The organism is Mycolicibacterium agri (assembly GCF_002553505.1).
GTDB lineage: Bacteria > Actinomycetota > Actinomycetes > Mycobacteriales > Mycobacteriaceae > Mycobacterium > Mycobacterium agri.
Genome location: NZ_PDCP01000031.1, coordinates 1 through 57,221, shown reverse-complemented (window position 1 = coordinate 57,221; position 57,221 = coordinate 1). Strand labels below are relative to the sequence as shown.

Here is a 57,221-nt window from a genome sequence, read left to right as displayed (position 1 = left end):
TGTCGTTCGACGGCGAGGAGATCGACACCGATCTCACCCTGGCGGCGTTCGGGAACACCCGCAGCTACGGCGGAGGCATGTTGATCTGCCCGAACGCCGACCCCACCGACGGCATGCTCGACGTCACGATGGTGGCGTCGGCGTCGCGCACCAAGCTAATTCGCTTGTTTCCCACCGTGTTCAAGGGCACGCACGTGAACCTCGACGAAGTGCGCACCGCCCGCGCGCGCACCATCACCGTCGACTCCCCCGGCATCAACGCCTACGCCGACGGCGAGTACGTTTGCCCACTGCCGGTCGAGGTGTCGGCCGTGCCGAACGCGCTGAGGATTCTGCGGCCGGCGGGTTGATCGGCCGAGCGAACGCTCGTAAGCCCGCCGCCGGTGGTCATCGGCACCTCGCAGATTGTTAGCAAAGTCGTTGACGAAATTGTTAACAATTTTGTATGGTGTCTGCGGTCACAGCAGATCGAACCCATGGAGCGAGGTCACATGCCGAAAGTCGCGGTCGTCGGGCTGGGCGAGGCCGGCGCGTCGTACGCGCGAGGACTTCGGGACGCGGGCTTCGACGTCGCGGGCTATGACCCGTTCGTTCAACTCGACGAACCCGGTATCAACCAATCACCCCATCTGTCCGAGGCGCTCGCCGAGGCGGATGTGGTCATCACCCTCGTCGGGGCGAAAGCGACGAAGACCGTAACGGAGGAGATCCTGAAGCATCTCGCGCCCGGGATCTTGCTCGCCGACTTCAACACCGCAAGCCCCGACCTCAAGAGCACTCTCGGCGCCGCCGCGGCCGCTCACGGTGTGTGCTTCGTCGACGTCGCCGTGCTGGCGCCCGTGCCGCGCGCAGGCGTTCGCACGCCGCTCATGGTGAGCGGACCCGACGCTGACGCGTTCGCCGAGATCTTCAGACGTGCAGGGGCGCCGGTCGAATCGATCGCGGGCCAACCTGGAGACGCCGCTGCACGCAAGCTGATCCGCAGCGTGTTCATGAAGGGTCTTGCGGCGGTGGTGCTCGAAAGCGTCGGTGCGGCCGAGAGCATCGGTTGCGGCCAGTGGCTGCGCGATCAGATTGCGGCCGAATTCGCCGGTGATCCATACGCTCTCATCGACCGGCTGATCGAAGGCTCACGCGCTCACGCCGCCCGCCGCGTCCATGAAGTGAGCGACGCGCGCGAATACCTGGAAAGCATCGACCGGCCCTCATGGACCATGCAAGCCGCCCATTCGTGGTTGACCAGCCTGGAGCGCACAAGCGCCTGACGAGAGGAGAAGACGACTCATGAAGGACAGGCGACTACTCGTCGTCGGCGCGCACAGCGCCGACTTCGTCTGGCGCGCCGCCGGTGCGATCGCAAAGCACACCGCGGCGGGCGGCGAGGCCCGGGTGGTCGCGTTGTCCTACGGCGAACGCGGCGAGTCCGGTGAGCTGTGGAAGCAACCCGGTCAAACCGTGGAGAACGTCAAGCGGCATCGGCACGAGGAAGCGACCGAAGCCGCAGAGGCCGTCGGCGCGACCTTCGAATGCTTCGATCTCGGCGACTACCCGCTCGAGGTGGACAGCGCCGCGATCGAGCGACTCGCCGAACTCATGCGTGATTTCGCCCCGCACGTCGTGCTCACCCATCCGGACACAGACCCGTTCAACCCCGACCATCCGGTGGCGAATGTCGCGGTGTCGAAGGCCCGGTTGCTGACTGCGGGCGCGGTGGTCGAAGCCGGTTTCCGGACCGCGCCGCCCAGCGAGTTCCTGGTCTTCGAACCGCACCAGCCCGAACTCTGCGGCTTCACTCCGTCGGTTTTCGTCGACATCACCGACGTCTTCGAGCAGAAGCGCAAGGCGATGGCGGCGATGCGGGCCCAGTCATACCTGCAGCAGTACTACACCGAACGTGCCGAGCATCGCGGCAACCATGCGCGGAAAGTGACTGGCCGCAAGCAGATCCGCCAGGCTGAGGCATTCCAGCGGCTGGTTCCCAATGTTGTGGAGGCGTTGTGAGCGAGTTGACCATCTCCACTGACGCCGTCGCCGAATTGCGCAAGGCCGGCACGGCAACCGTCTACGAGGCCCGCGGGCGCCGCGGCCTCATCGACGTCGACCTCATTCAGTTGATTCCCGGCAGCTGCGCGGCCGGGCCGGCCCGCACGGTGTTGTGTGCACAAGACGACAACCGCGGCGTGCACGAACTGGTCGCGCGGATACAGCCGGGCGAGATCGCCGTCATGACGATGCCGGTGGCCACACCGGTTGCCTTGATCGGTGAGTTGCTCGTGACCCAATTGAAGGAAAGGGGCGCGGCGGCAATCCTTGTCGACGCCGCTGTGCGTGATGTGGACGCGCTGCGCGACCTCGGTGTGCCCGTGTGGACGCGCTGGATCCGCATTCGTGGCGCGACGAAGAACACGCGCGGCGAGGTGGACGCCGGCGTGCAGATCGGCGGCGCCGAGATCCGTTCGGGTGACATCGTCATCCTCGATTCCGACGGCGCCGCCGTGGTGCCCGCCGATGAGGCGGAGCGCGCCGTCGAGCTGGCCCACGCCCGCCAAGCCAAAGAGGCCGCGTCGCTGGCGAAGTATCGCAACGGCGAAATCTCCTACGACCTGTACGGATTCCGCACCGAGGACGAAGGGAACACCTGACATGGACATCCGCGTCGAAGGCCTCACCCTGCACTACGGCGACGCGGTGGCCGTGCGTGACCTTGACCTGACGGTCGGTCACGGCGAATCGTTGGTGCTGCTCGGCGAATCCGGCTGCGGCAAGACCAGCACCATGCGCTGCATCGCCGGGCTCGAGAGGCCTACCGCGGGGCGGATAACCATCGGCGGCAACGTCCTGTTCGACAGCGCACGCGGTATCGACTGCCCACCGCACAAACGCAACATCGGCATGGTGTTTCAGTCGTACGCGATCTGGCCGCACATGACGGTGTTCGAGAATGTGGCGTTTCCGCTGACGATGCAGCGGGTCAACAAGGCCGAGATCAACCAGCGGGTGCACGACACACTGGAATTGGTCGGACTGGAGGGATTCGCCGACCGCGGCGCGAGCCTGCTTTCGGGCGGCCAGATGCAGCGCGTCGCGCTGGCGCGCAGTCTCGTCATGGCGCCGTCGGTCATGCTGCTCGACGAGCCGCTGTCCAACCTCGACGCCCGCCTGCGGCACCGCCTGCGGGGTGACTTGCGCGAACTGCAGGCGCGGCTCGGCCTCACGACGGTCTACGTCACGCACGACCAGGAAGAGGCGCTCGCGCTCGCCGACCGCATCGCCATGATGCAACACGGCCGCATCGTGCAGGTCGGCGCGCCCAACGACATCTACGCCAAGCCGCTCAGCGCCTCCATCGCAGACTTCTTGGGTGTCGGCAACATCCTGCCGGTGGAGCGGATCGATTCCACCGGTGTACGCGTCGCGAAAACCGCGATCGCACTGAAGGTCACGCCGTTCGCAGGCGCCGCTGATCTGAAGGCGTGCATCCGCGCTGAAGACATCGCCGTCGGCGATGACGTCACCGACGAGATGAACGTGCTCGAGGGTCAGCTGTTGACCAAGGAGTTCCTGGGCGCGAGCGCGGCCTATCGGGTCACCCTCTCCGGCGACGCCGAGCTGACGATCCTCGGCAGCAAGCACCGCCAACTCGACGCCAAGATCGGCGACACCGTGCGGGTCGGCATCCCGGTCGACGCTGTACAGGTGTTGCCGCAAGATGCGGCGGCACCTGCCGCCGACGAGGCGGCCTGATGGCAACCCCCACAGTGGAACTCACGCCCGCGCCGCAGGCGGTTCGGCACCGGCCCCGGCCGAACCCCGGGCGGCTCGCCACCGGAACACTGCGGCGGACGGTGCTTCCGCTGGTGCTGTACGCGGTGCTCGCGGTGCTCATCGTGATGCCGATTGCGCTCGTGCTCATTTCGGCGTTCACCGCCACTACCCCGCGCCCGGGAAACATCGACGTCTCGAGTCTCACTTTCGACAACTTCGCTGCGGTGTTCGGCGCGGGCGCGCGCCAAGCCGCTCTCAACTCGCTGTTGATCGGTGTGGGGTCTTCGATATTCGCGCTTGCGATCGGTGGCTTCCTGGCGTTCGTCACGGCCCGCACCGATGTGCGCTGGGCACGGTTTCTGTACTTCGTCGGGCTACTTCCGCTGTTCTTACCGTCCTACGTCGGCGCGCTCGCGTGGTCGCTGCTCGGCGGGCCGAATGCCGGTCTCCTCAATGTCTTGGCTCGCGACCTCGGCCTGCCCGCGATCGTCAACATCTTCAACATCGGCGGCCTGATCTTCGTTCTGGCACTGTATTACGCGCCGTATGCGTTTCTCCTCATGCATTCGGCGTTCAGTTTGATGAACCCCGACCTGGAAGAGGCCGCGCGCACACACGGCGCCCGCCCCGGCGCCGTCCTGCGCAAGATCACCTTCCCGCTGGCCACCCCGGCAATTCTCGGCGCCGCGATCCTCATCTTCGTCCTCACCGTCGAGAACTTCCCCGTCGCGCAGATCGCCGGCGGCGGACAGCTCGACACGCTGCCCACCTACATCTTTCGGTTGATGAATGCCGCTCCGTCGCGCGGCAACGAGGCCGCGGCCGTGGCGATCGCGCTCATCGTCATCGTGCTGCTCGTCACTGCGGTACAGCGCCGGGTCGTCTCCCGGCGGTCGTATACCACCGTTTCGGGCAAGGGCATGAAGCTGCGGAAGTTCGAGCTCGGCTGGTTCCGCACACCGGCGCTGTTGATCGGCATCGTGTACTTCTTCTTGTCGACGGTGCTTCCGCTGCTCGCGCTGGTGTTCATCACGCTGCACGAATCCCCCTACGTGAACACGATTCTCGGCGCCTTCACGGGACGTCGGATGGGCACCGGGGCGCTCGAGGAGGCGCTGTCGAGCGACGTGCTGCTGCGGGCCACCGGCAACTCGGTGATCGTCGCGATCGCGGCTGCCGCCGCAGGAACGCTTCTCGCGTTCGTGGTGTCGTACGTGGTGAACCGGACCACCCTGCCCGGCCGGGAGGGACTCGGGTATCTGAGCATGCTGCCGCTGGCCGTACCCGCGATCGTGCTCGGTCTCGGCCTGCTCTGGACGTGGCTGATGCTGCCGGTACCCGTCTACGGCACCTTGCTGGTGATGGTGATCGCGTTCGTCGCCGCCCAGATGCCTCAGGGATATCAGGGCGCGTCGTCGTCGATCCTGCAGGTCGATCGTGAACTCGAAGACAGCGCGGTGATGCACGGCGCGCACCGCGCCAAGGCGGTGTGGAAGATCACCGCTCCCCTGTTGCGCGTCCCGTTGACCTCGACCTTCCTGTTGCTGCTCATGCTGTCGATGCGTGAGCTGACGGTGCCGCTGTTCCTGTTCACCACCGACACCCGACTGTTGTCGATCGTCATCTTCGACGACTTCGAGAACGGGATCCTGCAGCGCAGCGCAGCGACGAGCTTGGTCTATTGCGTCGTGATCTTCGTACTTACCTATGCGGCAAGACGATTCGGCGCCGAGCCGAGGCCAGCCAGATAGCACAACACTACAAAGGAGTAGGGATCATGTCCGCCAGAATGATGCGTTACGTGGTCGCGGCAGGCGCGGCGTTGGCGCTCACGCTCGCCGGTTGTTCCAGTGACAGCGGAGGGTCCGCCCAGACCAATCCGGAGGGCGACCTGGTCATCGACGGTGAGCTCATCGCCCCCGCCGACGTCTACCAGGCGGCCCAGCAAGAAGGTTCGCTCGTGTTCTACACCGGGGGCAGCGAGCAGTCGGAGCGCGAAGCCGCCGACGCGTTCACCGAGGCGACGGGCATCGACGTCGAGATCGTGCGCCTCGCACCCAACCGGCTCAGCGAACGCATCCTCAGCGAGCAGGCGGCAGGCAAGTTGGGCGCCGACGTCATCCGCATCTCGGGTGAGGATCTGATCGTCTCCATCGCCGACGCAGGGGCGTTCCAGCCGACGAAGATCAGCGATGACATCGCCGGAGTAATCGATCCCGAAGCGACGTTCGAGGACGGCTTGTACTTCAACAGCTACGACCGGATCTACAGCTTCGGTTACAACAACCAGCAAGTCGCGCAGGAGGACGCGCCCAAAAATTGGAAGGACCTGCTGGACAGCAAGTGGTCCGGCAAACTTGGCATCGTGCAAGTGGGTGCAGGTGGCTCGACGACCGCGCTGACGCGCTTCCAGTTCGACGTGCTCGGCGAGGATTACCTCAAGGCGTACGCCGCCAACCGTCCGCGGATCTTCGATTCGTCGGCCTCGCTGACCGACTCGCTGGCGCGGGGCGAGATCTCGGCCGGGCCGGTTCCCGTCGCCACCGCGTACGCCTCCACCCTGGAAGGCGCACCGATCACGATCGCGACCCCCGAAGAGGGCGTTGCAGCGTATCCGTTCTACCTGGGGCAGGCCGCCGGCGCTGAGCATTCCAACGCCGCAGCGGTTTTCATCAACTGGCTGTTGTCCGCCGACGGGCAGAAGCTGGCCGCGTCGATCGGCGACTATCCCGTGCACAAGAACATGCCGAACCCGACGGTGGGCGATATCGAGCTACCCGCCGCCGACTCCGGTTTCCTGCACCGGTCGACCATCGACGAGTCGCTGAAGCACCTGGAGTCCGACGCGGCGACGTGGCGACAGATCTTCGGCTACACGGGTTGACGCGGGCCGCAGGCATGGTGAGAGAAGGGAGCGACGGTGCGGGTCGCTGAGCAGATACGGGAACTGATTCTCAAGGGCGATTTCGTACCCAACCAACGACTCGTCGAGGCGGACCTTGCCGAGCAGTTCGGTGTGTCGCGCGCGGCCGTACGCAACGCGCTGGGAGAACTCGCCGTCGAGGGACTCATCGAGCGCGAGCAGAACCGCGGCGCCCGCGTTCGTGTCATCTCGTTCGACGAGGCCATCGAGATCGCAGAGGTCCGCCGCGCGCTGGAAGGACTGTGCGCAGGCAAGGCGGCCGCCGTCGTCAACGACGACGAGATCGCCGAGCTGAAAGCGATCGGTCAAGCGATGGAACAGATGGTGGCCACCGGCGACCTCGGCGGGTACTCGGCGAAAAACCGTGAGCTGCATACCCGTATCCACCAGATTAGCGGCCAGCGGACCGCGCTGTCTCTGATCGAGCGGCTGCGCGGGCAAAGCGTGCGACAGCAGTTCGCGCTGGCGATGAAGCCGGGTCGGCCGAGCGTGTCCCTCAGCGAGCACCTTGCGATCATCGACGCCATCGCGCGACGCGACCAGGAGGCCGCCGAGCGGGCGATGATCGCGCATCTGGACAGTGTGATCCGAGCGATGCATGAGGTGCACGCCGCGAAGACACGGTCGGCTACGGCGTGAGGGGTCAAGGCATCCCGTGCATGTTGATGCGCGGCGGCACATCGAAGGGCGCCTATTTCCTTGCCGAGGACCTGCCGACGGATCCGGCCGAGCGCGACGATCTGCTGTTGCGGGTGATGGGCTCACCCGATCCTCGCCAGATCGACGGCATCGGCGGCGCGCATCCGCTCACCAGCAAGGTCGCGGTGGTGCAGCCCAATGGGCCCGGCGTCGACTACCACTTCCTGCAGGTGGGCGTCGATCATCCGGCCGTGTCGGACCGGCAGAACTGCGGCAATCTGCTCGCCGGAATCGGCCCGTTCGCCATCGAACGTGGACTCGTTGAGGTCACCGGCGAGCAGACGGCGGTGTCGATCCGGATGACGAACACCGGCGGCCGCGCGGTTGCGCACGTGCCCACGCCCGGGGGCGTGGTGGAGTACGCCGGCGACACCGCGATCGACGGCGTCCCCGGCACGGCCGCCGCGATCGTGCTCGACTTCGAAGACACCGCCGGATCCAGTTGCGGCGCACTGCTTCCCACCGGCTCGGCACAGGACGAACTGGCGGGTGTGTCCGCCACGTGCGTCGACAACGGCATGCCGACCGTCGTGCTGCGCGCAACCGACCTCGGCGTGCGCGGCGACGAGACGCCTGCGGAGTTGGAGTCCAACGCAGCGCTGCGCGAGCGACTCGAGCGGATCCGGCTCGAGGCAGGCAAGCGGATGAACCTCGGCGACGTCACAACACTCACCGTGCCGAAGCTGACGATCGTCTCGGCGCCGCGCGCAGACGGCGTCATCGCGACCCGAACCTTCATCCCGCATCGGGTGCACGCCTCGATCGGCGTGCTCGGCGCGGCCAGCGTCGCGGTGAGCGCGATACTTCCGGGAAGCGTCGCCGTCGACGTCGCAAGGCCGCCAACCGGTCCGCGCATGCGGATCGAACACCCGTCGGGGGCGTTGGAGGTCGAGGTCGAACTCGACGGTGACCGGGTCACTCGAACGGCGATCGTCCGGACGGCGCGAAAGCTGTTCGACGGACACGTCTTTCCCCGGCGATAACTCCTTGAGAAACCATCGGGGTCTCGTCGCGCTCGGACTGCTGCTCTGCCATGCGGTCCTTGTCCAGGTCGTTTCGTACGCAATGCGTCCGGCGATGTCGTATGCGATTCTCGACCTCGGCCACGGCCCCGCGTGGTTGGGATTCGCGACCGCGGCGTTCGCGGTGCCACCGCTGGTGCTGGCCGTGCCCGCAGGCAGGTTCGTCGACCGGGTGGGCGAACGCGCGAGCATGGTGCTGGGGGCGTTGGCCTTCATGGCCTCCGGCGCGGTCGCGGTGTTCGCCGGCGCCACGCTGGCCGGATTGCTCGCGGCGACGGTGCTTCTCGGCCTCGGAGTGCTGTGGTCGGTCGTCGCCGAGCATGCATTGGGTGATGCGCGATGCACCGGACGGGAGGCTCGACTTCGTGTTCGGGCTCTACACGTTCGCCACCTCGGGCGGGCAGATGGCGGGTCCGGTGCTGCTTCTTTTGCCATCGGCCGATTCGGTCTCGCCGCCGTTCAATGTGATCGCGTGGGCCGCGATCGCAATCGGCGTCGCCACGCTCGTTCTGTCGGTTGCGATTCCGTCGACGCCGCGCTCCCCGACCACCGATGAGAAGCAGACGGCGATGTGGCCGGTCGCCGCGAGGCTGCTGCGCACGCGTGGTGTCGCACCCGCGCTGGTGACGAGCAGCCTGGTGCTGTCGTCGCTCGACATCGTGCTCGCCTACCTGCCGCTGCTGGCCCGCGAGCGCGACCTCGCCCCGGTTTGGCTCACCGCGCTCCTGGTGACGCGCGGAGTGGCGACGATGGCGTCACGGCTGACATTGGGATGGATGACCAACACCTTCGGGCGACGCCGCGTGCTGGTGGCGGCGGGTGCCGTCGCGGCGGCGGCGCTGATCGCGTTGGTGCTGCCGCTTCCCGCGCTCGCCCTCGTCGCCTGTATGGCCGCTTACGGCCTTGCCGCCGGAACCGTGCAGCCGCTGACGATGTCGTGGGTGACGCTGCTGACGCCGCGCGGTGACCGCGGGGTCGCGGCGTCACTGCGGCTGGTCGGCAACCGCGCCGGGCAGACCGGAATTCCGCTGGCCGTGGCAGCGCTTTCGGCGGTCGGCGGCGCACCCGTGGTGTTCGCGGCCACCGGCGCAACGCTTCTTGTCTCCGCGCGGCTGTCGCGTTTCGCGCCGAACGATGAGCCTGGCTAGCCCACGCCGCGGGTCAGCCAGCTGACCTCCCCCGTGTCGCCGCCGCTGCGATAGGGCTCGAGGGCTTCGTCCCATGCGGTGCCGAGCACCGAGTCGAGTTCGGCGGCCAGCGTGTCGGCGCCCGAAGCCATCAGCGCACGCAGCCGCATCTCGCCGACCATCACGTCGCCGTTGGCGCTCATCACTCCGCTCCACAACCCGAGCTGCGGGGTATGGCAGAACCGCTGGCCGTCGACGCCGTGGCTGGGGTCCTCGGTGACCTCGAACCGCAGCACCGACCACGACCGCAGCGCATTGGCGAGTTGCGCACCCGTGCCGACCGGACCGACCCAGTTGGTCACCGCGCGTAGCTGGCCGGGCATCGCCGGCTGTGGCGTCCAGGTGAGGTTCGCCCTCGATTGCAGGGTCGACGACAACGCCCACTCGACGTGCGGACATACGGCCGCTGGTGAGGCGTGGATATAAACCACGCCCGTCGTCGAGTCGGCGAACTGGTTCGACACACGCATCTGCTGCTCCTTCGGCTCCACGAGGGACGTCTTCCCCAACGACCTGGTGGGCAGAATGAGCTGCAGTTGTGTCGTACGTGCCTATTGTGCCTTGTGAGGCAGCTGTTGCGCTAGTCCCCCTGCTATTTGCTGCCGAATTCGTTAACAACGGCCTCAGAAAGCCGTGGCCAGGGCTCGTACGCCCAGTCGCCGAAACGGCGGTCGGTCAGTGCGATCAGCGCCAGATCACGCTCCGGATCGACCCACAGAAACGTCCCTGACTGGCCGAAATGGCCGTATGTCCGGCTCGAATTGGCCGAGCCCGTCCAGTGCGGCGACTTCGCGTCGCGGATCTCGAACCCCAGTCCCCAGTCGTTGGGCCGCTGCACGCCGAACCCGGGCAGGACGCCGTCGACGCCCGCGAACTGCACCGTCGTGGCCTGCTCGTGCATCTCCGCGGAGACCAACGCCGGTCGCAGCAGGTCGGCGGCGAACGCGACGAGGTCCGAGACCGTCGAGGTGACGCCGTAGCCGGCCGCCTTGGAACCACCTTCGAGTTCGCTGGACGCCATGCCGAGCGGTTCGAACACCGCCTCGGACAGGTAGACCCCGAACTCGATGCCGGATTCCTTTTCCACCGTCTCGGCCGCCACGCCGAAGCCGAAATTCGAGTAGATGCGGCGCTTGCCCGGCGGCGACATCACCGCATCGGAGTCCATCGCATATCCGGAGGTGTGCGCGAGCAGGTGACGCATCGTGGCGCCCGGCGGCCCGGACGGCGTGTCCAACTCGACGACGCCTTCCTCGATCGCGATCTGCACCGCGCGCGCGACCACCAGCTTGGTCACCGATGCCAGCGCGAAGCGACGGGTGACGTCGCCGTGCGTGGCGATGACGCCCGATGGCCCGACGACCGCGGCCGCCGCAGTGGGCACCGGCCAATCGGCGATCGCGTCGAGGGCAGCCATCGAGCAGCAGCCTAATTCGTCCTCCAGGCCGAGACGATCGCAGCCACATGCCTCGCGTCCGTGCCGCAGCAGCCACCGAGCACGCGGACTGCGGGAAGTCGGTCTCGCTGCGCGACGTGCTGGGCACCGAGCTCGATCGGATCGCCCTCATCGAGTTCCGTCGCCTCGTCGAGTTCGGCGTGGCTCTTCGCCGATGAGTTCGAGCGCAGGCCGATAAGGCGATCCCGCCACGCCCCGTCGTCTTGCAGTGCCAGGGCCCAATGCGTCGGATGGGCGCAATTGACCATGAAGTACGCCGCGCCGGCGTTTGTCGCATCGTCGACCTGCTCGATCGCCTCCCGCAGCGGTTGGCCCGTCGGCAGCCTGCCATCGGTCTCCACCGTGAAGGAGATCGCCGACGGTATACCCGCAGCCGCGGCTGCGTGCACGATGCCGATCGCCTCCTCGGCATTGGTCATGGTGATTGCGGTGACCTGGTCGGCGGTGGTGCTCGCGAAGGTGCCGATCTGGACGGCGTGATACCTCTCAGCCTCCCCGGGTGTCATCACGTTGCCGGGGTCGTAGCCGTCGCCGCGCGGGCCGACGCATCCGCTCACCACCGCGGTGATGCCCTCAGCCGTCGCCGCGGCGCGAACCTCTTCGGCGAGGGCCACCGCGGAGCGGTTGGCGGCGTCGAGCTGCTCGGGCGAGTATCCGACTGCCGACGCCCAATCCGGATTCGCCCGCCAGGTAGGTGTTTCGATAATGAAGCCCGCGTTGAACTTGCGTGCGATTCCAAGATATCCGTCGTAGTAGCCGCGCAGCCGGGCGCGCTGGTCCGGATCATCAAGCAGCGGGAACGCCGCAAAGCAGGGCAGGTCGATTCCGTCGTGAAAGACCAGTTCCGTTTCCAGGCCTCCGTCGGTGACGAAGAACCCGTCGCCGGTGGTCTGCGGTAAGGGCCGATGCCTGCTCGAGGTGTGCGGGTAGATAGTGCTCATCTGGGCCTCCTGATCCAATGGAACTGCATCCAACGTACGGCCCTGATTGAGTGCTCGAATCGGGCAAACCATGTGTTTTCGCAACGACGATGTGGTGCAGATGATGTAGACCGTCCCCGGCCACCGGCATTCGCCCGCGTTCAATCCTCCTTGCCCAGCAGGCCGTTGGCGTGGGCCCACGTTGCGGCGGCGGTGCGCGACGAGACCCCTAGCTTGGCGTAGATGTTGGCCAGATGACGTCCGACGGTCTTCTGACTGATGAAGATCTGTTCGGCGACTTGCTTGTTCGTCGCTCCGTTCGCGATCCGGGCCAAGATCTCCATCTCCCGCTTCGTCAGTCCCCCCTGCGCCGACTCACGGGGGACTTCTGAAACCTGCACGCCCAACTGCTTGTAGATGCTCTGCGCGGTCGCTGTATCCGCCGCCGCAACACCGTTGTCCCCCAGCGCTTTATGGGTCGCCGCCAGGTACTCGTAGACCTCGGCTGTCTCATATCGGCACTGCTGAGTCCGGTATTCGCGGAGCGCCGCTTGCAAGGCGTCGAGCGCCTGCACGTACTGACCTCGCCGCACCAGGACCATTCCACGCGCGTGCGCTGCCCAGGCCTTGAACCCTGGAGTTCCGAAGGTCTGCGCGCCGTCTTCGAGCTCACCACAGCACTTTTCGGCCTCATCTAATCGGTCGCGTTCGAGCGCCACTTCGACGGCGGCACGCAGCAAGCGCATCCGGCCCACTCGGTCCTGCCAAGCCAGCGATGCCTGCAGCGCGGTCCACGCAGCCGCGCTGTCGCCTTGCCGGCACTTCAGCAGCGCCTCTCCGGGCTGCGGGTCGACTCCGAGCGACCTCGCCTGGGAGAAGGCGGTGACCGCGCCGTCGATATCGCCGCGCATCCTGCGAATCTCACCGAGTTCGTAGTAACCCTCGGCCGCCGCGAATGTGTTGACGTCCTTGAGCTTCCGGCTTACAGCCGACAATTGGTCTTCCACGAGCCGAAGTTCTTCGGTCGCCGACAGCAATTGGAGTCGGTGCATCTCACACACTCCGCCGTACGGCAGCGCGGCGACGTTCTCACACCACCGCTCCATTGACTGTGTCCACGCCCGCATGCGCGGCAGGTCGGCGAGTCGGTTGCAGTGGTGTAGGACGAGGCAGTAGATGTCGCCCGCCCATTCGATCGGGAACACGTCGGCGAGCACCGCCAGCATGGCCTCGTCAATCAGGCCGAAGGCATCCGCCATCCTCGCTTCACTGATCGCCACCAGGGCCTCGACGACCAGGCAGAGGGATGTCACCGCGGGGCTGTCGAGTCGCCCGGACATCTCCCGCAGGGTCCTGGCCTGACGGGTGAGGGCATCGGTGTCGCCGGCACACGTCGCGATGTAGGCGTCGAGGTAAGCGAGATAGCCGGTGGCGTGCGACTCTGGCGCGCCCTGAAGAAGTCGACGCGCCCTGCTCATCCAGCCTTGGCCGATGTTGAGATCTCCTCGGGTCAGCCAGGCCAGCGCGATATCGACGGCCTTCGCCGCCGCCGACTCGGGATCGCTGCGGCAGAGCTGTTTGAACACCTGCTCGGAATAGCGAACCGATTCCTTGCATATACCGAGGTGCCATGCGGCGGACGCGAGCGCGTCAAGATCGTCGGTTGCCAACGGTGCGGCTTCACTTGCGCGCTTGTAGGACTCGTAGCTGGTCAGCCAGTCACGCCGGCTGTGCGCTCCGCGCGCAGACAGCAGTAGTGCGTTGCGGCCGTCGAGTTGCGGGTCCATCTGACCGCAACGCTATGCCTGCCCACCTCCGCGGTGGTCGCTTTGACCATGCCGGTCCGATTGGCGCCAACCGCCTACTTTCGCGCGATGTAGTAGTTGTTCAGCGGATCGGACTCGATCTCGGTGACGGTCACCTCGCGGAACCCGGCATCGGCCAGCATGGACTCGGCCAGCTGTCGGCCCCAGCAGGTCCCCAGGCCTGCCCCGTCGAGACCCAGCGACACGCTCATGCAGTGGCACGTCGAGACGGTGTAGAGATAGGTCGCGAGCGGGACACCGACGTTCTCGTCGAGGCGCGACGACGCTTTGATGTCGACCATCAACAGAACCCCGCCCGGCCGCAGCGCGCGGTAGATGTTCTGCAGCACCCGCGCCGGGTGCGCCTGGTCATGGATCGCGTCGAACACGGTGATGACGTCGTAGGCGTCGGTCAAATCGAGGGCGGCGACGTCGCGCGCGACGAATGTCGCGTTCTGCAGGCCCAGCTGCTGCGCCTCCGCGCGGCCGACACCGAGTCCCTCCTCGGAGAAGTCGACTCCGGTGAACCGGCTCGCCGGAAAGGCCTGCGCCATCACGTTGATGGCATGGCCGCTACCGCAGCCGATGTCGGCGACGTCGGCGCCGGCGCGCAGCCGGTCCGGCAGTCCCTCGACAAGCGGCAGGATGGTGTCGACGAGCGCGGCGTCGAACACCTCGCCGCTCTGCTCGGCCATCAGCTTGTGGAAGCGCGGGTATTCGCTGTACGGCAGCCCTCCACCGTTGTGGAAACAGCCGATGATCTTCTGCTCCACTTCGCCGAGCAGCGCGATGAATTGCGCGACGCGGGCCAGGTTGTCGGGTCCGGCCGCTCGGGTCAGCACGGCGGCATGGTCGCGTGGCAGGAGGTAGGTCGCGGCATCGGCGTCGTAGTCGACGACCCGTCCAGCCACCAGCCCGCCGAGCCACTCGCGCACATAGCGCTCGTTGAGGCCTGCGGCATCCGCGATTTGGGCGCTGGTGGCCGCTGGCAGTTCAGCCATCGTGTCGAACAAGCCGGTTTGGTGGCCGATCGACAGCAGGATGGCCAGGCTCGCGCTGTCGATTGCCCCGATGATGCGATCAGCGAACTCACTCGTCGCCGTTTCATCGATTGTCGTCATGGCCAAAACGTAAGCGGCCAGGACGGCCCGCGGTATGGGCGAAAGTGTGTATTTTGACCTGGCGCGATGGTGACGCGACGTAGTCCGACTTTTTCAGCACGTTATTTCAGCAGGTTGTGCTCGTGCGCCCAGGCCACGGCTGCGGTGCGGGACGAAACTCCCACCTTGGCATAGATGTTGGCCAGGTGTCGTGCCACCGTCTTCTCGCTGATGAAAATCCGCTGTGCGACTTGCCGGTTGGTGGCGCCGCCGGCGATCGCGGTAAGGATCTCGATTTCCCGCTTGGTGAGTCCTCCCGGCGACTCCGCACCGCAGATCCCTGCCGGCTCGACGCCGAGTTGGTCGTAGATGCTCTGCGCGGTGGCGATGTCGGCCGCGGCGACGTCGTTCTCGCCGAGACCGCGATGGGCCAGCGCCATCCACTCATAAACCTGGGCTGTGTCGTAACGCGACTTCTGGACACGGTATTCGACCAGCGCGGCCTCCAGTGCGACCAGCGCGTCGCTGTATTTGCCCTGTCGCACCATGACCGCGCCGCGCGCGTGCGCCGCCCACGCACGGAAGCCCGGTGTTCCGAATGCCTTAGCCCCCTCCTCCAGTCCGCGACAGTGGCGGTCGGCTTCGTCCAAGTCGTCACGGGCAAGGGCGATTTCGACTGCGCCGCGCAGCATTCGCATCCGTGCCAGCCGGTCGTGCTGGGCCAGCGCGACCCGTATCTCGGCCCACGCCTTCTGCGCGTCGCCCATCTGGCAGTGCAGCAGCGCCTCACCGGGTTGCGGATCGATGCCAAGGGCGCGCGCCCGCTCGAAGGCGGCGAGCGCCGCGTCGGCGTCGCCACGCAACCGGAGCACCTCGCCGAGCTGGTAATAACCTTCGCCCGCCGCCCACGTGTTGACGTCCTCCAGCGCCTGGCTGGTGGTGACCAACCGGTGCTCGAGTTCGCGGTAATCATCTATCGCGGCCCGCAGTTGGAGGCGATGCACGTCGCATACGCCGCCGAGGGTTTTGGACGCGGCGAAATCGGCGCACCACCGCTCCATCGACTGCGTCAAGGCATGCATGCGAGGGAAGTCGGCCAGTCGATGCCACTGGTTCAGCAGGAGGCAGTAGATGTCCCCGGCCCACTCGACGGGCACCTGATCGGCCACCACCGTCAACATCGCCTCGTCCACAAGCGCGTAGGCCTCGCCGATCCGTGCCTCACCGATGGCGGCCAGCGCCTCGGCGACAAGGCCGAGCGCAGTCAGCGCCGGGTTGTCCAACCGGCTGCGTAATTCGCGCATCGCCTCGACCCGATCGGCGAGTGCGCGGTCATGGGTCATCGCGGCCATTACCGCATCCAGGTAAGCCAGGTAGCCGTGGGCCGGCCCTTCGGGCGCGCCGTCGAGCAGGCGGCGGGCCCGGTTCATCCAGCCCTGTGCGATATTCAGGTCGCCGCGCGTGAGCCACGCCAGGCTGAGTTCGACGGCCTTCATCGCCGCCGACGGCGGGTCGGTGCGGGCCAGCTGCGTGAACACGCGCTCGGTGAGCCGGACCGACTCCTTGCCGTAGCCCAGGTGCCAGGCGGCCATCGCGAGTGCGTCGAGATCGTCGGTGCCCAGCGGCGCCTCCTCGGCCGCTTGCGTGAAGGCGTCGTAGGCGGCGCGCCAGTCGCGTCGCAGGTGTGCGGCCCGTGCCGCCCGGAGGAGCTCGGTGTGCACGACTAAAAGGTAATCGGGTCAGACAAGCTCGATGGACCGTTTGGCAAGGCCCATCCAGTAGCCGTCGATGACCTGTCGGGGCGCCTGCTCCGGGTCGGCCGACGCCCCGAGCGCCACGAACAGCGGCGAGAAGTGTTCGATGGTCGGGTGGGCGTACGGCATTCCCGGCGCCTTGTGCCGAAAGTCGATGAGCGCGTCCAGATCTCCCGCGGCGAACCGTTCGGCCGCCCAGCGGTCGAACTCGACCGACCACCCCGGCGGAGTGGCGTCCGGCGACGGGTCGTCGAGGAACGGCAGGCCGTGTGTGGTGAAGCCGGACCCGATCAGCAGTACCCCCTGCTCGCGCAGCGTCCGCAGCCGTTCGCCGAGCTGTAGGAGCCGCTGCGGGTCCAGGGTGGGCAGCGAGATCTGCAGCACGGGGATGGTCGCGACCGGATACATCACCGTCAGCGGGACGTAGGCGCCGTGGTCGAGCCGCCGATCCGGGTCGTGGGCGACCGGTTCCCCGGAGGGCATCAACGCCGCCACGGCGGCCGCCAGCTCCGGGGCACCGGGCGCGTCGTAGCGCACGTCGTAGTAGTGCTGCGGGAACCCCCAGAAGTCGTAGGTCAGCGGGGTGTCCGCGGTGGTGGAGCCGATCGTCAGCGGCGCGCTCTCCCAATGGGCGCTGACCACCAGGATCGCCTCCGGCACCGGAATGTCAGCCACCCACGCCTTGAGTTGTGACACCCAGAGGTCGTCGTCGACGAGCGGCGGGGCGCCGTGGCTCAGGTAGAGGACCGGCATCGAGCTCACTTCGTCATTATCCGCTCGCGGTGCGTTCCCCTATCGAGCCTCACACCGCTGCCACTAAGGTTTGACCCATGGGTCAAACAGTGCGCGGAGTGATTTCACGGAAGAAGGGCGAATCGGTCGAGGTCGTGGATGTCGTCATCCCCGATCCGGGGCCCGGTGAGGTGGTCGTCGACATCCAGGCCTGCGGCGTCTGCCATACCGACCTGACCTACCGCGAAGGCGGCATCAACGACGAGTTCCCGTTCCTGCTCGGCCACGAGGCCGCAGGAGTCGTCGAAACGGTCGGCGCGGGCGTGACCAACGTCGAGCCCGGCGACTTCGTGATCCTGAACTGGCGCGCGGTGTGCGGCCAGTGCCGGGCATGCAAGCGCGGCCGTCCCCACCTGTGCTTCGACACTTTCAACGCCGCGCAGAAGATGACACTCACCGATGGCACCGAACTGACGCCCGCGCTCGGGATCGGCGCCTTCATCGACAAGACGCTGGTGCACGAAGGCCAGTGCACCAAGGTCGACCCCGAAGCCGACCCGGCCGTTGCCGGCCTGCTCGGATGTGGCGTGATGGCGGGCATCGGCGCGGCGATCAACACCGGCGCGGTGAACCGGGACGACACCGTCGCCGTGATCGGGTGCGGCGGAGTCGGTGACGCGGCGATCGCGGGTTCGCGACTGGTCGGCGCCAAGCGGATCATCGCGGTGGACACCGACAACAAGAAGCTGGACTGGGCCAGGGATTTCGGTGCCACTCACACCATCAACGCGCGTGAACTCGACCCGGTGGAGACCATTCAGGACCTCACCGACGGCAACGGCGCCGACGTGGTGATCGACGCGGTCGGCCGGCCGGAAACCTGGAAGCAGGCGTTCTACGCGCGCGATCTCGCGGGAACCGTTGTGCTGGTAGGTGTTCCGACTCCGGACATGCGCATCGACATGCCATTGATCGACTTCTTCAGCCGCGGCGGGTCGCTGAAGTCGTCGTGGTACGGCGACTGCCTGCCCGAACGCGACTTCCCCACGCTGATCAGCCTTTATCTACAGGGCAGGCTGCCGCTGGAGAAGTTCGTGTCCGAGCGCATCGGTCTGGACGACATCGAAGATGCGTTCCACAAAATGCATGCGGGCGAGGTGCTGCGCTCAGTGGTGGTGTTCTGACCGATGAGCGCTCGCGCGAAGAGGAGATGGACATGAACGGCGGACCGATACAGCGCGTTGTCACCCACGGCACGTTCGAACTCGACGGCGGCAGCTGGGAAGTTGACAACAACATCTGGATCGTCGGCGACGAGAACGAGGTGGTGGTCTTCGACGCCGCCCACAAAGCGGACCCGATCGTCGACGCGGTCGGCGGGCGCAACGTGATCGCGGTGGTGTGCACGCACGGCCACAACGACCATGTCACGGTCGCGCCCGATTTGGGCGAGGCGCTCGACGCGCCGGTGCTGCTGCACCCTGCCGACGACGTGTTGTGGCGAATGACCCATCCGGACAAGGACTTCCGCTCGGTCGGCGACAACGAGACGTTGCGCGTCGCCGGTACCGAACTGCGTGCCATACACACGCCGGGGCATTCGCCCGGGTCGGTCTGCTGGTATGCGCCCGAACTGAACGCGGTGTTCAGCGGCGACACCCTGTTCGAGGGCGGTCCCGGCGCCACCGGCCGGTCGTACTCCGACTTCCCGACGATCCTGGACTCGATCGCCAACCGGCTCGGCAAGCTGCCCGGCGAGACCGTCGTCTACACCGGCCACGGCGACTCGACCACCATCGGCGACGAGATCGTGCACTACGACGAGTGGGTGGCCCGCGGCCACTAGCCCCTAGCTAGCTGGGCGCTCGGGGTCGGCTCCACCCTTGAAATGTCTGCATGTCTGGCGATTGAAGGTACTACTTCGGCGCAGAAGCGCTCTAGCTGCGTGTCCTGATCGATATCGACAAACCGCACGACAGGTACGTTCACGCCGGCGTCGATGCGCCTGGTTATCCAGTCGGCAATTTGGCTGGGAGGGCCTGCCGCCAAAAAGTTCGGGAGGTACTGCGCCGACGTCTGCCACGACTTCTCCCCGTAATACTTGCGCAAAAACCGTGTGCCATCGGCCATTCCACGATCGGCGTCGTCATCGATCTTGATCATGATGTGTTGGCTGAGATGGCCAATTTCGCCAGCGCGACCGTACTCATCTGCGTATCGCTGGATATCCTGCCACCGTCGCGCGATGCGATCGACAGGCTCGAAGACCGTCTGCCAGCCGTCGGCGAGTCGGGCAACACGGCGTAGTGCGCGTTCCTCAATCTTGGGTTTGTCGGCCGCAGGCGACACGGCGATGATGATCGGAATTTTGGGCTGGGCGGGTTTCGGAAGCACTTCGATATCCTCGAACTGGTAGAACGTCCCGTTGTAGGTTGCTGTGCCATCTGCCCAGCAACGACGGACGATTTCGATGCCCTCTTCCAACCGAGCGACGCGCTCGTTGCTGGCGACGCCGGTGACCGCGAGTTCGGCCGCATGGCGGGGACTAGCGCTTGCGGCTCCTCCGTTGCATACGGAAAGGATTGTGCGGCCGCCGGACACGAGATCGAGACTTGCCCACTGTGCCGCGAAGAATACCGGATTGCGCATTGCGAACGTGGCCATGCTAATCGTGCCGAGCCGCACAAGATGCGTACGCATAGCCAGAGCGGTCAGGGTGACCACGGACTCAAGGCGAGGCTTGGACAGCAGGTTGTCGCCGACCCACAGCGATCCGAACAGACCCGTATTCTCTGCTGACACACCAGCCTCGATGAGTTCCTCGGCCGGTAGACCGAACAGAACCGCACGATTGGGCAGGCTTAGCCCAAACTGGATGCCGGGGCGTGAACTAACTTCGCTACTAGACATATTCGCTTTGTTCTCCGATCTGTACGCCGTCGCTATCTTCCCCACTGACCCCAGGCCTCGACTTCACATGCCGCCCGAACCAGCCGGAGCGCCGCCGTCGCAGCATGCTGCAGTTGGTCGATGTCGACAAGGTCCATGCGATCGGCGGAGGTCAACACAAAGCGTGTCTGCGAGTCGGGGTAGTCGTAGCCCGCGATCAGCCGCATCGCAGGGATGCCCTCCGCGGCAAAGTTGTAGTGGTCAGAATTTCGAGCATGCACCCGCACTGGCCTGATCACAGGGCCCGTCGTGATTGAAACATGCCGCAGGAGCTTCTCCATGGATTCATCGCCGCCCGTGAGGGCACACAGGCGCGGGTGACCCACTATGGAATCTAGGTTGATCGCAGCGGTGATGCGCTGACGCTCTCGGGGATCGAGATCCTGGAGGTAACGACGCGAGCCCTGCAGTCCCCACTCCTCCACCGTGAACAGCGCTACGCGGATCCCTCGCCGCAGCGAAGCTGCGATAGGTGCCAGTCGGCGGCACGTCTCCAGCACGCCGATCACACCTGACGCATTGTCAATGGCACTGTGGGCGATCGGATGACCGTCGTAGTGCGCACAGACGACGATCATCTCCTCGGTTTGCCCAGGGATGTCGGCGAGGACGTTGCCAGGTTGCCATTGCCGATGTTCGACGGTCGTGCGGATTCGAACAATAGGGGTCGACGTTGCGCACAGATCCCTGAGTCGTTCTCCGCTTTCCCAGTCAATACCGACGGCGGGCATGTCGTCGTCCGCACCGATCCCGACCCCACCGGCGACTGGCCCCAGCCCCGGATGACAGTTCGCGACCAGCATTGCAGTCGCTCCACGTTCCTTGAGCATCTGGTACTTCAGCCGCCGGTGCACGGTGCCAGAGGTGAACATGTACTCGTGCCGCACCAGCGCAGCCTTACCGGTGAGATCCGGGGCCCGCTCCAAGTCCGCTGGCGCGCCGCGGCCGAGGTCGACCAGGGCCGCAGTTAGGCCACCTGTGGGGGTGGCCGGCGCGTTGACGAGGCCAATACTGGGTACCGCCGCCGGCGACGGCTCGACGATCGACACTTCGCTGTCGACGGGGATGCGTCCGGAGAACGAAAACTCATGGAAGTAAACATTTTTAGTGCACTCCGCTAGCCGCGCCGTCAGATACTCGCGAGCGGCGGTCTCACCTGGCGTGCCAGCGAGTCTGCCACCGATCCGGCACAGGGCCAAAAGGTCGGCGGTGAGGTTGTCAACGCTCACTCCACGGCCCCCGACACGGTGTCACCAGTCGCCCCGAGCCGGCTTCGGCGTCGACCTTTCCGTCCCGCATAATGACCTCGCCTCTGCGGATCGTGATCACCGGCGCACCGACAGTCCGCATGCCCTCGGTGGAAGCCCAGCCGCACCGATAGTGGCTATTGGCTGCGGCGAGCACCTCCTCGTGATCCATGTCCAATACCACTAGATCGGCATCTGCCCCAGGCGCGATGCTGCCTTTTCTGCCCTCCAAACCAGTCAATTTCGCCGGGTTAGTGCAGCAGAGTTCAACAACTCGTTCCAGCGTGATCCTGCCGGCGTTCACCGCGGTGAGGAACAGCCGCAGGTAATGTTCGACGAACGGTGTGCCGGCGGGAGCAGAGAACATATCCGTCCAGCCGACCTCCTTTTCCTCCGATGTGTGCGGCCCATGGTCGCTGGCGACCACATCGATCGTTCCGTCGTCGAGCGCAGCCCACAAGGCTTCAGCATCGCGTTCGGGGGTCCAGACGTTGAGCGCGTATGGTCCGAGTCGTTCGATGTTGGACCAATCGTTAGTGACGAACAACGCGTACGGATTGGCTTCCGCGGTAACAGCTCTACCCAGATCCTTGGCCGCCCGCACCAGCCTTGCCGATTCTCTGCTGGCGACGTGAAGCACATGGAGTCTCGTGCCCACCGACCGCTGCATTTCCAGCGCGACTGCAACACCGGTGTTCAGAATTACACTGTCACCGCCCCTGACAGCTCGCGCGTACGCGCGAAAGTCGCGCCCCGACCGTTGCTTCTCGCGGTTGGCAAACAGGTTGTAGAGCTCGTGATCGTGTGGATGGACGTAGAGGGGCAGGCCCGTTCGATGAACTTCCTCGAAGATGCGGTAGAGAACCGCCCGATCGGTAACCGAAGTTCCGCCAGTGTCTTTCATCGAGCCACCCGCACCGGGCATCATCCAAATCTTGAATGCCGTCGCACCGGCCGCGGCCAGTTCGGCGATGTTGTCAGGCTCGGCAGCCGAGGCGTTGTGCCCGAAGTCAACGACCGCCTTGGCAGCCGCATTCTCCAAGTGCGAGCGCAGCGCAGCCGCGTTTGTCGTGGGCGGCATGACATTTGGCATGTCGAAAACGGTCGTTACACCACCAGCGGCAGCCGCACGGGTCCCACTCTCGAAGTCCTCCTTATGGGTGAATCCGGGATCACGGAAGTGGACATGGGTGTCGATCACTCCAGGTATCACCGGGCGGTCGCCGGCCTCGATGCGGCGCGATGCCTTTACCGGATCTTTATCGTCGTGGATAGTGACGATCCGCCCTTGCCGGACACCGATTTGCCCGCTGCGCCGCCCGTTGGGTGTAACGATCGTCGATGATGAAACGACCAGGTCGTAGTTGCCCGTGACCAAAGGTAATCCCCTCAGATACCTGTGCGTGTTTTTTCGTAGACCCAGGCCGTTAGAACATTCCGACAATTTCGTGGGCTGTGAGGACCGATCCGACCACAAGCACTAGCCATCCTGCGATGGCCAGCGCGTTTTGGTACCAGCGGCTGCGCAGACTGCCCATCAACGACCCGCGGTTGGACAGCCAGATCAGCGCAAGGCCTAGGAAGGGTGTGAAGAACAGGGTGACCGCTTGGACTGTGACGATGATCTGGACCGGCAACTGACCACCGGTTATCAGCGTCGCAATCAAGCCGAAAATGAGGACAGCCGAGGTGATGACGCGCACCCGCCGCTGATTCAGATCACCCGAAACGCCGAGTGCGTCGTTGAGCACCAGCCCCCCGGCCGCCGAGGCCACCATCATCGAGGTGAACCCCGCGGCGAAGATACCCAAACCGAAGATAACCGACGCATATGAACCGGCCACAGGTTCGAGCACCTGTGCCAACTCTTCCCCCGACCCTATTGCGGTGATGCCCAAAGGGGGCAGGATCGCCGCAGCGGCCACGACGATCAGACTCGTCATCAAGGCCGGCGATACGATGCCGCCACATACCGTGTCAACGATCGTCGACTCTCTGTAGGACGACGCCTGGGTGCCCTTCTCCTTGATCGAATAGATGACGAAGAAGGCGGAGTTGACTGACACGCTCGTGCCTAGCAGCGCAAGAAACTGGATGCTGATGCCACCTTCCGGCGGTGTCGGAATCAAACCTTTTGCGGCCGAGGCCCAGTCCGGATGCGACACGAACGCCGTCACGAGAAAAATAGCGACCATGAGTCCGACCAACGCCGTCATGGACCGTTCCAGGTACTTGTAGAAGCTGCCCGGCGCCCAAACCAATGCCAGCGCAACGACAACCGAAACCCAGATTCCGACTGTGCCGATCATCGACGATCCAGTGGCCGACGCAATGCCTACCTGCGCGCCAAGCGTGTTGCCCACCTGGTAGGTGAGCACCAGCAGAATGTAGGCACAACCGAGAATCACCCCGACCCAGCGTCCGAGGTCTCGCCTGATGATCGTGATGGGTGATTCCTTTGTCGAAATGCCAATGCGCACGCCCATGTCGAGAAACGCCAGCGCGAGAAGCCCGGAAAACACGATGACCCAGATCATGCTGTAGCCGTATTTGGCGCCGATGGTGGCAGCCGTGGAGATATTTCCCGGACCGAACTGCCACGCCGCCGCGAGAACAGCTGGCCCCAGAACTAAGAGGATGGTCTTCCTTCCGAATCTCGTCCTCGTCGGCGATACCTCAGAACGAGTAGAAGACATAGGCAGCCTCATTTCTGGACAGATGGTCGAACCAATTTAGTATGAACCCAGTCACATTCTTTGACAAGGGTTGGCGCCTCGGAGGATGAAACCAACCTAGAGCCGCGATAAGAACCTTCAGGTTGATCCCGTTATTTCGCTGCTGACACAACGGTTTACGAGGCAGCCATGGGAGTGGTTGCTATCTGACAACAAATAACGCGGCTGTCAGCACTACGCCCAGGACACAAATCGCCCGACGCAGAGTTGCCGCGCTGAGGCGCCGGGCGAGACCGCCGCCAAACAATCCACCAATTGCAGACGCCGGTATCAGCGTTGCAACGATCGACCAGGTGATGTCCGGGGAAGCCCCATACACGATGACTCCGGCCGCTATGACGAGAACCGAAAGCCCGGCCTTGAGACCGTTCAACAACTGCAAATCTGCAACAATGGACAATCCGAGTAGCGCCAGCAGAAGAACGCCGAGACCAGCCGAGAAATATACGCCGTACACGCCTGCCACGAAAGAAGAGACTTGAGCGAACTTGCCCCAGCTGAGGTTTGGGCTTTTCCGCAGCTTTTTGGTCAGGTATGGCTGGACGTACAGCAACAGTGTCGAGAAGATCACCAGGTAAGGAACGATCCTCTCGAAGACATCTGAGGGCGTCGTGCGCAGTAGTAGTCCACCGGTTAGCCCGCCAATGATCGCGGCAGGGGCCAATCGCACAAAGTTATGACGTTGCAGCCTAAGCTCATTGCGATAGGCTGCTGCGCCTGTCAAATATCCTGGTGTTAATCCGATCAGCGAGGTCATGTTCGCCGCGGCCGGGTTAAGACCGGCGAGAAGTAACGCGGGGTACACCACTAGCGTTCCGCCGCCAGCAGCCGAGTTAAGACCCCCTGCAACCACACCCGCAACCGCCACTAGCAGCAGTGTGGTCACTTCCTGTGAGCCTCTCGCTTTCGACCGTCATTGTCACGCAGCTTGTTTGGGTGGCAGCAACCACCTACCCGCGAAAGAACGGAACACTTGGGCGATGAGGATAAGGAGACAGCAGTCGGCTGACCTCCCTATTCACCTGTGTTTCCGAGCGTTCCGTCGTTCAGACATGTACACGGCCACCTCGTTCAAGTGGGTCATCATCGCAAGGCGTGCCGCCTCAGCATTCTTGGCCGCAATCGCCTCATAGATCCGGCGGTGCCCTGCGACCGACACCGCCCTACCTGCTTTCGTGGAGTGTGAGGCGCGGCGAGCATCGCTAAGCCACTCTTCTGTGGTCGTGATCAATGTGACCAGCAGCGGGTTCTGGGTGGCCTGGGCGATCAACAGATGAAATTCGTAGTCCTGTTGCATGGACTTCGTCGGGGGCAGGTGAGCATGCGATGTATCCAACACGGTCTTCAGCTGGAGCAGGTTCGCCGGCGTTGCTCGCTGCGCGGCCGCCGCAGCGATCGCCGGCTCGATCGCCTGTCGGAGATCGACGACCTGGGCCACGGAACGTTCCGACCTATCCATCGCACCGTAGAGACTCCCACCGAATCCCTGAGAGTCGAGCACGATTGTGCCCCTGCCAGTGCGTCGTTCGATCAGGCCCTTGTGTGCGAGCTCCTGCATGGCATCGCGTACCGAAGCGCGAGAAACCCCCAATGACTGCGCGATTTGCCGCTCTGGCGGCAGCTTGCCGCCGGGCTTCAATTCACCCAGCGCGATTAGACGTTCGAAGTAGGCTGTGAGCTTTTCCCCCACGCGTTGACTCCGTATGTCCAACTCGGACAGGTCCAGTGACATATTCGCGACTAGTGCGCCAGAGGCTTGGGCTGCGTCCTCACTTGTCTCCGTATTCCGCACGGCGTGGCCTCTCAGCTCTTGACTGTCTGTCCCGAATCAGCGGACATCGCATCGGGGGACCCGCTTATCAAGAAGCAGGCTCGCAACACACACTACCATCAAGACAACAACTTGGTCCGACCATCCGTCCGCAGATACTAACCCATGGAAGGCGATGCAACCGGGGCCGGAGCCGGAACCCATCTAGGTTTCGATCGCGAAACTGCCAAACTTATAAGCGCAGGTCGAGCGGCTTCGTCAAGTTTCGACCGTGAGTATCTGCTCAAGCTGCGCCCGATCGAGCGTACCTTCTGCCAGCGCCACGTCGGGGATATTGCGGTCGGCGGCGATCATCGGGCACCTCCATTTCCCCAAAGAGGTCATGCTCGATGCGCGCCATCACACTCGACTCATTTGCTGGAGTATCACAACGTCAGGCTAGTCGCACAAGCCGCGGCCACTAGTGCCGTGGGCTAGCCGGCGCCCCAGTTCATCAGCCTGCGCTTTTCGGCCTGAAACTCCTCTTCGGTCAGCGCGCCGGAGTCACGCAGCGCCGACAGGTGCCGCAGCTGTTCGAATCGGATTCCGTCCGCGCTGGGCGTGTAGGGGTCGCTGAGGTCGAAGGTCGCCTGAGGAGCACCCGCCGGAGACGGGCGCCTGCCTCTGCGCATCGCCCAGGTGATCGAGGCCGCCAACGCGATCGCGCCGACGACGAAGAGCCCCGCGAACATCCACACCAGCCACCAGCGCGACGCGTCGTGGCCGAACGCCAGCCGCGGGTTGATGTAGCCGTCGACCTGTCCCCCTGCGGTGATGTTGTAGGTGGCTTCGGCGGCGACCTCCATCCGCCACACCCGCACGTGGGCGTCGTTGTTGATCGTCGTTGTGGTGCCGTAACTTTCGATGATCTGAGGCTCGGGCACGCCGTCGGGCGGGTCGATGCCCAGCTCCAACGGCGGGACGGGAAGGCCGCCGCTGGTGCTGCCGATGGTCTGGGTGTGAAAGCTGACCGTCGCCTGCCCCTCGGGCAGGTGTACCTGTCCGGTTCCGGGGATCGGCACCTCGCCGTAGGCGTTGTACTTGTCGAACACGAAGGCGTTGAGCACCAGGGTCACGACGAAGCCGACGACGGCCACCACCAATGTCAGCACCGAAACCGCGATGAGGATCCGCGGCGCAGTCCGACCGCCCGTCATTCGCGCAGTTTGCCACGACCCGGTTTCCTTCGCCCGGCCAATCCACCGATCGGCGGTATCTCGCGGCCTGCGGTGGCATCGCCGACTACCGTGGTCGCATGCCCGAGAAGGCGTCACGTGGGCCTGAATCGAGCGTGGTGGTCCGGCCCGAGCCGATGGACAGCGCGACGTTCACGGCGAGTTCGCGGTTGCAGGCGGCTGGATTGCGTCCGGCGATAGAACTTTTCGAACAGGCCGCGCAGGTGGTTCCGCTGCCCAAGCAGCCGTACCCCATCGTGATCGCTGACTACGGCGCATCGACCGGGCACAATTCGTTGCTGCCCATCTCGGCGGCGCTGTCGGTGTTGCGCGGCCGGACCCGCCCGGAGCACTCGATCTTGGTCGTGCACACCGACTTGCCGGACAACAACTTCACCGTGATGTTCGAGACGCTGAACGACGACCCGGACACCTATTTGCGCAAGGACGCCGCGACGTTCGCCTCCGCCGTCGGGCGCTCGTTCTACGGCCAGATCATCCCATCGAACAGCGTGCACCTGGGCTGGTCGTCGTGGGCGGTTCAGTGGTTGAGCCAGGTGCCAGCGCCGGTGCCCGACCATGTGCACATCGCCTACAGCGCCGACCAGAGCGTGCGCACGGCCTACGCCAAGCAGGCGGCGCGCGACTGGCACGAGTTCGTCGCGTTCCGGGGGCGCGAGTTGTGCCCCGGCGGGAAGCTGGTGGTGCTGACCATGGGGGTCGGTGAGGACGGCGAGTTCGGCCACCGCCACCTGCTGACCATCCTGGTGGACGTGCTGGCGGAACTGGTCGCCGACGGCCTGCTGACCGAGGACGAGACGCGTGGCATGTGCCTGCCCATCGTGGGGCGCAGCGAGGCCCAGTTCCTGGCACCGTTCGCGCCGTCCGGCCGTTTCGAGCGGCTCTCCGTCGAGCATCTCGAGGTGTTCGACGCCGAGGATCGATTCTGGAATCAGTACCAAGTCGACGGCGACGCACAGGCTTTCGGTGCGCTGTGGGCGGGTTTCGTCAGGGCCGCCGTCTTCCCCACCCTGGCCACCGCCCTTGCCGGCGGCCGCGGCGATCCACGTGTTTCGCAGTTCTACGACCGGTTGGAGGCCGGTATCTCCGAACGGCTCGCCGCCGCGCCCGAACCCACCCACATCCCACTGGCCAAGCTCGTGCTGACCAAACATCGGAGGACCTTGTGACGTCGAGCGAATCGGTGGACCAGAACCAGCTGCGCCAGTCCATCGTGCGGCAGCTGTATCGCCGCTCCGGCGCGACGGGCCAGATCCAGCTGCCCGCGGTGCCGGGCCTCATCGACGAGTACGTCACGATGTGTGACACGGTGTTCGCCGGTGTCGGGCGCAAGTTCACCGCCGAAGAGCTCGCGCATCTGCGGGAGCTGTTGGCCGATCAGCTGGCGCAGGCATATGCGGCCTCGCCGCGGTCGATGATCACGATCTCCTACAACGCCCCGTCCAGCCAGCTGCTGAATTACCACATCAAGCCGGAGTGGTGGACGATCGAGGGCGCCTACGAGAACTGGATCGGCATCCGCCAGCCGCCGTACTTCGGTACCGAGCCCGACGCGCGGGTGTTGGCACTGGCGGGTGAAGCCAACGACCCCAAGGCTTTTCGAGTACTCGACGTCGGCGCGGGCACCGGCCGCAACGCGTTGGGCTTGGCGCGGCGCGGCTATCCGGTCGACGCGGTGGAATTGACGCCGAAGTTCGCCGACATCATCCGCACGGAGGCCGACCGCGAACTGCTCGACGTGCGCGTGATCCAACGCGACGTCTTCGCCACGCTCGACGATCTGCGGCGCGATTATCAGCTGATCGTGTTGTCGGAGGTCGTCTGCGACTTTCGCACCACGCAGCAGTTGCGCGGCGTTTTCGAACTCGCCACGCACTGCCTCGCCCCGGAAGGGCGGTTGGTGTTCAACGCATTTGTCGCCCACGACGGATACGTGCCCGACGACGCCACCCGCCAGTTGGGCCAGCAGTCCTACACCAGCATGTTCACCCGCGATGAATTGGCGACGGCGGCAGCAAGTTTCCCGTTGACACTGCTGGCCGACGACTCCGTGCACGACTACGAGAAAAAGCACCTGCCCGAAGGGGCATGGCCGCCGACGAATTGGTACCCGAATTGGACTGCGGGCCAGGACGTCTTCGATCTTGCGCGCGAGTACGTTCCGATCGACATGCGGTGGCTGGTCTACGGCCGCATCTCGTAGGCGCCGTCGTAGGCCTGCACCCGCTCCCACACCCGCCCGAAGCGCTCCGGGTCCGGTACCGGCTTACGTATCGCTTCGATCGCCCAATTCTGCTGATCCTGGGTTGAACTCGGTTTGCCGTGCAGGGCGACGGCATAGCTGCTGAAGTCACGGATCTGGAAGTCGAAGATCTGGTCGACGATGTCTGCCATATCCGAGTCCATGCCGGTCAGGCCCGCTTGCTCGAGGATCAGTTGCCCATAGACGATCAGCGAGAACAGGTGGCCGACATTGAGCAGGAAGTCGAGGTCTTGCTGCTGCTCGGCATCCGGGGGCGCCGTGACGAGGAACTGCTTGAACGCCAAGGCCTGCTCGTAGAACCTGGCGACGTTGGGAATCACCGCGTGCTTCTGGTACACCGGCGCCCAGTCGGCAAAGTGCACCTTCGCCGCGCCGCGGGTGGGACCCTGATTCCAGAAGAACACGTCGTCTGCGGGATCGGTGCGGGGCGGAATATCCGGATACTGAGCCGGATTGAGCATGTAGTTCGGCATGAACTTCAGAATCAGGCCGACATTGACATGCACGGTGCCTTCCAGCCGCGGTAAGGCGCCGATCAGCTGGGCCACCTCCCGAAACATCGTGTTCTTCTCGTAGCCCTTTGCGGCGACCACATCGTGCAGCGACCTGATGACGGACTCGCCCTCCATGGTGACCTTCGCCTTCGTCACCGGATTGAACAGCAGATAGCGCCGATCCTGCAGGCTCGCGCTGCGCAGATAGTCCACCGAACGCTGGCTGAAGAGTTTCATCGCGACAAGACGCGCATAGGAGTCGACAAAGGTGGTGCGCACATGTGCGAAGTCGGTCACCGGGTTGCCGTACAGAATTCGGTTCTGCGCATGGGTGATCGCCTCGTAGAACGCATGCTCGACCATTCCGATCGAACAGGTGCACAGATTGAACTTGCCGATGTTGACCGTATTCAACGCTGCGGCAAAGGCATCCACACCGGTGTGCAGAATGTCCTGGGCGCGTACCGGGTAGTTCTCCAAGAGGAAGGTGCTCACATAGATCTGCATGTGCACGACGTTGTCGATCAGGTGGTAGTTCTCGTGCCGGCTGTCGGCGGCGAAGAACACGTACGCATCCTGCCCGTCGGCGTCGCTGCGGCGGCCGAACACCGGGACCATGCTGGCGACGTTGCCGTTGCCGATGTAGTACTTCTCGCCCGTCGCGCGATACAGAACGCCGTTGGCGCGGTCCTCTTCGCTCGCCGGGGTGAGCACCATGTCGGTGTTGTAGACGTCGGCGCCGTGTTCGCGTTCGGACAGCCCAAATGCCATCACCTCGCCGGCCTCGAGATCGTCGGCGGCCTTGAGCTTGGCGTCCTTGTTCTCGCTCTGCCACACCGGCCCGAGCCCCAGAATGGTGACCTGCTCGGTGTACCAGTACGTCAGCCCATAGAACCCGAGGATCTCCGAGAGTGCGGCGTTGCGCGCAGCGTCCCAGCGCTTGTTCTCATCGCCGTCGGCAAATTCGGACGGCGTCAGAAACGTCGCGAAGAGCCTTTCCCGCTTGACGAAGTCGATGAAATCGGCGGGCCACACGGTGTTGAGGTCATCGTCGAGCAGGCGCTTCTTGCCCTGGCCCTCGAAGAACTCGATGGTTGCGCGCAGTAGCCGACGGGTCTCGGGATCGAACTGCTGCGGATCGTATGTATTCGGATTGAACAGCAGGCCGTCCGTCTGGGTCATGGAGGCAGATTATGGCGCGGGCTGCTGCGGCTGTATCGGTCTTGGCACGAATGGCAGGCCCGGGATGGTCTCGTACGGCAGTTCCGGGATCAACCGGGGCCGCGACGTCGGCGTCGACGGTTCATCGACCGGCGGTGGCGGCGGCTCCGAGGTTTCCGGTGGCGGTGGCGGCGCCTCGCTGGTGGCAGGTGGAGGTGGCGGCGGGGCCTCCTGGGTGATCGTCTGCGGCGGCGGCACCACCGTCTGCGTCACCACCGGCGGTGGCGGCGGGGGTGCCTCACTGGTCGGCGGTGGCGCCTCGCTGGTCGGCGGCGCGGTCGGCGTCGTCGTGGTGGTGACCGTGGGCGACGGGGTCGGCTCGGCGGCGTCGTCGTCGCGTAACACGAACCACACCGCCAGCGCGACGGCGGCCAGCACCAGCAGCAGTCCGCCGATCAGCAGCGCGTAGGGGCTGCGTCGGCCCGCCTCGGGCGCTGCGGTGGTTTCGGGCTCGGTGAAGTGGATCGGTGGGCGCGGTGCGGCCGCCGGCTCGCCCTGATAGTCGTACGGGTCGGTCGGGGCGACGTCGGGAACGTTGTCGGCTTCCGACCAGGCCAAGGCGGACGGCACCGCGTCGTAGGCGTCGGCCTGAACTTCCGGCGCCATCTGGGTGGCGGCCACGGCGGCGGCAGCGGCGGTCGGCGGCGCGACCGCCTGGGCCATCGCCGTCGCGCCGACGTCGGCTCCGCGTGCCGCTTGCAGTCCGCCGCCGATCGCGGCCGTCAGCTCCGGATGCGGCGTGGTGACGACGGGCACGCCGAAGTGCTCGGACAGCGTCGTCGTTATCAGCGGGATGCGCGCCCCGCCGCCAATCGTGGCGACGGCGGCCAAGCTGCGAACTCCGTTGCGGTCCAACGTCTCCTGCACCACCCCGGCGAGATCGACGAGCTGCGGCCGGATCGCCTCGTCGAGCTCGTTGCGGGTCAATCGCACTTCGCCGCGGTGGCCGGGCAGTTCGGCGACCAGCGAGGTGGCGGCCGTGGTTGACAGTCGTTCCTTGGTGGCGCGACATTGCGCGCGCAGCCTGCTCAGCGGTCCGATCGCCGACGTGCCGGTCATGTCGGCCGCCGCGGATGCGGACAGCCCACCGATGACCTGGTTCAACAAGGCGGTGTCGACCAGATCGCCGGAGAAGTCGCTGTGCCGGACCGTCGGGCTGACCGGATCGCCGGCGGCGGCGTCGAGCAGCGTGATGCTGGTTCCGCTGCCACCGAAGTCACACAACGCGACGACGCCGCTCGTCGGCAGGCCCGGATCGTCCCGCAGCGCGGTCACGGCGGCGGCCGCGTCGGACACCAGGCCCGCGGAGGCGAGCTCGGGGACCCTCGCCAGTGCCGCGCGCAACGCCTCGACCATGGGCGGGCTCCAGTGCGCGGGGTGTGTGACCGTGACGGGATCGACGGTGCCGCATCCGTTGGTGACGTCGTAGAGCAGCGTGCGCAACGCCTCGGCCAGCAAACCCTCACCGCGGTGGCTGCTGCCGTCGGGGGCCACGATGCCCACCGGATCGCCGACCCGGTCGACGAAATCGGTGATCACGGTGCCGCGGTTGTCCGGGGTCAACCGCGGGTTCTCGGCGGGCAGCCCCACTTCCAGCGGCCGGTCTGCAAACAGCGTGACGACGGCCGACCGCGTCACCGCGGCCCGCCCCACCACAACCGCCGTCAGGTTGGTCGCGCCAACCGACAGCCCTACCCCATCAGCCATGTCGCGGCCCACCCTATCGTTTGCCGCGACGGGGGTGGGAGTCTGCTCAGCGGATGGTGCCCGCCCCGGGGATCAACGGGAGGTCAAGCGCCGTCACCCAGCCCGGCGAAAGGTTATTGACGGCGGGGACAGCGTTGAGCGCCCGCATCCCCGTCGCCAGGCAACCCGCGGCGGCGGCGTCGCGGCCGGAGCCGTCGGTGAACCGAAACGCGGTCTCCTGGAAGATGCTTGGCGTGCCCTCGATGTCGACGCGGTACACGTCGTTCTGGTTTCCCGTCGGCCAGTCCGGTGCCGCGTCGTCACCGATGCGGTTGACGTGTTCCAGCTGAATTCGCGTTTCGCCCTGGTAAACACCGTTGATGGTGAACCTGACGGCGGCTACGTGGCCCGCGGGGATGACGCCCTTGGCCGACTTGCGCTCGGTGGGTGTCACCCATTTGTCGTAAGTGGTGGTGATCTCGTCGAGCATGATTCCCGCCGCATGCGCAATCATGGGAACTGTTCCGCCCCAGGCGAATACCAGGATGTCCGGGGTCTCAAGCATCGCCTTCTTCTCGGGCGGCCTTCCGATGCCCATCTCGCGTTCGTAATCGCCGGTGTAGTTCGTGTAATCGAGCAACTCGGAGGCGCGCACCTTGCGCACTTCGGAGCACAGGCCCATGAGCGTCATCGGAAACAGGTCATTGGCGAAGCCGGGGTCGATGCCGGTGGTGAAGCACGACGATTCGCCGAGTTCGCACGCCTCGGTGATGGGCGTGATCCAAGTCGGCGGGTTCAGATGCATCGTCGGCCACACCCACGGCGTCATCGCGGTCGAGCAGACGTCGATGCGTGCGCGCAGGAACCGGACGATGAGCGCGATGTTGTCGTCGGCGTGCGCGGCCGTCGGCCCGTAGTGCACCAGAGCGTCGGGCTTCAGGTCGATCAGCGCGTCCACGTCGTCGGTGGCGGTGATGCCGAGAGTTGTGCCCAACCCGCAGATCTCGCCGACGTCGCGGCCGACTTTGTCGGGGTTGCTCACGCCGACGCCGACCAGTTCGAAGAGCGGGTGCCTGACGATTTCGGCGATCACCATCTTGCCGATAAATCCGGTGCCCCACACTACAATTCGCTTGCTCATCAAATGCCTTCCAGCGGTCTACGGCAACATCCCCGCATCTTGGTCGACCCTAACGGGAATGTCTGCGCCGCCGAAGGGCTTTGGGTCGTTGTGCGAGGCGAAGTCACCGGCAAAGCCGAAGGCCCGCGGGTTCGCACACCAATGGATAGCGGTCGACCGGGATCGGCAACGGGCTGGCGAATTCGAGCGTGAACGGCGTCTTGGTCATGCCGGGAGGGACCCCACACTGCGCGTTGTGCAACGACGTGTGCTCGCCCGTCATCGTCACGTCGTCGAATTTGTAGGTGTCGACAGTGGGCGCGGTGCTGCCGTCAGGACACTTGAAGCCGTCGGTTTTGTTGGTGGTGAGTGTCCACTTCCCACCCGTCAGGCGAGCGTCACCGCCCCAGTTGAGGTTGTCGAGCTCGAATGTGTACCGGCCCTTGGTGGCGCTGACCACCTTGAGCGTGCACGCCACCGGCAACTCCAGCGGCTCACGCAGGTCCCCCACCGTGGGCACGCAGATCGGGTAAATCGTCCAGGTCGCCTCGGGCAGACCCGGCGCCCGGAACATGTAGTTGCCCTCCATCACCTGGTCGGCCGCCGACGGGCTCGCGGTTGCCAGCGCCGCTCCGGCCATCACGATGGCAATGCCCAGCAGTCGAGCAATCGTCCCCATATCCCTCCTCAGCCCACTGCAAGGAGTATCACAGCGTCGTTTCGCCGCAGCAAGGATGGGGCGGCGTCGGGCAATCGCGGCCGCCGCGCTCCTCGGTCTTCTAGACTCCCGCCATGAGAAGGCCGGTATCGGCGTTTGCCGCCTGCGCGGTGATCGCGGTCGGCGCACTGATCAGCGGGTGTACGAACACCGTGCACGGCGCCGCCGTCAAGCCGGCGAGTGTGGTGCCCGCCGATGACGTGCCGCCGTTGAAGGAGTCCGCGCTCGACGACCTCATGCTCAGCAACAGCGAGCTGAACGCGATCGCCGGCATGGAACTCGCGTCGTTCTATACGACCGACGAGATGAACGACAACGCCCACCTGGTCTCCGACATCGATTGCCTCGGCGCGATTTATCCCGGCGAAGACGCCGTCTACGACGGCAGCGGCTGGAGTGCGGTGCGTGACGAGTTGCTGCTCGAGGCCGGCGGTGAGGCCGACTCACACCTCGTCGAGCAGACGCTGATCCTCTTCGATTCGCCCGACGAGGCCGTCGAGTTCTTCGAGACGTCCAGGGAGAAGTGGCGAGAGTGCGAGCAGGCCACCGACATCGAGGTCGACGAGGGCGCCTGGCTGCCCGCGCAGGTCGCGGACGTCGACGAGCGCACGATCGCGTTGAAGGCGCAGGTCGGCGGCACCCTGGAAGGCACCTGCCAGCACGCGATGGGCGTGGTGTCGAACCTGATCGTCGAGGGGCTTTCGTGCGACGCCGACGACAACGACGACGCGCAGAAACTCACCTCCCGAATACTGGAGCAGGCCGCCGAGCGGTAGCGCGGGCCTAATGGACGCGTTTCTGGTCGATGTATGCCGCGATGACATCGGTCAGGGCGCGCAACTCGCGATTGACGTCGACGGGCCCCGGTACCGCCATCTTCGCAACCATCGCGCCCATCAGCGTGGTCCAGATGAGGTCGCCGATGACGTCGGCGTGCTCCGGTTCCAGACCGTCGGCCACGTAGCGGCCCAGTCGGGTGAGGGTGGCGAACAACTCGAGGAGATGCCGTTGATCACCGTCGGCCCGACCGGCGCGTGTGGCGATCAGAATCTCAAGCGCAGCAATCGATGTCGGGCTCAGGAACGCATCCGCAACCGCGTTGACGACGAGTTCGGCCCTGGCGCGTCCCGACGTGGCGCCCAGTTCGGCCTCCATGCCGTTGAGCGTTTCAAGCAGTTGGCCGAAGCCCTCGTCGACGACCGCCATCAGCAGGCCGCCGCGGTCGCCGAAGTGGTACTGGATCACTCCCCATGTCACCCCTGCGCGCTCGGTGATGTGTTTGGCGCTTGCGGCGCCGAACCCCTCCTCCAGCACACACCGCACCGTCTCGTCGATCACCATCGCACGGGTGCGGTCCGCACGCAGTTGTTTGCCGTTGACCGGGCGACGCGGCGAGATGTTGGTGGCCATGATCGAAGTCCGATTCTACGGGCCACGAAACGCCGGTAAGACAAACCGACGAACCATTTCCCGCTCGGTGGCGGTGTTACCAACCGGCCAGTAGAGCATCGACAGCACGACACGGATAATCCATTGCGCCGCTTCGGAATCATCGTCGGTCAAACCGTTGATGTCAGTGGCAAACTCAGCAACTGTCGGGGACTCGGTGAGCCAGGACATCCCTTGGGCGCCAGGCAGCGAATTGACCATCAGCTGGCCGAGCGGATCCGAGCGGATCAGGTCGAGAGCAACGGTGATGGCGGTCGCGATGCGGTCAGCGCCGCCGAGGCCCTCGACCTCCGCGCGCACCGCTTCGACGATACGGGCGGCGGCGCGGGCGACGACGGCGTCGCGGATCTGGGCCTTACCGCCTGCATGTCGGTAGATGGTGGCGCGTGAGCAGTGCACCGCGGCGGCCAACGCGTCGATGTCGAGAGAGCCGTCCCGAGCGATCAGTTCCGTTGCCGCGGCATAGATGCGTTCGGCGGCCGCGGCGCGACGGTCACCGCCGACGAGCCAATCCGGGCGAGCCACGGACGCAATCTTCTCATCTTGAGACAGATTCAACGAATCTTCTCACCGTTTTGCCTGGTTGCCTCCGCGAGATGAGACAACGCCCGATTCCTCGTTCTACCTGCGCCTTTCACGTTTCGCCCAGGTCATTGACCCTGGCCGGCGGCGGCGTCAACCTTGGGGAATGCCCGTACCCGAAGGCCGGCTCGGCATCGAGTTGTTCGATGACGAATTCATCCAGGATCCGTATCTGCTGTACGACCGGATGCGAACCGACTCGCCGATTCACCGGATCGGCGATGCGGGCTTCTATGCGGTGTGCACCTGGGATGCGGTCAACGAGGCGATCGCGCGGCCGCAGGACTTCTCGTCGAACCTGACGGCCACGATGACGTATCAGGACGGTCAGGTGCGCGCGTTTCCGGTGGGTGAGCTCGGCGCGGACATCCAAGCGTTGGCGACCGCCGACGACCCGGCCCACGCCATCCATCGAAAGTTGTTGCTGCCGCACCTATCCGCACGCCGTATCAACGAGCTCGAACGCTTCGTCGGTGCAACCGCAGACCGGCTCTGGAACGACGGTGTCGACGACGCTGGCTGTATCGAGTGGATGTCGGCGATGGCCAATCGGCTCCCGATGATGATCGTCATGCGGCTTATCGGAGTGCCCGACGTAGACAGCGAGCAGCTGGTGCAGTGGGGTTATGCGAGCACGCAGGTGGTGGAGGGGTTGGTCGACGCCGATCAACTCGAGTCCGCCGGTGTTGCGATCATGCAGCTGTCCGGCTACATCATCGAGCACCTGCAGCGCGCCGCCGCGAAACCGCGCAACGACCTCATCAGCACGCTGGCAACCGCATGTGCCGCAGGAGAATTGGCTCAGATCACCGCTCTGAACATGATGATCACGCTGTTCAGTGCGGGTGGCGAGTCAACCGCATCGCTGATCGGCACGGCCGCGCAGATCTTGGCGAGGCGGCCCGACGTCCAACAGCGGCTGCGCTCCGACCCCGAACTGCTCGGCCCGTTCCTCGAAGAAGCGCTGCGCTATGAACCGCCGTTCCGCGGGCACTATCGCCATGTGGTGAACGACACCGAGCTGTGCGGTGTCGAGCTGGCCGCGGGCTCCCGTCTCGTGCTGCTGTGGGGAGCGGCGAATCGCGATCCACGACATTTCGTCGAGCCCAACGAGTTTCGGCTGGACCGGCCGCAGGGCAAGGGGCACATCAGCTTCGGCAAGGGCGCCCACTTCTGCGTCGGCGCCGCGTTGGCCCGCCTCGAGGCCAGGATCGTCATCGGCGAGCTGTTGAAACGCACGTCGCACATCGAGGCCGCGGCAATCGGACGATGGCTGCCCAGCCTGCTGGTGCGCCGGCTGGAGCGGCTGCAGCTCGCCCTGACGTGAGATCGCCTACAGCTTGAACCGGCCCGCGAACCCGCGCAACGGCAGGTCCGCGCTCGTCAGGATGCCGGGCGGGGCGGCCACCACCGACCGAATCGACGCCAACGCGGGCATCCCGGTGACCGTCATGCCGATCGACGCGAAATTCGCCGGATCCGACAGGTCGACGCCCGGCTTCGGGAAGATCATGTGCTTGTTGTAGATGCATGGGTCGCCCTTGATCTGAGTGATGTAGCAGCCCTTGATATCCCAGCTCGGATCGGTGTGCGGGGTCATCTGCCACTCCAGATGCGTCTCCACCCTGGGCACACCGTCGACCATGCCCTGGTACTTGATGTAATTACCGCCCAGCGAGCCCTTGGGCAGCCGATACCAGCCCAGGTCGACATCCTTGGTGCACGCGCCGAGCTCGTAGCTGAACTTGACCTCGTCGAGCTCGAGGTCGAAGCAGTCGGCCATCATCAGCACGCTGTCGGCGAAGACGCGGGTGTACTTCTCCAGCTTGCGCGGGATCTCGGGATCATCGACGGGCAGGCCGTAGCCCACCTCGATCCAGGTATCCTTGCTGTGATGGCATGACACATCGACGGATTCGATGGTCGTGACGTTCTCGATGTCGGCGACGTCGGCCGAACACGCCACGCCGAGTATCTGGTTCAGGCCGGGGTTCATGCCGGTGCCGTAGAAGGTCGAGCCACCCCTGACGCACGCCTCGGCCAGCAACTGCGACACCGGCTTGCCCGACGGATGCGGATGGTTGGTGTCGCGGTGCCAGCCGGTGATCCAGTCGGCAGTGGTGACGATATTAATCCCGGACTCAAGGACTTTCACGTACAGGTCCTCGTCGGGAAAGACGCCGTGGAAGGTCAGCACGTCCGGCTTCGCCGCGATGATCTCCTCGACGGTGCCGGTCGCCTTCACCCCGTTGGGCGCCAGGCCCGCCAGTTCACCGGCATCCTTGCCGACCTTGTCCGGCGAATAGCAGTGCACCCCGATCAACTCCAGGTCCGGCTGGGTGGCAATCCGCTTGATCATCTCGCGCCCGACGTTGCCCGTCGCCACCTGAAACACGCGAATCGGCTTGCCTGTTGCGCTCATTCGGCTCGACCTCTCTGTGCATAGACCTCGGCGGCGCTCCCGCCGATTCCGTCTGGATAGAACTGCTTGGCCCAATTACGGATCGCGGTGAAACCCTGCTGTTCGGCGCCGGCCAGCGCCGGTGGGTCGGAGTAGCGCTGGTGGCTCCAGATGTGGATGTCCTGGGTGAACTGCCGGATGATCTCGTCGCCGAACTCCTGCGCCTTGGCTTCGGCCCTGGCCGAGTCGTCGCCTGGCCTGCGTCCGATGTACACCATGAAGCGGACGTCGGAGGTGCGGTCGTCCACGGGCGTGATCGCCGAGATCGTGCGGTTGTCGACCATCCCCCAGCTCTTCGTCACCGCGATACCCAGACCACCGTTGATGGCTTCCACACCGCTTCTCACGTCGTCGATCGTCTGGTCCTCGTCGCCTTCGAAGGTGATTGTGAAATCGACGTACGAGATCGGTTGGTCGAAGTCGTGTCGGGTGAAGACCGGAACGATCGGTGTCTGGTGAACGAACTTGAAATGCGCGAAGTCAACGCCGTTTTCGAGTACGTACTGCGGATGCAGCTCCAGGCTTTCCCGGTACAGCCTCATCTGCGGGTAGTAGTCGGCGGCGCTGCTGCCGTCACCGAAGCTGGCGAACACGTCGGGTGCGTCGAAATACGGTGCGCGGCCGTCGACGTCGTGCCAGATGTAGATCGACTCGTTGCGCTCCACGACCGGGAAGGTGCGGATGCGCCTGCCGCGGTTTGGGCGATCCTGATACGGGATGCAGACGTTGCGACCGTCGTGGTTCCACTGCCACCCGTGAAACGGGCACTGCAGAACCTCACCCACCACATGCCCGCCGTAGCCCAGGTGTGCTCCGAGGTGTTCGCAGTAGGCGTCCATCACGGTCAGCCGCCCCGACTGCGCGCGCCACGCGACCAGTTCACGGTCGAAGTACTTCATCCGGTGTACGTCGCCGACCTTGACCTCGTCAGACCATGCGACCTGAAACCATCCGGTCGGCTTCATCGACAGCGGCGGCTTGGCCATGACCAGAAATCATAGAGCATTCAATGTAAACGTCGGAACCCCAAACCGGGCGTTTCGATCCGCGCGCATCCCGGGTAGAAACGGGAGGGGGTGATGGCAGGGGGTGTTGGCATGACGAATGCGGCGCGATGGACCGCTGTCGTGTTCATCACCTCGCTGATCTTCGCCCTCACCGCCTGTTCAACCGGGGAAAGAGTGGACCTCGGTGGCGACACTTCGGGACGCCTGGTGGCGGCGATCGGCGGTGAACCCGACCAACTCGACCCCAACAAGACCAGCGCGTACTTCTCCTTCGAGGTCCTCGAAAACGTCTACGACACCCTCGTCGAGCCGGATGCGAACCTCGAGATGCGCCCGGCGCTGGCCGAATCGTGGGATGTCAGCCCCGATCAACGCACGTGGACGTTTCACCTGCGCCCCAATGTGACATTTCACGACGGCAAACCGTTCACCGCCGACGACGTCGTCTACACCTACCGTCGCATCATCGATGAGGAGTTGACCAACGCCGACAAGCTCAGCGCCGTCACCGACGTCCGCGCGACCAACCCGACCACCGTCGTCCTGCAGCTCAAGCAGCCCACGCCGAATCTGCTCACCAACCTGGGCGGCTTCAAGGGCATGGCGATCGTGCAACGCGAGAACGTCGAAAGCGGCCAGATCGCCGCTCACCCGATCGGCACCGGGCCGTTCTCCTTCGAGAACCAGAAAAGCGGCGACTCGATCTCCTTGAAGGCCAACCCCAACTACTGGGGCGGTGTGCCGAAGGTGGCGGGCGTCGTCTTCCGCTTCATCCCCGAGAAATCCACCGCGCTCTCAGCGTTGCAGGCCGGTGAGATCGATTGGACCGACTCGGTTCCCACCCAGCGCGTCAACCAACTCAAGGACGACGACTCGCTTCACCTGGCCGTCACGCCGAGCAACGACTACTGGTATCTCGCCCTCAACGAGGCCCGACCGCCGTGGAACGACGTCCGCGTACGGCAGGCCATCGCCTACGGCATCGACCGCGACGCCATCGTCGCCGCCACCAGCTACGGCACCGCGGCGGCCAACCAGCTCGCGATCCCGCAGGGCAATCCCTGGTACACCGACTACCACAGATACGACTACGACATCGACCGGGCCAAGCAGCTGTTGCAGGAGGCCAACGCGTCGCCGCAGAAGATCGACATGCTGGTCACCAACGAGTATCCCGAAACCGTCACCGCCGCCCAGATCATCGCCGATAACCTTGCGCCGCTTGGCATCACCGTCGATATCCGCACCGTCGACTTTGCCACCTGGCTCGACGAGCAGAACACCGGCCACTTCGACATGCTGATGATGGGCTGGCTCGGCAACATCGACCCCGACGACTTCTACTACGCCCAGCACCACACCGACGGCAGCAGCAACGCGCAGAAGTACTCGAACCCGGAGGTGGACCGGCTGCTCGACGCCGGCCGAGTGGAGACCGACCCGCAGGCCCGCGCGGACATCTACCGCAGGGCAGCGACGATCATCGCCGACGAATGCAGCTACATCTTCCTGTACAACCCGTCGGTCATCCAGGCGTGGTCGCCGAACGTGACCGGCTATGATGCTCGGCGCGACAAGGCGATTCGGTTCCGCACCACCGCCGTCAACGAAGGCGGCGCGCCGTGACGCGCATCCTCACCAGCCCCGTGTTGCGCTTTCTGGTGCGTCGCCTGCTGTATTCGCTCATCGTGATGGTCGGTGTGCTCATCGTCGTGTTCGCCCTTGTGCACCTGGTTCCCGGCGATCCCGTGCGCATCGCGCTGGGCACCCGTTACACGCCGGAGGCCTACGAGGCGTTGCGCGCGGCGAGCGGATTGGATCGTCCCCTCTACGAACAGTTCTTCGGCTACGCCGGCTCGGCCCTCACCGGCGATCTGGGAGTGAGCTTCCGCAACGGCGATCCCGTCACGGTCACACTGCTGGAGCGGCTGCCCGCCACGGTGTCCCTCGGCGTCGTCGGCATCATCATCGCCCTGCTCATCGCGCTGCCCGCGGGAGTGTGGTCGGCGCTGCACGAGGGCCGCATCAGCGACGCGATCGTGCGCGTGACAAGCCAATTCGGCGTGTCGATCCCCGACTTCTGGATGGGGATCCTGCTGATCGCGTTCTTCGCCTCGACCCTGCACTGGCTGCCGACGTCGGGGTACCGGCCGCTGTTCGACGACCCGGCCGGCTGGCTGCGCCACATCATCCTGCCCGGCCTCACCGTGGGGCTCGTCGCGGGCGCGATCATGACACGCTACATCCGCTCGGCCGTATTGGACGTCGCGGCAATGGGATACGTGCGCACCGCGCGGTCCAAAGGGCTCCCACCGCGGGTGGTGACCATGCGGCACACGGTGCGCAACGCCGCGATCCCGGTATTGACCATCACCGGCATCCAGCTGGCCACCATCCTCAGTGGCGTCATTGTCGTCGAGGTGGTGTTCGCCTGGCCCGGATTGGGCCGACTCGTGTACAACGCCGTCGCGGCCCGTGACTATCCGATCATCCAGGGCGCGGTGCTGCTGATCGCAGCGCTGTTCTTGCTGATCAACCTTCTCGTGGACCTGTTGTATGCGGTCGTCGACCCGAGGATTCGGTTGTCATGACCACACAGGAACAGTCGAGGGTGTCGTCGCTGCGGTTGCTGGCGGGCAATCCGGTGACGGTGGGCAGCGCGATCGTGCTCGCCGTCGTGTTAGTGATCGCGGTGACCGCGCAGTGGATCGTGCCGTTCGGCACCAACGACGTCGACGTGCCGAACGCGTTGCGCCCGCCCAGCGGCGAGCATTGGTTCGGCACAGACGAACTCGGCCGCGACGTGCTGTCGCGGGTGTTGGTCGCCGTGCAGGCATCGATGCGGGTCGCCGTGGTGAGTGTGGCGTTCGCGGTTGTCGTCGGCGTGACGATCGGTGTGGTCGCCGGTTACCGCGGCGGCTGGCTGGACACCGTGGTGATGCGGATGGTCGACGTGATGTTCGCGTTTCCGGTGCTGCTTCTCGCGCTGGCGGTGGTCGCAATACTGGGTCCAGGTGTCACGACGACGATTCTGGCGATCGGAATCGTCTACACCCCGATCTTCGCCCGCGTGGCACGCGCCAGCACGCTCAGCGTGAGAGTGGAGCCCTTCGTTCAGGCGTCGCGCACCATGGGCACCGGGCACCTTTTCACGCTCGGCCGCCATATTCTGCCGAACATCGCTGGGCCGCTGATCGTTCAGACATCGCTGTCGCTGGCGTTCGCGATCCTGTCGGAGGCGGCGCTGTCGTTCCTCGGTTTGGGCATTCAGCCGCCGCAGCCCTCGTTGGGGCGGATGATCTTCGACTCGCAGGGCTTCGTCACGCTCGCGTGGTGGATGGCGGTGTTCCCGGGGGCCGCCATCGTCGTCATCGTGCTGGCGCTCAATCTGCTCGGCGACGGGTTGCGCGACGTGTTGGATCCCAAGCAGCGCACGATGATCGAAGCTCGGAGGCGCAGTGGCTGACCCGGTATTGAGCGTGCGCGACCTGCGAGTGCGGATCGGGCGACGAGAGATCGTGCGGGGCGTCTCGTTCGATGTCGAACGGGATGCGACGCTGGGCATCGTCGGCGAATCGGGTTCGGGCAAGTCGATGACGGTGTTGGCGGCGACCGGCCTGCTGGACGCACCCGGCGCGGTCGTCACCGGCACCAGCACGTTGGGCGGTGCATCGGATGCCGTATCGACACAGCTCGTCGGCGCCTCCCCCAGAACGCTGCGCGAAGTGCACGGGGGCCGCATCGGATTCGTCTTCCAGGACCCGGGAACGTCGCTGAACCCGCTGCTGACCGTCGAACGGCAGATCACCGAATCGCTTGAGGCCCACCGCAACATGACACGGAGGCAGGCCACCGACCGCGCGCTCGAGCTCATCGAGGCGGTCGGACTGCCCGATCCGCAGACCCGGCTGAACTCCTACCCTCATCAGCTGTCGGGCGGCCAACGCCAGCGGGTGATGATCGCGATCGCGTTGGCGTGCGACCCCGAGCTGCTGATCGCCGACGAGCCGACGACCGCGCTGGACGTGACGACGCAGGCGCAGATCATCGAGTTGGTGCGCGAGTTGCAGCGTGATTTCGGCACCGCTGTGGTGTGGATCAGCCACGACCTCGGCGTCATCGGTCAAGTGGCCGACGATGTCACGGTGCTGCAGGACGGCCAGGCCGTCGAGCAGGCGCCGATCCTCGATGTGTTCGACCGACCCCAGCAGCCCTACACGCGAGAACTGCTGGAGTCGCGTCCGCTCGTCGGCGACCAGGGCCCGCCGCCCGTGGATTCCGATGCCCCGGTGCTGCTGCGTGTCGACGGGCTCGATGTGCGGTTCGCCGTGAGCACCCCGGTGGGTCGCTCGACCGTGCACGCGGTGAAGGACTTGACATTTCAGATCCGACGCGGCTCGACGCTCGGATTGGTCGGCGAGTCCGGATCGGGCAAGTCGACCGTCGCGGGCGCCCTCACCGGGTTGGTCGAGCCGCACGCGGGCAGCGCCTCGTTGGACGGCAGCGACGTGTTCGGTGTGCGCGGTGCCGCCGCGAAGGCGCTGCGCAGACGCATCAGCCTGGTCTTCCAGGACCCGTACTCGTCGTTGAACCCGCGGATGCGTGCGGGAGCCGCGATCGAAGAGCCGCTGCGGGTGCATCGGCTCGCCAACGGAAAGCACGGGCGTCGCAAGCGCGTCGAAGAACTGCTCGAACTCGTCGGTCTGCCGGGCGGATTCGCGTCGCGTTATCCGCACGAGCTCTCCGGTGGGCAGCGGCAGCGGGTGAGCATCGCCCGCGCGCTCGCCGGCGAACCCGACCTGCTCATCCTCGATGAGTCGACGGCGTCGCTCGATGTCTCGGTGCAGGCGCGTGTGCTGGACTTGCTTGCCGATCTGCAGCGCGAGCTGCACCTGGCGTATCTGTTCATCGGCCACGACCTCGCGGTCATCCAACGGATGAGCCACGATGTACTCGTCATGCGTGACGGCGCCGCCGTCGAATATCGACCCGCCGCAGAGTTGTTCGATTCTCCCGAGCAGGATTACACGCGCGAGTTGCTCGCCGCGGTGCCGCCTTCGCGTCCGCGCGCCGCCGTGTCCGGTGACTGATCGCGGCTGGCTGCCAACGCCCATCGAATGGTGCCGACGACGGCATTGCCCGCCATTTTGATGACGGTGGCTTCCACCGGCGGCATATAGGGCAACCACAGCGGGGCACGCGCCCACGGCGGCAGCAACGACACCGACGTCGCCGCCAGCACACCGTATGGCGCTCGCGCGTACAGCGGCAGCGGCGGCGTCAACAACAGGAACCGGGCGGCGTCGCGAGCCTCCGCCGTGCCGCGCATTTCCGGTCGGTAGTCGTTGATCCGTTGCCGCAGTTGCGCTTCGGTGCGAGGCGGATTCTCGACACCCAACGCCTCGGCGACTCGGGCGGTGTCGGCCACGTACCCGTCGCGGCCGTCCTGGTCGAGCGGCGCAGCGCCGTAGCGTTGATGCGCCAGCAGAAAGCTGTCGACTTCCGCGATGTGCACCCACTCCAGCAGATGCGGATCCGACGCCCGATACGGCCTACCGTCGGGAGCGATGCCGTGGACGCGGCGATGAATCCCGCGCACCTTGTCGACCGCACGCTGCGCATCCTGCGCCGTGCCGAACGTCGTCACCGCGAGGAAGGTGCTGGTGCGCTGCAGCCTGCCCCACGGATCGCCGCGGTAGTCGGAGTGCTGGGCGACGCCCGCCATCGCCAGCGGATGCAGCGATTGCAGCAGCAGCGCCCGCAGACCCCCGACGAACATCGATGCGTCGGCATGCACCCGGCGGATCGGGCGATCCTCGGCGAACCACCGCGGCCCGGGCGTGTGGTGGATGCGGGCCCTGTTGTCGTGGCCGTCGGGCCCGGCGACCAGGCCGAACAGCGCCCGGCCCAGCCCGGCCCGCACCGGACCCAGATCACTCAACAGGCTCATACCACCGACGGTACCGCCATGCGTTGCTGTGCTTGGATGATCAGATGACTGCGGGCGACGGCGCGTCATCCGGTCTCGACCAGGCGACAGAGGATTTCATCGCCGTTCGTGGCCGTCTGTTCGGCATCGCCTACCGCATGCTCGGCAGCCGCACCGAGGCCGAGGACATCGTGCAAGACGCCTGGCTGCGCTGGCAGAACTACAATCGCAGCACGGTCGCCGACCCTGCGGCGTTCCTCGCGACGACCACCACGCGGTTGTGCATCAACGCGCTGCAGTCGGCGCGCGCGCGGCACGAAACCTACATCGGCCCATGGCTTCCCGAGCCGATCGACACCAGCTCCGATCCGCAACTGGGCGCCGAACGCGGCGAGGCGCTCGAGTTGGTCACGCTCATGCTTCTCGAGCGGCTGCCCGCCACCGAGCGGGCCGCCTACGTGCTGCGCGAGGCGTTCGACTACCCCTACGCTCAGATCGGCGACGTCCTGCAGGTCAAAGCGGACAACGCGCGCCAGCTGGTGTCGCGCGCCCGCAAGCACATCGCCGCCGAGCGTCGCGCTCCGGTGGATTCGGCTGAGCAGAAGAGGCTGCTGGAGGCGCTCGTGGCGGCCGCGCAGCAGGGCGATCTGCAGCGGCTGGAGGCGCTGCTGGCCGAGGACGTCGTCAGCTACACCGACGGCAACGGAATGCGCGGCGCTTCCCGCGTACCCGTGCGCGGGAAGACGGTGGTGGCCAAGTTCCTCAAGGCGTTCTCCCCCACGTTCTGGACCGATACCTCGGTCGACTGGATTCAGGCCAACGGTCAGGACTGCATGGTGATCTCCCGCGCGGGCGAGGTCATCGCCCTGCTGGCTGCCAGCACTTCTGCCGACGGCATCGACCGGTTGCTGTGGGTGTTGGCGCCCGAGAAGTTGAGCCGGCTGTCCACCCCGCTGTAGCTGGCACGTGACGCAGATCTCGCCTGCCACCGTCACAAGCGCACATCGCGTCCGGTCATAGCTGATGAACCGACGGCGACGACGCCGCGGACCGACCGGAAGGCTCATCATGCAAACCCGTTCCCGACATCCGTCGAATGTCAGGGCGATCGGCATGTTGTTGGCATCGATCGTGATCACGGCCGCACTGGCGGCGGCCACGCTCATCGACGCGCTGGCAACCGCTTCGGCCGCTTCGCCCGAATGCACATCACTTGTCCACCCTCTGGGCTTCGCGACCGAGTTCGTCGACCCCAGCTGCTAAAACGAGGAGCACTCAATGGAATTGGCGAATCAGACCGCGTTGGTCACCGGCGGCACGGCGGGCATCGGCCTGGCCGCGGCCCGTCTGCTGGCACGCGAGGGCGCGTCGGTCATCATCACAGGCCGAGACACGTTGCGCGGCGAGCAGGCCGCCGCAGGCATCGACGGCGATGTGCGGTTCATCCGCGCCGACCTCGCCGATCTCGAGTCGGTCGCTGACCTGGTGCGTGAGGCGGGCGACGTCGACATCGTCGTCAACAACGCCGCCAGCTTCCCGTCCGCCCTGACGGTCGACCAGAATATCGCGGCGTTCGAGGCGATCTTCGACACCAATGTGCGCGGCGCGTATTACCTTGTGGCGCAACTAGTGCCGGGCATGTTGGCACGTGGCCGCGGAAGCATCGTCAACGTCACCTCGCTGGTCGCGGCCAAGGGAGTGCCGAGCGCATCCGGATACAGCGCCTCCAAGGCGGCACTCGAATCACTCACCCGCACATGGGCTGTCGAATTCGGTGCCGACGGTGTGCGGGTGAATTCGGTGGCGCCAGGACCAACGCGCACCGAGGGCGTCGTCGCCGAATGGGGCGAGACGAACGAAGAGCTGGGGCGGTCACTACCGCTGGGCCGCACTGCATCTCCGGAGGAGATCGCCGAGGCGGTGCTGTTCCTGGCCTCTCCGCGCGCCAGCTTCGTCACGGGCTCGACGCTGCACGTCGACGGCGGCGGAATCGCGGTGTGATGCGCTGTAGTCAGACGACCTCGAGCACGGCGCCGATGGCGAGGCCGAGCACCAGCAGAGCGCCGGCCTGACGCACGTGCAGCCAGGCCAGTGCGGCGTACCACAGCGGCCACACCGGATAGTCCGGCGGCGGCTCGTCAGGCGGTGGGCGGCGGAACCGCGGCCACACCTTCCACAGCCGCGGAATGGCGAGAACGACGATGAGCGCGGGCCACGGCATGGCGCCGAGCGCGACGGCCACGGCGACGAGGATGTAGAAGCCGACCATCATCGCCAGCGTCGCGGCGCGGGCGCGGCGGTCGCCGAGAATCACTGGTAGCGTGTGGATTCCGAGAGGCGCGTCGAACGGGATCTTGTCGATGTGCTTGCCCATCAACACCGTGGTGCACAACAAGCCGTACGGCAGGGACGCCAGCACGATGTCCCAGCCGACGGTGCCGACGGCGGAGTAGTAGGTGCCGCAGACCATCAACGGTCCCCAGACGACAAACACATCGGGCTCGCCGAGGCCGTGCTTCTTCAGCCGCAGCGGCGGCGCGGTGTAGGCGACGCTGAGGACGAAGCCGGCCAGCGCGAAGGCCAGCACCGGCCAGCCGCGCGCCGCCGTGAGGACCAGGAGGATCGCGAGGTCGGCAAGGTTGACCAGAAGGATCGACACCAGCAGCGTCTTACGGCTGACCAGACCGGACAACACGGGATGCGGCGCGTACAGGGCGCGCGGGTAGGTGGTGCTGTCGGTGCCGACCTGGGTGTCGAACAGGTCGTTCATCAGGTTGTTGGCGACGTGCGCGAGCGTGATCCCGATCAGCGCCAACACCAGCCAGCGCCAGTCCAGGCCGGGCTCGCCGACCGCCAGCAGCGCAGCCACCAGACCGGAGACCAGCGTCATCGGCAATACCGCCGCCCGCGTCACCACCAGCCAGCGGGTGACGAGGTCGACCGGTCCGTCGGGCGGCGGGTTGGTGGTGCGCAGGGCGTAGGTCCAAGACGAGAGCCGCGAACGGGATTTGACGTCGGACATTGGTCAGGCCAGATCCATGACGACGAAGATCGGGCCCGTGATGATCGGCGACGGGCTGCCGCACGCCGGGCCGTCGGAGGTGCTGACGATGTTGCCCTGCAGCGTGTCGGCGTTCAGCGTGAACTCCGACCAGCCGGGGGCCGCTGTGCCGTTCTTGCAATTGACCGCGTCCGGCCGATGGACCTTGGCGACCCATTGACCGTCGCTCAGGCGGGCATCCCACTTCAGGGCGTTGTCGCCGATGATCTGCGCGCAGCCGGATCCGCACGAGCGGACGGTCCACGCGGTCGGCGCGTTGCCCGCCGCCATACCCGGCGCGGTCGCGCCGCTTGTCACGACGTTGTACATGCCGGGCAAGAGCTCCTCGGCCGACGCAGGGCCGGCGAAGCCGACCGCCCCTGCTGCCATTGCCCCGACCGAAGCGGCCACTGCTGCTGACTTGTACATACGTCTCCCCTGCGTCTTACCGAACCCCTTTCCGGATCGTATTGCTTGGTACCCGACCAACGGGCCCTCTCTCCCGATTTATACGCGATCTACAGATTTCAGCGATGTGATTTCATTTGCTATCCAAATTGGTGTATTGAGTTGATCAGGGTACTTTGCTGATTCTGCATTAATTCGGCAAATATCGAGTAAGTTCTGGTTCGGGTCGGGGCTGGGGTCGTCGCGCTCGACGGTCTCGTCGCCGGCCACGCCACAAATCAAACGCCATGGCAGTGGTCCTCGGTGACGCTGCCGCATGAGAAAGCAAGTCCGATGAAGAAACTCATCGTTGCCGCCGCAGTCCTGGCGGCCATCACACTGGCGCCGCCGGCCCAGGCCGACCAGTTCGACCCCTACATCCCGAACCCGCCGATCTGGTGTCCGGGCAACGGGCCGGGCCTTTCCGGCTCGGGCTACGGCGGGTACTGCGAGGGCAAGACGTTCCCCGACGGCACACGGCTGAACGTCTTCCGCCTCGGCATGTTCTGGCAGCCGATCCGCTGCATCATCCCCGACGGCAGCATGAATCCGCCGCTGGCTCCGCCCGGCGGCTGCGGAGGTCTGCTGGGCTAAACCGGCCTTTTGGCGTCGCGGGGTTGCGCTCGTTTTTCGCGCTCAGGGTCCGTGAATCGCCGCCAGCAACGACCGCCCTTGCAAAAACCAGACGATCGGCAGTGGCGGACAGGGTTTGCGTCGCGGGGCTTTACTCGGTCTTGACCGTCTGTTGAATCGGCCCACCGACGATGTCGACGTGGTTACGCTTCGAGCCGTGGAGCTGGGGGTTTTTGGCCCTCTCCAGGTCCGGAAGGACGGCGCGGCGGTCGCCGTCCCGGGCGCGAAACCGCGCGCGATCCTCACGATGCTCGGTTTGCACGGCGGCTCGGCGGTTTCGGCGGACCTACTGCTTGAGCTGCTCTGGGGCAACGACCCGCCGCGCACCGCGGCCAAGGCCCTGCAGACCCACATCTCGTCGTTGCGTCGTGCGCTCGGCGACGGCGTGGTGCTGACGGCGGGCGCCGGCTGGACACTGGCGGGCGCCGACGTCGACGCGTCCTGCTACAAGACCGCCGCGCAGAGGGGCCGCGCCGCCGTGGCTGAAGGCAACACCAACCAAGCCGTCGCCCACTTCGAAGAGGCGCTGCGGCTGTGGCGCGGTGTCCCCGAACTGCCGGACGGTCAACGCGGGCTCTCCGAGAAGACGCGGTGGATCGAGGCCCATGCCGCGCTGGTGGAGGACCGCGCCGACGCGCTGTTGGCGACCGGTCGCGCCGCGGAGATCATCGGCGAGCTGGAAGCAGCGATCGCCGACGCGCCGCTGCGCGAAAGGCGTTGGGGCCAGCTGATGCTCGCGCTCTATCGAGCCGGCAGGCAGGGTGAGGCGCTCGGCGCGTATCAGCGGGCCCGCTCGCTGTTGGCCGATCAGCTGGGCGTGGACCCGGGCCCGGAGCTGCGACGGCTCGAAGCCGCCATCGTGTCCCAGGACCCGGCATTGGATATGCCTGTTGCACAACGTGTCTCGACGACCACCCGCGCCGTCACCTTCCTTCTCACCGACATCGAAGGATCGACGGCTGCATGGGAAGCCGACGCCGACGCGATGGCCCTCGCCCTGGCACGCCACGACGAACTCGTCGAGCACGTCGTGACGTCGCGTGGCGGGCGGCTGATCAAGACGCGCGGTGAAGGCGACGCGACCTTTTCGGTATTCGACCGGCCCTCGGCCGCCGCTGCGGCGGCGATCGAGCTGCAGGACGCGATAGCACACGAGCCGTGGACGCTGACTGAGCCGGTAGTTCTCGAAGTCGGTCGCGACAACAAGATTTCGACGATCTTCATGCTGGACACAGACGACGTCGAGGCCGCGTTCAAGGAACTCGAGACGCGTTATATCGCCGGCGAAGCGGCAGCACATTCACAGATGTGGACCGTTGTGCTGCAGGCAGAGGAGGCATTGGTTGGGCGGCGGCCCCTGTCACCGACAACGCCGGACTGGGTCAACGCCGACCATCGTCGTGGGATCGGCTTCGCCCCGGGAGATCTGACACCGTACGTACGGGTGACGCGCGATCAGAACGAAGGCAGCGCATATATCGAAGCGGTGCACAGGCTCAACGACTGCGGGGCGGTTTTCACCAACGTAATCAAGGCCACCGCCCCTGAAGCCTTCGACGCGGAGTGGCGATTCATCGAGCTCATGCAGGCGAAGGGCGAACTCATCAGTCGCGTCGAGGTTTTCGACGAGGAAGACCTCGACTCCGCGCTCGCGAAATTCGACGAGCTTCAAGCGCAGAACGCTTGAGCCGTCAAGATCAACCGCCCGGTCCGGCCCCGCCGATCATCGCTGAGCCGGGATGCGCCTCCTGCCAGGCGGTCATCGCCGCGTCCCACTGCGTGCCGTCGAGAGCCGTCAACGACGCCGGGAACAGTCCGTCTTCCTCCTTGGCGATGTGCGCATACAGATCGAAGACCGCCTGACGCACGCTGTCCTGATCGCGAGGCACGTCGAGATCCACCGAGTCGAGCAGCGCGGCCAGCTCGCGATGCTCACGCACCAGCGGCGCGATGTGCTCGGCGAACAAATCGTCGGAAGCCATCACCGCGAAGAGCCCGTTCTCCTCGCCGCGCCAGTGCGACCGCAACTCGTTGTCCATCGCGGCCAGACACTCGCGGGCGCGATCACGCTCGCCGCTGTCCAACGCGCGCACCGCCGCACCGCCGTAATTCAGCACCCGTTCGTGCTCGGCGATGTAGTCACGCAGCAACGGCATATCCCGGCACCCGCAGTATTGACACACGGCAGAACTCCCCGCGAACTCGAAACGCCGCCTTCCAGACTAGGCCGGGCGTCGCTTTTGCATAAAGGGTCGTGAAGAATCGCGACGACGACACTCACGGCAGAAGCCAAGCCCGCGGCAACAGCTACGACGGCCGGTGTCCGCTTCCGGGCACGAAGCGGCCCGTGCGCTCGTCGCGCGGCTTGCCCTCTTCGGCGATCAGCTGGCCGCGCAGGTAGGTCTGCACCACCCTGCCAGTCACCGTGCGGCCGTCGAACGGCGTCCAGCCCGCCTTGGAGAGCACATCGGCGTTGCGCAAGGTCCGGGTGGCGGCAGGATCGACGACGATCAGGTCGGCGTCCGCGCCCGGCGCCAGCCGTCCCTTGCGTGGCCACAAACCGTATGTGCGGGCGGGCACTTCGCTGTACACCCGGGTGATGTCCTCATACGACAGGTGGCCGCGGGCCACGGCGTCGAGCAGCACCGACATCGTGCTGTCCAGGCCCGGAAGCCCGAAGTGCACCTCCCAGATGCTGCCCACGTTCTTCTGCTCCAGCGTGGACGGCGCGTGGTCGCTGGACATGTGGGTGAGCACGCCGCTGCGCAGCAACCGCCACAGCGCGGCTTCGTCATCGTCGGTTCGCGACCGCGCCGGTGGAGTGAACTTGCGCAACGCGCCGTGCTCATGCACCTCGTCCTCGCGCAGCAGGAAGTACTGCGGGCAACCCTCGGCCCACAACGTCGCGCCTCGACGCCGTTCGGCGGCAATGTAATCGGCGACTTCATCGTTGCTGACGTGCGCGACGGCCGCCCGCGCCCCGGTCCGGCGCACCAGCAACGCGGCGACCGCTGCGGCCACCAGTTCGGCGTCGCGGTTGCGCCACTCAGGCACGATTGCCGGGTCGTCGCGGCCTTGTGCGCGCAAGACCTTCTCGGCCGCCTCGGTGAGTGACTCGTCCTCGCAGTGCATCAAACTCATGGCGCCGGCCAGCGCCGACGCCTGCAGGTGGGCGTGCAACGCTGCGGCATCATGTCCGGGCACTCCGTGGGTGGTGCAGGTGAACACCTTGAAGAACGCGACTCCGGCCGACCACAACTCGCCGACGACCGACTCCTGACCCGGCCACGCGTGCGCGGCCAGACCGAAATCCACGTTGGACCGATCGGCCAAATACTGCGTCTTGTCGACGAGATCGGACACCGTCCGCACGGGACGACCATGCGAATGCTCGATGATTGTCGTGACCCCGGACGCCGCCGCCGCGCTGGTGCCGGTCGGAAAGTCCTCGCGCGTGGGATCTCCTGGATCCATCAGGTGCACATGGGTATCAACGCCGCCCGGCATCACCAGCAGGTTCGACGCGTCGACGACTCGGCCGGCGGCGGGACGCTCCTGGGTGATGGCGGCGATGCGGCCGTCGCGCACCGCGACATTGGCCCGCCGCCGCCCGGACGGGGTGACGACGGTTCCGCCGGCGATGAGCAGGTCTACCTCACTCACGGTTCGCTCCTTTTAGGAGTAGCGCAGGTCTTCATCCGTCCCGAACCAATCGAATGGGGTGTCCGAGGCGTTGATGATCAGACTCTGCTGTCGGGTGTAGGAGCGGAAGGCCTCGAGGCCGTTTTCGGATCCGATTCCGCTGTCCTTGAAGCCGCCCCACGGCGAAGCGGGATCGATGCGGTGGTGGTCGTTGATCCACACGATGCCGATATCGAGGCGACGGCTCACGCGAACCGCCCGGCCGACGTTCTGCGTCCACACCGACGCGGCCAGACCGAACGGTGAATCGTTGGCCATCATCACCGCGTCGTCTTCACCGTCGAACGGCGCGATCACCGACACCGGCCCGAACACTTCCTCGGACCACAGGTCGTGGTCGCGCCGGATATCACCGACGATCGTGGGCTCGTAGAACCACCCGTTCGCATACTGCGCACCCTCCGGGATCCGGCCTCCTGCCAGCACGGTAGCCCCCTGCTCGCGGGCGCGGTCGACGGCGGCGGCGGTCTTGTCCCGCTGAGCCTGCGACACCAACGGACCCACCTGGGTTTGCAGATCCATCGGATCGCCCAGCCTCAGTTGCCGGGTACGCGTCACCAACACCTCTTGGAACCGGTCGTAGATGTTGCGCGACACCAGGATTCGCGCACCCTGCACACAGGTCTGGCCCGTGGCGATGAACGCGGCGAACAGCGCACCCGCTACGGCGGTGTCGATGTCGACGTCATCGAACACGATGACCGGCGCCTTACCGCCGAGTTCGGCGGTCACCGGGATCAACGACCTGCCCGCGGCCGCCGCGATGACGCGGCCCGTTTCGGTTCCGCCCGTGACGTCCAGTTTGGCCAGACCCGGGTGTTCGGTCAGCGCCTTGCCGGTGCTGCGGCCCAATCCCGGCACGAAGTTCACCACGCCGGGCGGCACACCGGCCTCCTCCAGCAGCGCGACGAGCTGCCCGGGCACAGCGGGGCCGAGTTCACTTGGCTTGATAATCAGGGAGTTTCCCGCCGCCAGTGCGGCGGACACCTTCTTCATCGTGATCAGCAGCGGGTGGTTCCACGGCGTGATCAACCCGACGACGCCGAGCGGCACCCGCCGTACCACGTTCAGGTGCTCGGGGCCGAACTCCGGGCAGGAGCCTTCGGCGGTCTGGGCCACCGCGGCGAAGTACTCCAGCCACTCCGGCAACCGCTTGAGCTGTGCCCGCATCTCCCGCAGCGTGCGCCCAATCTGCAGGGATTCCAGTCGCGCGTATTCGTCGACGCGTTCGGCCAGCAGCACCGCCGCGCGGTTGAGGATGCGGGCCCGCTCCCGCGGCGGCATCGCCCGCCAACGCCCGTCGTCGAACGCCGCGCGGCCCGCCAGCACCGCCCCGTTCACGTCCTCTTCGGTGCCGTTGGCCACCGTGTAGAGATGCTCCCCCGTCGCGGGGTTGTGCACCGCGAACTCGCCGCCGTCGCTGGCGGGCTGATCCTTGCCGTCGACGTGCAGCAGAAGTTGGTCAGCCACGCTGCGTGCCTCCTGTCAGGGCGAACAACCGATCAGCGTTGCCTGACGCGATCGCCTGCAGTTCGTCGTCGGAGCCGGTGAATCCGGCGAGCTGTTCGGCGAACGTGCCGCCCGCCATGTCGAAGGGGACGTCGGTGCCGAACATCACCCGGTCGCAGCCGACCTGCTCGATGAGCCAGCTGGTCGAGTTCGTGCTGTGGGTGAGCGAATCGTAGTGAAACCGCCGCAGGTACTCGCTCGGCGCGTGGGCCGGCTGCTTGGCCTCAGGACGGACGCGGTATCCGTGGTCGAGTCGGCCAACCTGATACGGCAGGTGCCCGCCGCCGTGCACCAGCACGAGGTCGAGATCGGGAAGCGCATCCATCGTTCCGGAGAAGATCAACCGCGACGCGCTCACCGCGGTCTGCCACGGATTGCCTTGCAGATTGGTCAGATAGAAGTCATCCAGCCCCGGCGACGACCCGACATAGTACGGGTGCAGCACCAGCGGAACACCGAGCTCGGCAGCGGCGCGCAGAACCGGACGCAGTGACTCGTCGTCGAGTGGCGTGCCGTCGATGTGCGGCCCGATCTGCGCGCCCTTCAACTGGAGTTCGCCGACGCTGCGCCGCAATTCGGCGACCGCCGCGGCGGGGTCCTGCATGGGCAGCGTCGCCAGACCGGCGAAGCGGTTCGGCGCCGCCGCGACCATATCGGCGATGGCGTCGTTGATGGTGCGGGCCGCCGCGGCTGCTCCGTCGACGCCGGTCCAATACAGAAACAGCGGTGGCGCGACGGACAGCAGCGCTAAATCGGTTCCGTCCGCGTCCATTTGGGCCAGCCGGGCCGACACGTCGTGGAACGCGTCCAGCAGTGGATAACGATAGCCCTGCCGGTGAACGACCCACGATGTGGCGTCGGTGTCGTCGACTGTGATGCCATCGGGCGCCGAGCCGGACCGCATGGCGGATACCAGCGCAGGCGGGATGACGTGCGCGTGGACATCGACAACTCTCACAGCGCGTCCAACACCTCCTTGACCGTCGCGGTCCAGCCGAACGCCTGCCGGATCACCGCCAGCGCCGGATCGTGCAGCGATGGGTCCATGGTGTCCACGCAGTCCTCGACGACGATCGGACGATAATCCCTGGAGTTGGCCGCGACGGTCGTCGCCAGCACACAACTGTTGGTGTTGACGCCGGTGAGCAGCAAGGTCTCGACGCCTCGGGACCGTAGCACGTGATCGAGTTCGGTGGCGACGAAGGCATCGTACCGCTTCTTGTTGTAGACGACGATGTCGTATCCGGGGTCGAGTAGTTGCGGCATGACTTGCAGCCCAGGACTTTCCGGCAACTGATGCTTGAGCACGTTGGCGCGGGTGGCGCTCGTCCCGGCCACGCGTGCCCACCACGGGTTCGATGCGATCTCGGAGACGTCGTGGTAGCTCGTCACGACGTGGACGACCGGGATGCCACGAGTGCGTGCCCCCGCGAGCAGGTTCGCGTTCGCCTCGGTGACCCGGGCCGCCGCGTCCGCGGCCAGCGGCATGGTGGCCACTGCGGGGTCCAGGTGTCCGCGGTGCAGATCGATGGTGACGACGGCGGGCCGCCCCTCTGCCACCTGTGCGGTCGTCATCAGCGGTTCCTTACCTTTCTTGAAGGGTGTTTGGGGTCGTCGGCCTTAGGCTTCGAATCACCCAGGGATGTCGGGTATGGCTTTC

55 protein-coding genes and 1 pseudogene (1 of these 56 running past the window's edge) are annotated in these 57,221 nt (G+C 65.8%); 26 read left to right on the top strand and 30 right to left on the bottom strand.

What is annotated here, in order from left to right; translation table 11 throughout:
• The 11 genes and pseudogenes from CQY20_RS17890 to CQY20_RS17845 all read left to right on the top strand — a co-directional run.
• Positions 1-350 carry the end of a diacylglycerol kinase gene (locus CQY20_RS17890; protein ID WP_165789273.1) on the top strand. 550 nt of this gene lie to the left of the window's left edge, so only the last 350 of its 900 coding nucleotides appear in the window; its start codon lies off the left edge, out of view; the stop codon is at positions 348-350.
• A gap of 33 nt (positions 351-383) precedes the next feature.
• The gene (locus CQY20_RS17885; RefSeq protein WP_097941420.1) at positions 384-1,265 is read left to right on the top strand and encodes an NAD(P)-dependent oxidoreductase; all 882 of its coding nucleotides are present in this window, start codon (positions 384-386) and stop codon (positions 1,263-1,265) included.
• A 19-nt stretch (positions 1,266-1,284) separates the two neighbouring features.
• Positions 1,285-2,001: a PIG-L deacetylase family protein gene (locus tag CQY20_RS17880; protein WP_097941419.1), complete on the top strand. Its 717-nt coding sequence runs from the start codon at positions 1,285-1,287 to the stop codon at positions 1,999-2,001.
• Positions 1,998-2,642 carry an RraA family protein gene (locus CQY20_RS17875; protein ID WP_207767296.1) on the top strand — a complete coding sequence of 215 codons (645 nt, stop codon included), beginning with the start codon at positions 1,998-2,000 and terminating at the stop codon, positions 2,640-2,642. The genes CQY20_RS17880 and CQY20_RS17875 overlap by 4 nt, the downstream gene beginning before the upstream one ends.
• A gap of 1 nt (position 2,643) precedes the next feature.
• Positions 2,644-3,744, top strand: coding sequence for an ABC transporter ATP-binding protein (locus CQY20_RS17870; protein WP_097941418.1), 1,101 nt, complete (start codon positions 2,644-2,646; stop codon positions 3,742-3,744).
• Positions 3,744-5,516, top strand: a complete 1,773-nt coding sequence (locus CQY20_RS17865) for an ABC transporter permease (RefSeq protein WP_234816296.1) — start codon at positions 3,744-3,746, stop codon at positions 5,514-5,516. Before CQY20_RS17870 ends, CQY20_RS17865 begins: the two co-directional genes overlap by 1 nt.
• 26 nt (positions 5,517-5,542) lie before the next feature.
• Positions 5,543-6,649, top strand: a complete 1,107-nt coding sequence (locus CQY20_RS17860) for an ABC transporter substrate-binding protein (RefSeq protein ID WP_097941417.1) — start codon at positions 5,543-5,545, stop codon at positions 6,647-6,649.
• Between the two features lie 36 nt (positions 6,650-6,685).
• Positions 6,686-7,327 (top strand): GntR family transcriptional regulator, encoded by a 642-nt coding sequence (locus CQY20_RS17855; RefSeq protein WP_097941416.1) that lies wholly within the window; start codon positions 6,686-6,688, stop codon positions 7,325-7,327.
• 20 nt (positions 7,328-7,347) lie between these two features.
• Entirely contained in the window at positions 7,348-8,370 is a 1,023-nt protein-coding gene (locus CQY20_RS17850; RefSeq protein WP_097941415.1) for a 4-oxalomesaconate tautomerase, read from the top strand.
• Positions 8,294-8,704 (top strand): annotated as a pseudogene (locus CQY20_RS36205) (MFS transporter); the annotation flags it as partial. The gene CQY20_RS17850 and the pseudogene CQY20_RS36205, both read left to right, overlap by 77 nt.
• A 37-nt stretch (positions 8,705-8,741) precedes the next feature.
• The gene (locus tag CQY20_RS17845) at positions 8,742-9,557 is read left to right on the top strand and encodes an MFS transporter (RefSeq protein WP_163700601.1); all 816 of its coding nucleotides are present in this window, start codon (positions 8,742-8,744) and stop codon (positions 9,555-9,557) included.
• Here CQY20_RS17845 and CQY20_RS17840 read toward each other — a convergent pair.
• From CQY20_RS17840 to CQY20_RS17810, 7 genes are all read right to left on the bottom strand, one after another.
• Complete coding sequence (locus CQY20_RS17840; RefSeq protein ID WP_097941436.1) at positions 9,554-10,066, bottom strand: DUF3145 domain-containing protein; 513 nt, start codon at positions 10,064-10,066, stop codon at positions 9,554-9,556. The two genes, CQY20_RS17845 and CQY20_RS17840, sit on opposite strands and share 4 nt — an antisense overlap.
• A gap of 122 nt (positions 10,067-10,188) precedes the next feature.
• Positions 10,189-11,013 carry a serine hydrolase domain-containing protein gene (locus CQY20_RS17835; protein WP_097941413.1) on the bottom strand — a complete coding sequence of 275 codons (825 nt, stop codon included), beginning with the start codon at positions 11,011-11,013 and terminating at the stop codon, positions 10,189-10,191.
• Between the two features lie 11 nt (positions 11,014-11,024).
• Positions 11,025-11,993 (bottom strand): homocysteine S-methyltransferase family protein, encoded by a 969-nt coding sequence (locus CQY20_RS17830; RefSeq protein ID WP_097941412.1) that lies wholly within the window; start codon positions 11,991-11,993, stop codon positions 11,025-11,027.
• A 140-nt stretch (positions 11,994-12,133) separates the two neighbouring features.
• Positions 12,134-13,759, bottom strand: coding sequence for a helix-turn-helix transcriptional regulator (locus CQY20_RS17825; protein WP_097941411.1), 1,626 nt, complete (start codon positions 13,757-13,759; stop codon positions 12,134-12,136).
• 74 nt (positions 13,760-13,833) lie between these two features.
• Positions 13,834-14,898 (bottom strand): class I SAM-dependent methyltransferase, encoded by a 1,065-nt coding sequence (locus CQY20_RS17820; RefSeq protein WP_097941410.1) that lies wholly within the window; start codon positions 14,896-14,898, stop codon positions 13,834-13,836.
• 101 nt (positions 14,899-14,999) lie between these two features.
• Complete coding sequence (locus CQY20_RS17815) at positions 15,000-16,598, bottom strand: LuxR C-terminal-related transcriptional regulator (protein ID WP_097941409.1); 1,599 nt, start codon at positions 16,596-16,598, stop codon at positions 15,000-15,002.
• 18 nt (positions 16,599-16,616) lie between these two features.
• Positions 16,617-17,384, bottom strand: a complete 768-nt coding sequence (locus CQY20_RS17810; RefSeq protein WP_097941435.1) for a dioxygenase family protein — start codon at positions 17,382-17,384, stop codon at positions 16,617-16,619.
• Between the two features lie 77 nt (positions 17,385-17,461).
• Here CQY20_RS17810 and CQY20_RS17805 point away from each other — a divergent pair, with 77 nt between their 5' ends.
• Together CQY20_RS17805 and CQY20_RS17800 are read left to right on the top strand one after the other, a co-directional pair.
• Positions 17,462-18,547, top strand: coding sequence for an S-(hydroxymethyl)mycothiol dehydrogenase (locus CQY20_RS17805; RefSeq protein ID WP_097941408.1), 1,086 nt, complete (start codon positions 17,462-17,464; stop codon positions 18,545-18,547).
• Positions 18,548-18,579: 32 nt separating this feature from the next.
• Positions 18,580-19,209, top strand: a complete 630-nt coding sequence (locus tag CQY20_RS17800) for an MBL fold metallo-hydrolase (protein ID WP_097941434.1) — start codon at positions 18,580-18,582, stop codon at positions 19,207-19,209.
• Here the strand turns inward: CQY20_RS17800 and CQY20_RS17795 are convergent.
• From CQY20_RS17795 to CQY20_RS17765, 7 genes are all read right to left on the bottom strand, one after another.
• Positions 19,206-20,273, bottom strand: a complete 1,068-nt coding sequence (locus tag CQY20_RS17795; protein WP_133119082.1) for an LLM class flavin-dependent oxidoreductase — start codon at positions 20,271-20,273, stop codon at positions 19,206-19,208. The two genes, CQY20_RS17800 and CQY20_RS17795, sit on opposite strands and share 4 nt — an antisense overlap.
• Positions 20,274-20,305: 32 nt before the next feature.
• Entirely contained in the window at positions 20,306-21,541 is a 1,236-nt protein-coding gene (locus CQY20_RS17790; protein ID WP_097941406.1) for a M28 family metallopeptidase, read from the bottom strand.
• Positions 21,531-22,937 (bottom strand): dihydroorotase, encoded by a 1,407-nt coding sequence (locus CQY20_RS17785; RefSeq protein WP_163700604.1) that lies wholly within the window; start codon positions 22,935-22,937, stop codon positions 21,531-21,533. The genes CQY20_RS17790 and CQY20_RS17785 overlap by 11 nt, the downstream gene beginning before the upstream one ends.
• Positions 22,938-22,986: 49 nt before the next feature.
• Entirely contained in the window at positions 22,987-24,255 is a 1,269-nt protein-coding gene (locus tag CQY20_RS17780) for an Nramp family divalent metal transporter (RefSeq protein ID WP_220100347.1), read from the bottom strand.
• Positions 24,256-24,436: 181 nt separating this feature from the next.
• Positions 24,437-25,180: a sulfite exporter TauE/SafE family protein gene (locus tag CQY20_RS17775; protein WP_097941403.1), complete on the bottom strand. Its 744-nt coding sequence runs from the start codon at positions 25,178-25,180 to the stop codon at positions 24,437-24,439.
• 132 nt (positions 25,181-25,312) lie between these two features.
• The gene (locus CQY20_RS17770) at positions 25,313-25,984 is read right to left on the bottom strand and encodes a FadR/GntR family transcriptional regulator (protein WP_163700610.1); all 672 of its coding nucleotides are present in this window, start codon (positions 25,982-25,984) and stop codon (positions 25,313-25,315) included.
• 554 nt (positions 25,985-26,538) lie between these two features.
• On the bottom strand, positions 26,539-27,261 hold the full coding sequence (locus CQY20_RS17765; protein ID WP_097941401.1) for an SHOCT domain-containing protein: 723 nt from the start codon (positions 27,259-27,261) through the stop codon (positions 26,539-26,541).
• Positions 27,262-27,359: 98 nt separating this feature from the next.
• Between CQY20_RS17765 and CQY20_RS17760 the strand changes: the two genes are divergently transcribed.
• Positions 27,360-28,469, top strand: coding sequence for a class I SAM-dependent methyltransferase (locus CQY20_RS17760; RefSeq protein WP_234816295.1), 1,110 nt, complete (start codon positions 27,360-27,362; stop codon positions 28,467-28,469).
• Entirely contained in the window at positions 28,466-29,503 is a 1,038-nt protein-coding gene (locus tag CQY20_RS17755; RefSeq protein ID WP_234816294.1) for a class I SAM-dependent methyltransferase, read from the top strand. The genes CQY20_RS17760 and CQY20_RS17755 overlap by 4 nt, the downstream gene beginning before the upstream one ends.
• Here the strand turns inward: CQY20_RS17755 and CQY20_RS17750 are convergent.
• The 4 genes from CQY20_RS17750 to CQY20_RS17735 form a co-directional block, all read right to left on the bottom strand.
• Positions 29,485-31,239 carry an acyl-CoA dehydrogenase family protein gene (locus tag CQY20_RS17750; protein WP_097941400.1) on the bottom strand — a complete coding sequence of 585 codons (1,755 nt, stop codon included), beginning with the start codon at positions 31,237-31,239 and terminating at the stop codon, positions 29,485-29,487. The two genes, CQY20_RS17755 and CQY20_RS17750, sit on opposite strands and share 19 nt — an antisense overlap.
• Before the next feature lie 9 nt (positions 31,240-31,248).
• On the bottom strand, positions 31,249-32,985 hold the full coding sequence (locus CQY20_RS17745; protein WP_097941399.1) for an Hsp70 family protein: 1,737 nt from the start codon (positions 32,983-32,985) through the stop codon (positions 31,249-31,251).
• A 46-nt stretch (positions 32,986-33,031) separates the two neighbouring features.
• Positions 33,032-34,105, bottom strand: coding sequence for an NAD(P)H-dependent amine dehydrogenase family protein (locus CQY20_RS17740; protein ID WP_097941398.1), 1,074 nt, complete (start codon positions 34,103-34,105; stop codon positions 33,032-33,034).
• Positions 34,106-34,208: 103 nt separating this feature from the next.
• On the bottom strand, positions 34,209-34,763 hold the full coding sequence (locus tag CQY20_RS17735) for a hypothetical protein (protein ID WP_165789272.1): 555 nt from the start codon (positions 34,761-34,763) through the stop codon (positions 34,209-34,211).
• A 113-nt stretch (positions 34,764-34,876) separates the two neighbouring features.
• Here CQY20_RS17735 and CQY20_RS17730 point away from each other — a divergent pair, with 113 nt between their 5' ends.
• The gene (locus CQY20_RS17730) at positions 34,877-35,578 is read left to right on the top strand and encodes a sensor domain-containing protein (protein ID WP_097941397.1); all 702 of its coding nucleotides are present in this window, start codon (positions 34,877-34,879) and stop codon (positions 35,576-35,578) included.
• Between the two features lie 7 nt (positions 35,579-35,585).
• On the opposite strand, the gene CQY20_RS17725 is transcribed toward CQY20_RS17730, so the two are convergent.
• Both CQY20_RS17725 and CQY20_RS17720 read right to left on the bottom strand, forming a co-directional pair.
• Positions 35,586-36,212, bottom strand: a complete 627-nt coding sequence (locus tag CQY20_RS17725; protein WP_097941396.1) for a TetR/AcrR family transcriptional regulator — start codon at positions 36,210-36,212, stop codon at positions 35,586-35,588.
• A 15-nt stretch (positions 36,213-36,227) separates the two neighbouring features.
• On the bottom strand, positions 36,228-36,776 hold the full coding sequence (locus CQY20_RS17720) for a TetR/AcrR family transcriptional regulator (RefSeq protein WP_097941395.1): 549 nt from the start codon (positions 36,774-36,776) through the stop codon (positions 36,228-36,230).
• A gap of 163 nt (positions 36,777-36,939) precedes the next feature.
• On the opposite strand from CQY20_RS17720, the gene CQY20_RS17715 reads away from it, so the two are divergent.
• The gene (locus CQY20_RS17715; protein ID WP_097941394.1) at positions 36,940-38,160 is read left to right on the top strand and encodes a cytochrome P450; all 1,221 of its coding nucleotides are present in this window, start codon (positions 36,940-36,942) and stop codon (positions 38,158-38,160) included.
• A 6-nt stretch (positions 38,161-38,166) separates the two neighbouring features.
• Here CQY20_RS17715 and CQY20_RS17710 read toward each other — a convergent pair whose 3' ends face one another.
• Together CQY20_RS17710 and CQY20_RS17705 are read right to left on the bottom strand one after the other, a co-directional pair.
• Positions 38,167-39,255 carry an NAD(P)H-dependent amine dehydrogenase family protein gene (locus tag CQY20_RS17710; protein WP_097941393.1) on the bottom strand — a complete coding sequence of 363 codons (1,089 nt, stop codon included), beginning with the start codon at positions 39,253-39,255 and terminating at the stop codon, positions 38,167-38,169.
• The gene (locus CQY20_RS17705; protein ID WP_097941392.1) at positions 39,252-40,280 is read right to left on the bottom strand and encodes a Rieske 2Fe-2S domain-containing protein; all 1,029 of its coding nucleotides are present in this window, start codon (positions 40,278-40,280) and stop codon (positions 39,252-39,254) included. Before CQY20_RS17705 ends, CQY20_RS17710 begins: the two co-directional genes overlap by 4 nt.
• 111 nt (positions 40,281-40,391) lie before the next feature.
• On the opposite strand from CQY20_RS17705, the gene CQY20_RS17700 reads away from it, so the two are divergent.
• From CQY20_RS17700 to CQY20_RS17685, 4 genes are read left to right on the top strand one after another with little or no spacing between them, the layout of a single operon-like run.
• Complete coding sequence (locus CQY20_RS17700; protein ID WP_097941391.1) at positions 40,392-41,927, top strand: ABC transporter substrate-binding protein; 1,536 nt, start codon at positions 40,392-40,394, stop codon at positions 41,925-41,927.
• A complete protein-coding gene (locus tag CQY20_RS17695) occupies positions 41,924-42,892 on the top strand; it encodes an ABC transporter permease (RefSeq protein ID WP_097941390.1) in 969 nt (322 codons plus the stop codon). Before CQY20_RS17700 ends, CQY20_RS17695 begins: the two co-directional genes overlap by 4 nt.
• A complete protein-coding gene (locus CQY20_RS17690) occupies positions 42,889-43,767 on the top strand; it encodes an ABC transporter permease (protein WP_097941389.1) in 879 nt (292 codons plus the stop codon). The genes CQY20_RS17695 and CQY20_RS17690 overlap by 4 nt, the downstream gene beginning before the upstream one ends.
• A complete protein-coding gene (locus CQY20_RS17685) occupies positions 43,760-45,391 on the top strand; it encodes an ABC transporter ATP-binding protein (protein ID WP_097941388.1) in 1,632 nt (543 codons plus the stop codon). Before CQY20_RS17690 ends, CQY20_RS17685 begins: the two co-directional genes overlap by 8 nt.
• Here CQY20_RS17685 and CQY20_RS17680 read toward each other — a convergent pair.
• Positions 45,325-46,251 carry an oxygenase MpaB family protein gene (locus tag CQY20_RS17680; RefSeq protein ID WP_097941387.1) on the bottom strand — a complete coding sequence of 309 codons (927 nt, stop codon included), beginning with the start codon at positions 46,249-46,251 and terminating at the stop codon, positions 45,325-45,327. The two genes, CQY20_RS17685 and CQY20_RS17680, sit on opposite strands and share 67 nt — an antisense overlap.
• A gap of 44 nt (positions 46,252-46,295) precedes the next feature.
• Here CQY20_RS17680 and CQY20_RS17675 point away from each other — a divergent pair, with 44 nt between their 5' ends.
• The 3 genes from CQY20_RS17675 (at position 46,296) to CQY20_RS17670 (ending at position 48,231) form a co-directional block, all read left to right on the top strand.
• Positions 46,296-47,189 carry an RNA polymerase sigma-70 factor gene (locus CQY20_RS17675; protein WP_097941386.1) on the top strand — a complete coding sequence of 298 codons (894 nt, stop codon included), beginning with the start codon at positions 46,296-46,298 and terminating at the stop codon, positions 47,187-47,189.
• 109 nt (positions 47,190-47,298) lie between these two features.
• Positions 47,299-47,493, top strand: coding sequence for a hypothetical protein (locus CQY20_RS34515; protein WP_133119081.1), 195 nt, complete (start codon positions 47,299-47,301; stop codon positions 47,491-47,493).
• Positions 47,494-47,508: 15 nt separating this feature from the next.
• The gene (locus tag CQY20_RS17670) at positions 47,509-48,231 is read left to right on the top strand and encodes an SDR family NAD(P)-dependent oxidoreductase (RefSeq protein WP_097941385.1); all 723 of its coding nucleotides are present in this window, start codon (positions 47,509-47,511) and stop codon (positions 48,229-48,231) included.
• Positions 48,232-48,241: 10 nt separating this feature from the next.
• Here the strand turns inward: CQY20_RS17670 and CQY20_RS17665 are convergent, their stop codons facing one another.
• Together CQY20_RS17665 and CQY20_RS17660 are read right to left on the bottom strand one after the other, a co-directional pair.
• Positions 48,242-49,252, bottom strand: coding sequence for a prenyltransferase (locus CQY20_RS17665; protein ID WP_097941384.1), 1,011 nt, complete (start codon positions 49,250-49,252; stop codon positions 48,242-48,244).
• A gap of 3 nt (positions 49,253-49,255) precedes the next feature.
• The gene (locus tag CQY20_RS17660; protein ID WP_097941383.1) at positions 49,256-49,660 is read right to left on the bottom strand and encodes a hypothetical protein; all 405 of its coding nucleotides are present in this window, start codon (positions 49,658-49,660) and stop codon (positions 49,256-49,258) included.
• 351 nt (positions 49,661-50,011) lie between these two features.
• On the opposite strand from CQY20_RS17660, the gene CQY20_RS17655 reads away from it, so the two are divergent.
• Both CQY20_RS17655 and CQY20_RS17650 read left to right on the top strand, forming a co-directional pair.
• Positions 50,012-50,311, top strand: coding sequence for a hypothetical protein (locus CQY20_RS17655; RefSeq protein ID WP_097941430.1), 300 nt, complete (start codon positions 50,012-50,014; stop codon positions 50,309-50,311).
• Positions 50,312-50,507: 196 nt separating this feature from the next.
• Positions 50,508-52,037: an AfsR/SARP family transcriptional regulator gene (locus CQY20_RS17650; protein WP_443093920.1), complete on the top strand. Its 1,530-nt coding sequence runs from the start codon at positions 50,508-50,510 to the stop codon at positions 52,035-52,037.
• Positions 52,038-52,047: 10 nt separating this feature from the next.
• On the opposite strand, the gene CQY20_RS17645 is transcribed toward CQY20_RS17650, so the two are convergent.
• The 5 genes from CQY20_RS17645 to CQY20_RS17625 all read right to left on the bottom strand — a co-directional run bounded on the left by CQY20_RS17645 (position 52,048) and on the right by CQY20_RS17625 (position 57,136).
• Positions 52,048-52,506: a hemerythrin domain-containing protein gene (locus CQY20_RS17645; RefSeq protein WP_097941382.1), complete on the bottom strand. Its 459-nt coding sequence runs from the start codon at positions 52,504-52,506 to the stop codon at positions 52,048-52,050.
• Positions 52,507-52,657: 151 nt separating this feature from the next.
• Complete coding sequence (locus CQY20_RS17640) at positions 52,658-54,013, bottom strand: dihydroorotase (RefSeq protein WP_097941381.1); 1,356 nt, start codon at positions 54,011-54,013, stop codon at positions 52,658-52,660.
• 12 nt (positions 54,014-54,025) lie between these two features.
• On the bottom strand, positions 54,026-55,522 hold the full coding sequence (locus tag CQY20_RS17635; RefSeq protein WP_097941380.1) for an aldehyde dehydrogenase: 1,497 nt from the start codon (positions 55,520-55,522) through the stop codon (positions 54,026-54,028).
• Positions 55,515-56,519: an amidohydrolase family protein gene (locus CQY20_RS17630; protein ID WP_133119080.1), complete on the bottom strand. Its 1,005-nt coding sequence runs from the start codon at positions 56,517-56,519 to the stop codon at positions 55,515-55,517. Before CQY20_RS17630 ends, CQY20_RS17635 begins: the two co-directional genes overlap by 8 nt.
• Positions 56,516-57,136, bottom strand: a complete 621-nt coding sequence (locus CQY20_RS17625; protein ID WP_097941378.1) for a cysteine hydrolase family protein — start codon at positions 57,134-57,136, stop codon at positions 56,516-56,518. The genes CQY20_RS17630 and CQY20_RS17625 overlap by 4 nt, the downstream gene beginning before the upstream one ends.
• Positions 57,137-57,221: the final 85 nt, after the last annotated feature.

Coding starts and splice junctions, on each gene's coding strand:
- CQY20_RS17750 (WP_097941400.1), bottom strand. CDS start 31,239: ATGACCCAGACGGACGGCCTGCTGTTCAATCCGAATACATACGATCCG.
- CQY20_RS17715 (WP_097941394.1), top strand. CDS start 36,940: ATGCCCGTACCCGAAGGCCGGCTCGGCATCGAGTTGTTCGATGACGAA.
- CQY20_RS17880 (WP_097941419.1), top strand. CDS start 1,285: ATGAAGGACAGGCGACTACTCGTCGTCGGCGCGCACAGCGCCGACTTC.
- CQY20_RS17800 (WP_097941434.1), top strand. CDS start 18,580: ATGAACGGCGGACCGATACAGCGCGTTGTCACCCACGGCACGTTCGAA.
- CQY20_RS17725 (WP_097941396.1), bottom strand. CDS start 36,212: ATGGCCACCAACATCTCGCCGCGTCGCCCGGTCAACGGCAAACAACTG.
- CQY20_RS17845 (WP_163700601.1), top strand. CDS start 8,742: ATGCGCGATGCACCGGACGGGAGGCTCGACTTCGTGTTCGGGCTCTAC.
- CQY20_RS17865 (WP_234816296.1), top strand. CDS start 3,744: ATGGCAACCCCCACAGTGGAACTCACGCCCGCGCCGCAGGCGGTTCGG.
- CQY20_RS17705 (WP_097941392.1), bottom strand. CDS start 40,280: ATGGCCAAGCCGCCGCTGTCGATGAAGCCGACCGGATGGTTTCAGGTC.
- CQY20_RS17700 (WP_097941391.1), top strand. CDS start 40,392: ATGACGAATGCGGCGCGATGGACCGCTGTCGTGTTCATCACCTCGCTG.
- CQY20_RS17645 (WP_097941382.1), bottom strand. CDS start 52,506: ATGCCGTTGCTGCGTGACTACATCGCCGAGCACGAACGGGTGCTGAAT.
- CQY20_RS17670 (WP_097941385.1), top strand. CDS start 47,509: ATGGAATTGGCGAATCAGACCGCGTTGGTCACCGGCGGCACGGCGGGC.
- CQY20_RS17850 (WP_097941415.1), top strand. CDS start 7,348: ATGTTGATGCGCGGCGGCACATCGAAGGGCGCCTATTTCCTTGCCGAG.
- CQY20_RS17665 (WP_097941384.1), bottom strand. CDS start 49,252: ATGTCCGACGTCAAATCCCGTTCGCGGCTCTCGTCTTGGACCTACGCC.
- CQY20_RS17780 (WP_220100347.1), bottom strand. CDS start 24,255: ATGTCTTCTACTCGTTCTGAGGTATCGCCGACGAGGACGAGATTCGGA.
- CQY20_RS17655 (WP_097941430.1), top strand. CDS start 50,012: ATGAAGAAACTCATCGTTGCCGCCGCAGTCCTGGCGGCCATCACACTG.
- CQY20_RS17735 (WP_165789272.1), bottom strand. CDS start 34,763: ATGGGGACGATTGCTCGACTGCTGGGCATTGCCATCGTGATGGCCGGA.
- CQY20_RS17795 (WP_133119082.1), bottom strand. CDS start 20,273: ATGTCTAGTAGCGAAGTTAGTTCACGCCCCGGCATCCAGTTTGGGCTA.
- CQY20_RS34515 (WP_133119081.1), top strand. CDS start 47,299: ATGCAAACCCGTTCCCGACATCCGTCGAATGTCAGGGCGATCGGCATG.
- CQY20_RS17660 (WP_097941383.1), bottom strand. CDS start 49,660: ATGGCAGCAGGGGCGGTCGGCTTCGCCGGCCCTGCGTCGGCCGAGGAG.
- CQY20_RS17840 (WP_097941436.1), bottom strand. CDS start 10,066: ATGCGTGTGTCGAACCAGTTCGCCGACTCGACGACGGGCGTGGTTTAT.
- CQY20_RS17810 (WP_097941435.1), bottom strand. CDS start 17,384: ATGCCGGTCCTCTACCTGAGCCACGGCGCCCCGCCGCTCGTCGACGAC.
- CQY20_RS17820 (WP_097941410.1), bottom strand. CDS start 14,898: ATGACGACAATCGATGAAACGGCGACGAGTGAGTTCGCTGATCGCATC.
- CQY20_RS17675 (WP_097941386.1), top strand. CDS start 46,296: ATGACTGCGGGCGACGGCGCGTCATCCGGTCTCGACCAGGCGACAGAG.
- CQY20_RS17710 (WP_097941393.1), bottom strand. CDS start 39,255: ATGAGCGCAACAGGCAAGCCGATTCGCGTGTTTCAGGTGGCGACGGGC.
- CQY20_RS17760 (WP_234816295.1), top strand. CDS start 27,360: ATGCCCGAGAAGGCGTCACGTGGGCCTGAATCGAGCGTGGTGGTCCGG.
- CQY20_RS17690 (WP_097941389.1), top strand. CDS start 42,889: ATGACCACACAGGAACAGTCGAGGGTGTCGTCGCTGCGGTTGCTGGCG.
- CQY20_RS17870 (WP_097941418.1), top strand. CDS start 2,644: ATGGACATCCGCGTCGAAGGCCTCACCCTGCACTACGGCGACGCGGTG.
- CQY20_RS17825 (WP_097941411.1), bottom strand. CDS start 13,759: ATGGACCCGCAACTCGACGGCCGCAACGCACTACTGCTGTCTGCGCGC.
- CQY20_RS17765 (WP_097941401.1), bottom strand. CDS start 27,261: ATGACGGGCGGTCGGACTGCGCCGCGGATCCTCATCGCGGTTTCGGTG.
- CQY20_RS17740 (WP_097941398.1), bottom strand. CDS start 34,105: ATGAGCAAGCGAATTGTAGTGTGGGGCACCGGATTTATCGGCAAGATG.
- CQY20_RS17860 (WP_097941417.1), top strand. CDS start 5,543: ATGTCCGCCAGAATGATGCGTTACGTGGTCGCGGCAGGCGCGGCGTTG.
- CQY20_RS17680 (WP_097941387.1), bottom strand. CDS start 46,251: ATGAGCCTGTTGAGTGATCTGGGTCCGGTGCGGGCCGGGCTGGGCCGG.
- CQY20_RS17745 (WP_097941399.1), bottom strand. CDS start 32,985: ATGGCTGATGGGGTAGGGCTGTCGGTTGGCGCGACCAACCTGACGGCG.
- CQY20_RS17830 (WP_097941412.1), bottom strand. CDS start 11,993: ATGAGCACTATCTACCCGCACACCTCGAGCAGGCATCGGCCCTTACCG.
- CQY20_RS17805 (WP_097941408.1), top strand. CDS start 17,462: ATGGGTCAAACAGTGCGCGGAGTGATTTCACGGAAGAAGGGCGAATCG.
- CQY20_RS17835 (WP_097941413.1), bottom strand. CDS start 11,013: ATGGCTGCCCTCGACGCGATCGCCGATTGGCCGGTGCCCACTGCGGCG.
- CQY20_RS17730 (WP_097941397.1), top strand. CDS start 34,877: ATGAGAAGGCCGGTATCGGCGTTTGCCGCCTGCGCGGTGATCGCGGTC.
- CQY20_RS17625 (WP_097941378.1), bottom strand. CDS start 57,136: ATGACGACCGCACAGGTGGCAGAGGGGCGGCCCGCCGTCGTCACCATC.